The organism is Mesorhizobium kowhaii (genome assembly GCF_003253745.1).
Taxonomy (GTDB): Bacteria; Pseudomonadota; Alphaproteobacteria; order Rhizobiales; family Rhizobiaceae; genus Mesorhizobium; species Mesorhizobium kowhaii.
This window is the reverse complement of sequence record NZ_MZXV01000013.1, coordinates 1-57,671: the sequence shown is the minus strand read 5'-3', so window position 1 is coordinate 57,671 and position 57,671 is coordinate 1. Positions and strand designations below refer to the sequence as shown.

General features: G+C 63.8%; 43 protein-coding genes and 1 pseudogene (1 of these 44 running past the window's edge). 21 read left to right on the top strand and 23 right to left on the bottom strand.

Translation table 11 applies throughout. The features are described from left to right. The 4 genes from B5V02_RS02695 to B5V02_RS02680 form a co-directional block, all read right to left on the bottom strand. Positions 1-99 carry the 5' end (the start) of an invasion associated locus B family protein gene (locus tag B5V02_RS02695; protein ID WP_111542714.1) on the bottom strand. 477 nt of this gene lie to the left of the window's left edge, so 99 of the gene's 576 nt are visible here — the first part of the coding sequence; the start codon lies at positions 97-99; its stop codon lies off the left edge, out of view. Between the two features lie 7 nt (positions 100-106). Further along, positions 107-4,669 (bottom strand): YadA-like family protein, encoded by a 4,563-nt coding sequence (locus tag B5V02_RS02690; protein ID WP_111542713.1) that lies wholly within the window; start codon positions 4,667-4,669, stop codon positions 107-109. Between the two features lie 200 nt (positions 4,670-4,869). Continuing rightward, on the bottom strand, positions 4,870-5,286 hold the full coding sequence (locus B5V02_RS02685; protein WP_245445634.1) for a helix-turn-helix domain-containing protein: 417 nt from the start codon (positions 5,284-5,286) through the stop codon (positions 4,870-4,872). After that, entirely contained in the window at positions 5,273-5,884 is a 612-nt protein-coding gene (locus B5V02_RS02680) for a hypothetical protein (protein ID WP_245445632.1), read from the bottom strand. The genes B5V02_RS02685 and B5V02_RS02680 overlap by 14 nt, the downstream gene beginning before the upstream one ends. Before the next feature lie 97 nt (positions 5,885-5,981). Between B5V02_RS02680 and B5V02_RS40400 the strand changes: the two genes are divergently transcribed. After that, positions 5,982-6,131 carry a hypothetical protein gene (locus B5V02_RS40400; RefSeq protein WP_167458347.1) on the top strand — a complete coding sequence of 50 codons (150 nt, stop codon included), beginning with the start codon at positions 5,982-5,984 and terminating at the stop codon, positions 6,129-6,131. A 24-nt stretch (positions 6,132-6,155) separates the two neighbouring features. Here B5V02_RS40400 and B5V02_RS02675 read toward each other — a convergent pair whose 3' ends face one another. Beyond that, positions 6,156-6,353 carry a hypothetical protein gene (locus B5V02_RS02675; RefSeq protein ID WP_167458346.1) on the bottom strand — a complete coding sequence of 66 codons (198 nt, stop codon included), beginning with the start codon at positions 6,351-6,353 and terminating at the stop codon, positions 6,156-6,158. A 373-nt stretch (positions 6,354-6,726) separates the two neighbouring features. Next, on the bottom strand, positions 6,727-7,764 hold the full coding sequence (locus B5V02_RS02670; protein ID WP_111542711.1) for a LacI family DNA-binding transcriptional regulator: 1,038 nt from the start codon (positions 7,762-7,764) through the stop codon (positions 6,727-6,729). Between the two features lie 273 nt (positions 7,765-8,037). Between B5V02_RS02670 and B5V02_RS02665 the strand changes: the two genes are divergently transcribed. The 15 genes and pseudogenes from B5V02_RS02665 to B5V02_RS02590 all read left to right on the top strand — a co-directional run bounded on the left by B5V02_RS02665 (position 8,038) and on the right by B5V02_RS02590 (position 27,551). Further along, on the top strand, positions 8,038-9,045 hold the full coding sequence (locus tag B5V02_RS02665) for a sterol desaturase family protein (protein ID WP_111542710.1): 1,008 nt from the start codon (positions 8,038-8,040) through the stop codon (positions 9,043-9,045). Positions 9,046-9,180: 135 nt separating this feature from the next. Further along, positions 9,181-10,167, top strand: coding sequence for a sugar ABC transporter substrate-binding protein (locus tag B5V02_RS02660; RefSeq protein WP_111542709.1), 987 nt, complete (start codon positions 9,181-9,183; stop codon positions 10,165-10,167). A gap of 182 nt (positions 10,168-10,349) precedes the next feature. Beyond that, the gene (locus B5V02_RS02655; RefSeq protein WP_111542708.1) at positions 10,350-11,354 is read left to right on the top strand and encodes an ABC transporter permease; all 1,005 of its coding nucleotides are present in this window, start codon (positions 10,350-10,352) and stop codon (positions 11,352-11,354) included. Next, on the top strand, positions 11,351-12,175 hold the full coding sequence (locus B5V02_RS02650; RefSeq protein ID WP_111542707.1) for an ATP-binding cassette domain-containing protein: 825 nt from the start codon (positions 11,351-11,353) through the stop codon (positions 12,173-12,175). The genes B5V02_RS02655 and B5V02_RS02650 overlap by 4 nt, the downstream gene beginning before the upstream one ends. A 114-nt stretch (positions 12,176-12,289) precedes the next feature. Beyond that, complete coding sequence (locus B5V02_RS02645) at positions 12,290-12,601, top strand: MocE family 2Fe-2S type ferredoxin (protein WP_111542706.1); 312 nt, start codon at positions 12,290-12,292, stop codon at positions 12,599-12,601. Position 12,602: 1 nt separating this feature from the next. Next, the gene (locus tag B5V02_RS02640; protein WP_111542705.1) at positions 12,603-13,385 is read left to right on the top strand and encodes a hydroxypyruvate isomerase family protein; all 783 of its coding nucleotides are present in this window, start codon (positions 12,603-12,605) and stop codon (positions 13,383-13,385) included. A gap of 8 nt (positions 13,386-13,393) precedes the next feature. Then, positions 13,394-14,206, top strand: coding sequence for a 3-methyl-2-oxobutanoate hydroxymethyltransferase (locus B5V02_RS02635; protein WP_111542704.1), 813 nt, complete (start codon positions 13,394-13,396; stop codon positions 14,204-14,206). 89 nt (positions 14,207-14,295) lie between these two features. Beyond that, positions 14,296-15,759, top strand: coding sequence for a phospholipase D-like domain-containing protein (locus B5V02_RS02630; protein WP_111542703.1), 1,464 nt, complete (start codon positions 14,296-14,298; stop codon positions 15,757-15,759). Between the two features lie 111 nt (positions 15,760-15,870). Next, positions 15,871-16,671 (top strand): endonuclease/exonuclease/phosphatase family protein, encoded by an 801-nt coding sequence (locus B5V02_RS02625; protein ID WP_111542702.1) that lies wholly within the window; start codon positions 15,871-15,873, stop codon positions 16,669-16,671. Positions 16,672-16,787: 116 nt separating this feature from the next. Further along, on the top strand, positions 16,788-17,192 hold the full coding sequence (locus B5V02_RS02620; protein WP_111543695.1) for a hypothetical protein: 405 nt from the start codon (positions 16,788-16,790) through the stop codon (positions 17,190-17,192). A 329-nt stretch (positions 17,193-17,521) separates the two neighbouring features. Continuing rightward, on the top strand, positions 17,522-18,883 hold the full coding sequence (locus tag B5V02_RS02610; RefSeq protein ID WP_111543694.1) for an efflux RND transporter periplasmic adaptor subunit: 1,362 nt from the start codon (positions 17,522-17,524) through the stop codon (positions 18,881-18,883). Next, entirely contained in the window at positions 18,880-21,996 is a 3,117-nt protein-coding gene (locus B5V02_RS02605) for an MdtB/MuxB family multidrug efflux RND transporter permease subunit (RefSeq protein ID WP_111542701.1), read from the top strand. Before B5V02_RS02610 ends, B5V02_RS02605 begins: the two co-directional genes overlap by 4 nt. After that, positions 21,993-25,271 carry an efflux RND transporter permease subunit gene (locus B5V02_RS02600; protein WP_111542700.1) on the top strand — a complete coding sequence of 1,093 codons (3,279 nt, stop codon included), beginning with the start codon at positions 21,993-21,995 and terminating at the stop codon, positions 25,269-25,271. Before B5V02_RS02605 ends, B5V02_RS02600 begins: the two co-directional genes overlap by 4 nt. Positions 25,272-25,646: 375 nt before the next feature. After that, positions 25,647-26,522 (top strand): hypothetical protein, encoded by an 876-nt coding sequence (locus tag B5V02_RS02595; RefSeq protein WP_167458344.1) that lies wholly within the window; start codon positions 25,647-25,649, stop codon positions 26,520-26,522. 162 nt (positions 26,523-26,684) lie between these two features. Further along, positions 26,685-27,551 (top strand): annotated as a pseudogene (locus B5V02_RS02590) (hypothetical protein). Positions 27,552-27,597: 46 nt separating this feature from the next. Here B5V02_RS02590 and amaB read toward each other — a convergent pair. The 8 genes from amaB to B5V02_RS02550 form a co-directional block, all read right to left on the bottom strand. Beyond that, positions 27,598-29,112, bottom strand: coding sequence for an L-piperidine-6-carboxylate dehydrogenase (gene amaB, locus B5V02_RS02585; RefSeq protein ID WP_111542698.1), 1,515 nt, complete (start codon positions 29,110-29,112; stop codon positions 27,598-27,600). A gap of 183 nt (positions 29,113-29,295) precedes the next feature. Next, positions 29,296-30,570, bottom strand: coding sequence for an RNA polymerase sigma factor (locus tag B5V02_RS02580; protein WP_111542697.1), 1,275 nt, complete (start codon positions 30,568-30,570; stop codon positions 29,296-29,298). Beyond that, a complete protein-coding gene (locus tag B5V02_RS02575; protein WP_111542696.1) occupies positions 30,567-30,941 on the bottom strand; it encodes a YciI family protein in 375 nt (124 codons plus the stop codon). Before B5V02_RS02575 ends, B5V02_RS02580 begins: the two co-directional genes overlap by 4 nt. A gap of 108 nt (positions 30,942-31,049) precedes the next feature. Next, the gene (locus B5V02_RS02570; RefSeq protein ID WP_111542695.1) at positions 31,050-32,141 is read right to left on the bottom strand and encodes a DNA topoisomerase IB; all 1,092 of its coding nucleotides are present in this window, start codon (positions 32,139-32,141) and stop codon (positions 31,050-31,052) included. A gap of 99 nt (positions 32,142-32,240) precedes the next feature. Then, the gene (locus tag B5V02_RS02565) at positions 32,241-33,125 is read right to left on the bottom strand and encodes a transglutaminase family protein (protein ID WP_111542694.1); all 885 of its coding nucleotides are present in this window, start codon (positions 33,123-33,125) and stop codon (positions 32,241-32,243) included. A 67-nt stretch (positions 33,126-33,192) separates the two neighbouring features. Further along, on the bottom strand, positions 33,193-35,604 hold the full coding sequence (locus B5V02_RS02560; protein WP_111542693.1) for a circularly permuted type 2 ATP-grasp protein: 2,412 nt from the start codon (positions 35,602-35,604) through the stop codon (positions 33,193-33,195). Between the two features lie 6 nt (positions 35,605-35,610). Next, on the bottom strand, positions 35,611-38,970 hold the full coding sequence (locus B5V02_RS02555) for a transglutaminase family protein (RefSeq protein ID WP_111542692.1): 3,360 nt from the start codon (positions 38,968-38,970) through the stop codon (positions 35,611-35,613). A gap of 111 nt (positions 38,971-39,081) precedes the next feature. After that, a complete protein-coding gene (locus tag B5V02_RS02550) occupies positions 39,082-40,272 on the bottom strand; it encodes an acyl-CoA dehydrogenase (protein ID WP_111542691.1) in 1,191 nt (396 codons plus the stop codon). A gap of 148 nt (positions 40,273-40,420) precedes the next feature. Between B5V02_RS02550 and B5V02_RS02545 the strand changes: the two genes are divergently transcribed. Then, complete coding sequence (locus B5V02_RS02545; RefSeq protein ID WP_111542690.1) at positions 40,421-41,311, top strand: LysR family transcriptional regulator; 891 nt, start codon at positions 40,421-40,423, stop codon at positions 41,309-41,311. On the opposite strand, the gene B5V02_RS02540 is transcribed toward B5V02_RS02545, so the two are convergent. The 8 genes from B5V02_RS02540 to B5V02_RS02505 all read right to left on the bottom strand — a co-directional run bounded on the left by B5V02_RS02540 (position 41,312) and on the right by B5V02_RS02505 (position 52,091). Next, positions 41,312-43,636: a Tex family protein gene (locus tag B5V02_RS02540; RefSeq protein ID WP_111543693.1), complete on the bottom strand. Its 2,325-nt coding sequence runs from the start codon at positions 43,634-43,636 to the stop codon at positions 41,312-41,314. A 136-nt stretch (positions 43,637-43,772) separates the two neighbouring features. Further along, on the bottom strand, positions 43,773-44,954 hold the full coding sequence (locus B5V02_RS02535) for a serine hydrolase domain-containing protein (RefSeq protein ID WP_111542689.1): 1,182 nt from the start codon (positions 44,952-44,954) through the stop codon (positions 43,773-43,775). Positions 44,955-45,130: 176 nt separating this feature from the next. Next, complete coding sequence (locus B5V02_RS02530; protein ID WP_111542688.1) at positions 45,131-46,327, bottom strand: serine hydrolase domain-containing protein; 1,197 nt, start codon at positions 46,325-46,327, stop codon at positions 45,131-45,133. 68 nt (positions 46,328-46,395) lie between these two features. After that, positions 46,396-47,430, bottom strand: coding sequence for an extracellular solute-binding protein (locus B5V02_RS02525; protein WP_111542687.1), 1,035 nt, complete (start codon positions 47,428-47,430; stop codon positions 46,396-46,398). 24 nt (positions 47,431-47,454) lie between these two features. After that, complete coding sequence (locus B5V02_RS02520) at positions 47,455-48,255, bottom strand: ABC transporter permease (RefSeq protein WP_111542686.1); 801 nt, start codon at positions 48,253-48,255, stop codon at positions 47,455-47,457. Beyond that, complete coding sequence (locus tag B5V02_RS02515; protein WP_111542685.1) at positions 48,248-49,168, bottom strand: ABC transporter permease; 921 nt, start codon at positions 49,166-49,168, stop codon at positions 48,248-48,250. Before B5V02_RS02515 ends, B5V02_RS02520 begins: the two co-directional genes overlap by 8 nt. A gap of 2 nt (positions 49,169-49,170) precedes the next feature. Continuing rightward, positions 49,171-50,271 (bottom strand): ABC transporter ATP-binding protein, encoded by a 1,101-nt coding sequence (locus B5V02_RS02510; protein ID WP_111542684.1) that lies wholly within the window; start codon positions 50,269-50,271, stop codon positions 49,171-49,173. A gap of 140 nt (positions 50,272-50,411) precedes the next feature. Beyond that, positions 50,412-52,091, bottom strand: a complete 1,680-nt coding sequence (locus tag B5V02_RS02505; protein ID WP_111542683.1) for an amidohydrolase — start codon at positions 52,089-52,091, stop codon at positions 50,412-50,414. Between the two features lie 259 nt (positions 52,092-52,350). Here B5V02_RS02505 and B5V02_RS02500 point away from each other — a divergent pair, with 259 nt between their 5' ends. Beyond that, positions 52,351-53,004 (top strand): TetR/AcrR family transcriptional regulator, encoded by a 654-nt coding sequence (locus B5V02_RS02500; protein WP_111542682.1) that lies wholly within the window; start codon positions 52,351-52,353, stop codon positions 53,002-53,004. A 23-nt stretch (positions 53,005-53,027) separates the two neighbouring features. Next, positions 53,028-54,059 carry a histone deacetylase family protein gene (locus B5V02_RS02495; protein WP_111542681.1) on the top strand — a complete coding sequence of 344 codons (1,032 nt, stop codon included), beginning with the start codon at positions 53,028-53,030 and terminating at the stop codon, positions 54,057-54,059. A 94-nt stretch (positions 54,060-54,153) separates the two neighbouring features. Here the strand turns inward: B5V02_RS02495 and B5V02_RS02490 are convergent, their stop codons facing one another. Continuing rightward, positions 54,154-55,347 carry a TMEM43 family protein gene (locus tag B5V02_RS02490; protein ID WP_111542680.1) on the bottom strand — a complete coding sequence of 398 codons (1,194 nt, stop codon included), beginning with the start codon at positions 55,345-55,347 and terminating at the stop codon, positions 54,154-54,156. A 658-nt stretch (positions 55,348-56,005) separates the two neighbouring features. Between B5V02_RS02490 and B5V02_RS02485 the strand changes: the two genes are divergently transcribed. Together B5V02_RS02485 and B5V02_RS02480 are read left to right on the top strand one after the other, a co-directional pair. Further along, positions 56,006-56,716, top strand: coding sequence for a helix-turn-helix transcriptional regulator (locus B5V02_RS02485; protein WP_111542679.1), 711 nt, complete (start codon positions 56,006-56,008; stop codon positions 56,714-56,716). Beyond that, positions 56,713-57,483 carry a helix-turn-helix transcriptional regulator gene (locus B5V02_RS02480; protein WP_111542678.1) on the top strand — a complete coding sequence of 257 codons (771 nt, stop codon included), beginning with the start codon at positions 56,713-56,715 and terminating at the stop codon, positions 57,481-57,483. Before B5V02_RS02485 ends, B5V02_RS02480 begins: the two co-directional genes overlap by 4 nt. Positions 57,484-57,671: the final 188 nt, after the last annotated feature.

Below are 57,671 nucleotides of genomic sequence, written 5' to 3'. Positions count from 1 at the left end.
GTATTGCGAGGCAACCTGCCCGACAGCCGGCACGAAGCCGCCGAAAAGCGCCAGGCAAGTCAGCACGGCAAGGCGGGCATGACTGGTTTGCCTGTTCATTCCCGCCTCAGTTCAACGTGAAGCTGAGGCCGGCGCCGACACCTACATGTCCACCGGCGGCCGTGCCCGACAGGTTGCCGCGGATGCGGCCGTCTTCGCTGGTGTAGCCCGCGCCAAAGGCGAAAGCGCCGGCGTCCCGCCAGAAGCCGCCACCCGCCGCGACGCTCAACTTTCCGGGACGGTCGTCGTAACGCAACGAGGCGGCGGCGAGCCCGATTGCCGCGGCCTGTCGTGCTTCGTCGCGTACGCCGCTGATGTCCTGATTGAGCTGGCTGAGCTTCTGGTCGGTGTAATCGTTGGCCTGCTGCAAGGTCGTGACGGCCACTTTGTCGGTGTAGTCGTTGGACGTATCGATGGCGTAGGCCACACGGTTGTCGGTATAGCTCTTGGTCTCGGTTATGCCCTGGTTCAGCTGGTTGACGTTGACCGCATCGGTGCCGGCGACACCGGGTCCGACATTCGAGATGACAACCGGCGCGTTGACGTCTCCGCCCTGCAGCGTGATGCTGTTCTTTTTGCTGCCATCCGGATTGGTGTCGTAAACCACCGCATTCTGGGTAAGGTTTCCGACGCCGTCTTTCAGATCCTCGATCGCCGTGTTCGTGGCGAAAAGCTGGGAGCCGTTTATCGCGTCGGTGCTGCCGGCGGAAACGCGTCCGGCAGCGACATTCGTGATCGTCCTTTCGGCGCCGGCATCGCCGACGCTGACGGTTCCGACCGGAGCCGTCCCGGCATAGGCGTAGGTCTTGCCGTTGATGGTGGTGCTGGAGGTGCCGACGGCGGCCTGCGTCACCGAGCCGGAACCGAGAGCCACATCGCTGGCGTTGTTGGCCTTGGCGCCCTCGCCGAGCGCCACAGCGCCTTGCGCACTTGCCGTGGCACCGTGCCCGGCGGCAAGGCTGTCGGTGCCGCTCGCCACGCTCGCCGGCCCGATCGCAACGCTGTCGGTGCCGCTGGCGGCAGAGTCGGCCAGCGTCGAATTGGCGTGGAAATACTTGATGCCGCCGCCATTGCTGATGTTGGTCAAGGCATTGTCGACGGCGGTGAATCCGTCATAGACGGTCGAGTAATTGTTGCCCTGGATGTTGTAGGTGGGTCCGGTGATCGATCCGTCGCCGTTGACGACCGAAGTCCCGCCCAGCTGATCGACCAAGCTCTCCGACACGCCGCGAAGCTGAGAGACGTTGACGGCGTCGGTGTTGGCCGAGCCGGCGGCGACATTGGTCAGCTTGCGTTCGGCCCCGGCGGCGCCGACCGACACCTCGCCGGCCGAGGTTTGTGGGCTTGCAAGCGCATAGGCCGTGTAGTTCGCCTGCGCACCGACAGTTGTGACCGATTGGGCGCCCAGCGCGACGCTGTTGGCGAACGTGCTTTGCGCGCCGGCGCCGAGCGCCACCGACCGGACACCGGCGGCCGTCGAATTGGTGCCGAGCGCAAGGCCGTCGGCCAGCATCACATGGGCGTTCTGGCCGATGGCCGTGCCGCCGGGTGCGGTCTGGTCGACGATGGCGCCATTGCCGATACCGATGCCATTGTCGCCGTTGACGACCGTCGTCGGACCGACAGCGACCGACTCGGCCCCGACCGCGAGCGAGTCGCCAGCCGCCGAATTGGCATGGAAGTATTTTGTCGAGGTGACGGAGACCGAGGCAATCGCCCCCTGCAATTGGCGGATCGTCACGGCATCCTGCGCCTGGGTGCCGTCGGCGACATTGGTGATCTGCCGGTAGGCGGTGGCCGTGCCGACCGACACGGCGCCAAGCAATGTCTTGTCGGTGGTGTTGTACTGGATGAAGTTGGAAGGACCGGCCGCGATCTGGCCCGTGGCGGGCGCCACGGCCCGGTCGGACACGGAACCCGAACCAAGCGCCACGCTGCCGTCGATGCTGGCCAGTGTGTCGCGGCCGAGCGCCAGTCCGCTGACGCCGGTCGCGGTCGCCTGGTAGCCGACGGCGGTGGAGCCGACCCCTTGCGCGAAGGAATCGGTTTGCGCCAGTCCGGCCTCGTTGGTGCGGGCGTAGCGGATGCCTATGCCGTTGGCGTCGGTATAGGCGGTCGAAGTGTCGCTGGCGATGTTGTTGATCGTGTTGCCGAGATTGGTGACGCCACTGCCGATATTGGCGATATCGGTCGTGTTCTGCGTGACCTGCTGGTTGGTGGCGAAGAGCTGCGAGCCGTTGACCGCATCGGTCGAGCCGCCATTCAACTGTCCGGCCGCGACATTCTGGATCTGGCGCTCGGCGCCGGCCGACCCGACCGAGAAGGCGCCCGCCGGCGTGCCGCCGGCGAAGGTGTAGTTCACGCCGCCGATCGTTGCTCCGCCGACATTGGTCGTTGCTCCTGACGTCGAATTCAGGCCGATCGCCACATCACCGGCATTGTTGGCCACCGCGTTCGGGCCGACAGCGACGGAATCGGCTCCCAGCGCCTGGGAATCCGCCAGCGTCGAGTTGGCATGGAAATACTTGATGCCGCCGCCGACGTTGATGTTGTTGACGACGGCGCCGATGGCGTCGACGGCCTGGTTGGTGGCGAAGAGCTGCGAGCCGTTGATGGCGTCGGTCGAGAGCGCGCTGATCCGCCCCGCCGCCAGATTGGTGATGGTGCGTTCCGCCCCGGGCGCGCCGATGCTGACCGTCGAGGTAGGATTGGTGCCCTGGAAGGCGTAGGTCGTGCCGTTGACCACCCCGCTGGCCGTACCGACCGCTGTGGTGGTCACCGAGCCCGAGCCGGCCGCGACATCGCCGGAGCTCGCCGCCGCCGTGGCGCCATCGCCGAGCGCGACATTGCCGGCGAGACCGGCGGCGCCCGCGGTCGAGCCGTTGCCCAGCGCCACGGAGCCTTGGCCGATCGCCTTGTTGCTGTTGCCGATGGCGACGGCACCGTTGGCCATATTGGCCGCGGTGGCGGTCGCCGTGCCGTCGCTGTTGGCGATGTTGTTGGCGCCGCCGGTGAAGGCGCCGGTGCCGCTGGCATAACTGGGGTCGCCGATGGCGACCGCGCCGTCGCCGTAAGCAACGTTGTCCGCGCCGATGGCGACAGCCTTGCCGCCATCGGCGATCGCGCCCGTGCCGATGGCGACGGAGTCGGCGGAGATCGCGCCGGCAGCGGTGCCGATGGCGATAGCATTCACGTCGAGTGTCACCGCGCCCGCTCCGAGCGCTGTCGAGCTCGCCCCTGTCGCGACGGCTGTCGTGCCGATAGCGACGGAATCATCGCCTCCGGCAGTGGCCGAACGGCCACCGGCGAACGCACGGGCACCGGTGGCCTTGGAGGTGGCGCCAAGCGAAGTTGAGTACGTTCCGCTAGCCGTGGCGCCCAATCCCAGCGCGCTGGCATTTGCGGCGGTCGCCGCTGCGTTGTTGCCGAGCGCGGTGGTGGAGACGTCCGTGGCCTGGGCTCCCGAGCCGGCCGCGACCGAGCCGACCCCACTCGAGACGGCCGAATTGCCCAGAGCCAACGCGAAATTGCCCGAGGCGGTGGCGACGTTGCCGAACGCTGCCGAGTTTGACGCCGATGCATTTGCCTGGGGACCAACGGCGACAGCATTGGTGCCGGCGGCCTGGGCTTGGAAGCCCACGGCTGCCGAACTGGCGCCGCCGGCCGAGGTGCCGATGCCGAGCGCGGTGCTGCCGACTCCGCCGGCGTTGGCGCTGACGCCGGCCGCGAGAGAATTGTCTGCTGTCGCATTTGCCCCCGCCCCGAATGAGGAGGCGTTTATGCCGCTAGCAACGGCCTCACGTCCCACGGCAGTGGAATTGGCGCCGCTGGCCTTGGATCCCCAGCCTGCGGCTGTCGCATAATTGTTGTTGGCCGTGGAACTGGTTCCGAGGGCAGTGGAGTTCCCTCCCGAAGCAACGGAAAAGGTGCCCAAGGCGTTGGCGCCTGCCCCGGTGGCATTGGCCTGAACGCCGAGCGCGACCGAATTGACGCCGCTCGAGATCGTGCCTTGGCCCAGCGCCATCGCGCCACCTGTGCCTGTGGCCTGCGCGTTCAGGCCGAGAGCCACCGAGTATTGTGCCGACGCAACGGATGAACGTCCTATCCCGATGGCGTCGACCTGCGATGCTGTGACATCCGTGCCGATGCCGATGGCGCTCTGGGCGGTGGCACCTGTCCCAGCGGCGGTGCGCGAGCCAAGATAGACGGAGTTTATCGCCGAGGCGATCGTTCCAAAGCCGATCGCGACGGCATTCTGGTTGCCCGCGCTGGCATTGGTGCCCTCGGCTATTGAGTCGGCTCCGTTTTGCACGGCTCCAGATCCAATCGCAATACCGCGCACTCCGTTCGCCGTGCCGCCACCGCCGACAAACTGCGCCAGTGCCGGCGTGGCGATGCCCGCGAAACCGATTACGCCCAGCGCCGCCGCCAGCATCCTGCCGATGCCGAGCATGCCAAGTCCATGTCCCTCGCGGCGCATGCCGAGCACGCGGTGAGCCATGCGCAGGACAGCCATCAGACGGCGGCGAACCGAGCGCGAGCCATCATCGGCACCGGCGATCCAGTGCCCGGCGAAATGCCCTGCCCGACGCTGAACAAACGAGCCGTTCGAAATGAGATTGTCGGTCATGGTCCCTCTCCGCTGGCCGGCATGGAAATGTCAGACAATTCCAGCTCAACGCAGGAAGACATGATTCCGGCTTGCCGTATTTCAGGATATTGCTGCCTTGTGAGAAAAGAGGGGAGCAACTCAGCGGGAGTTAACAGTTAGTTACTTTAGGTCACGCTTTGATAAGCGACAATTGAACAACAGTTCGGATGATATTTTGCTTAGTTTTTTGAACTAATCTTCCTCAGGCGCGCCTGCAATGGTGTTGTTTTCCGATATTTCTTCATCATGGTGGTAAAGTGGCTCTGGCTCGAAAACCCGCTCAGATGGGCGACGTCCGCGATCGTCATGCGCTTGTCGGCAAGCAGCCTTTCGGCGAAGGCCAGTCGCAGATCGAGAACGTACTGATGCGGCGGCGCCCCGAACGTCCGGGAGAAAGCCCGCACGAAATGATAGGGCGACAGCCCGCAAACCGCGGCCATTTCGGCAAGCACCAGCTTGCGCGTAAAGTTCTCGTTCAAGAACTCCTGCACCTTGCGTGCACTGCGGACGGAAAGCCCACCTTTTACGTTCAGCTGCGGCTGTCGCGCTGTCTCTGTCCCGGAAATCCATGCTGGGGGATCATCATCGCGCCGCATTTTTCGGCCTCCTGATACCTCCCCGACGGACATCAACCTGAGGGCGCATTCTCGGTTCCCTCAAGCAAACAATTCGTGATTGACCGAACCGACTTATGGTGTTCACGCACAGCATCCTCGTCAGCTCGGCAGTGATCCGCTGGGCTACACTGAGAGCCCAGAGGTCGACTGTGCCGAACGCCGGCGGCTCAAGCTCCACATCGGTGAGATCGAACTCATGAGCAGCCAATTCCGATAGCGCTTCGGGGGATATGGAGACGACGGCGTTTTCCCTGGTCTCCGACCAGGCAAGGCTGCTGTCGACGCCGGCGGGATTGATGACGAGACACCCGACCGGCGCATCGTACTCCGTGATCCTGTCGCTGCCGAGCGAGGCTCTCAACTTGCGTACGGGCGCCAGCACAATCCCCACCGAATGCTCCTTGGCGAGGAACTTCTGCGATCCAGGGGCGCGGACGGAGTATATCGCGCTCCCCCGCGGGGTGGCCCTTCTGGGGCCTGCATTTTCAGGAATTATGTCAAACACATGTCGAGCTGTGCGCGCCCGATCGACGCCCTGGGAATCGCCGCTTTCCCGAGCCTCGTCCGCATTTTTCATCCGCCTCGCCTCAGCCGCTCGGCCTGTCGCTTGAAATCCCCTTTAGCCCAACCCCAAATCAGCGTAACGCACACGCCTCGGACAGGGAAGAACTTCCGTGCGCAAAGAAAAATTTTTGTTCGAGATAAAAAAGAAAAAGATGGCCGACGAAGGAAGTTTCAAGAACATCTTTTCCACCGACGGCGAGGTCTCCTCCATCAACTTGCTTTGCCACCCAGAACGGCAGCCAGGCAATGACGCGGCATAGGGCCAGCCGGTTCGCCGCAGGTTGCTAGGAATCGCCGCGACGCTTTTCGTACAGATCCCACGCAAGTTCCACAAAGCCCAGAAGAACATCCTCCTCGCTCCATCCAGCCGCAACCGCCGCCTGGACGATTTCACGCAGGAGAGGCAGCAATTGGCGCTGACATTCGGCCGACATGTCGACGGCGTCACCCGCAGGAGGCCCATCGAAGTTGAATTTCACCATCAGGCGCTCCCCTCGCCATCAGTCAAAGTGTTATATCGTTAGTTTCATTTCTCCTGATATACAATGGTTCCGGAACCAAGCATAAGAAGCCTTGGAGGACCAAAGCGGCGCAGGACGACGCCAGATCACGCCGTCTCTATGCTTCGCCAAGGGTCAGGGTGGGCCATTGTGCAGGGATTCCATCGGGGCTTGATCGGTTCGACCTCAGCCCCAGGAATTTGGAATTCTTCAGCTGAGCCGCGTGCCGCCGATAATAGAAGAATACCTCTTCGATATTGATATTGCGATATAGCGGTCTCCCTCCCCTTCCCACATTCCCTTGGCTTCGTTCGGATCGGCCTTCTCATGCACGCCGTTGCGGCGGCGCCGTGAACTAGATGTTCTCGCGAGTGTAGATTTCGAAGGGCAGGATCGTGGTGAAGTTGCCGCCTTCGTTCGGGGCCGAGACGGCGCGGACCATGCCCGCCAGCGCTTCCTGCGCGATGCGGGCGAGCGGGTGCGAAATGACAAAGGTCAGCGTGCCGTCGAGCAGCGCCGGGCGGGTCGAATCCATAAGTTCATAGCCGACGACGACCAGGCTGCCGGCTCGCCCGGTAGAGCGCAGCGCCGCAATGGCGCCGGTGATGCCGCCGCCGGCAACATAGAGGCCGGACAGATCCGGATTTTCATGCAGCAGCTTTTCGGTCATCTCCTGCGCGATGGCGCTCGATTCGAAGGTCAGCAGCGGCTCCAGCAGCGTGAAGCCCGGCGCGTGTTCGCGGAAATAGGAACGGAAGCCGCTTTCGTTCATCTCCTGGCAGCGGTAGCGATGATTGCCGACCAGGATGCCCAGCTTGCCGGGCGCCCGGCAGACGTGCTCGAACACCCAGGCCGCGGTGCGCCCGACCTTCCAGTTGTCGAGCCCGATATAGCGCACGTGACCCGTGGCCGAAATCTGCGAGATCAGCGCAAACACCGGCACGTTGCGGGCATTGAGCGTATCCACCGCTTGCGTCACCAGCGGATGGACCGCGGCAACGACGCCGACGGCGTCGCATTCGGCGCCCAAGGCCAGCATGCGCGAGGCAACGTTCTGCGGCGACAGATCGTCGAGAAACTCGGTGCGCAGTTCTATCTCGCAGTCAGGCATCGTCGGCGCCACCGCACGTATCGCCTCGGCGATGTTGCGGTAGAAGGCGCGGCCGGGCTGATGCAGCAGGAAGCCGAACCGGTAGCGCGGCCGGGCGGCCGCTATGCGGCTGCGCAGCGCGCCCATGCCATAGAAACCGATCTGCTCCGCCGCCAGCCTGACGCGCTCGCGTGTGCCTTGGCGCACGGCGCCAGAGCCGCTCAGCACCCGGTTGACGGTGGCCACCGAAACATTGGCCTCGGCAGCAACATCCTTGATCGTCGGCCGCTTGCTCTGATCCATTTCGTCTCATCAGCCTGTAGCAATTGATACGAAGATATCATTCGCCAGGCAGCCCTGAGACGAATGATACAATCCTTTTGGAATAAACATTCTATTCTTGATTCATTTTGGATCAAGCTGTTTATCTCGGGCAGAAGCAAAGAAGGCGCAAGCACCGCCAGCCCAGGGATAGCAGCAGCACAGCGCAGACAAGATTCTGACCCTCCGCCCAACGGCGGTGTGAGGCAGCGCGCGCGTGCGAGCCATCCCAGGCACTGCGGGTGGAGGATTTGCATGGACGATCTCAAATACGGCGTGCGCGACAAGCGCGGCGACTGGAAGCCGAACGGGCGCATCGAGGCCGTGCCGTTCTGGAGCTGGCCACCGAGGCTGCCGAAGATCCTGGCGTGGCTGCCCGGCTATATCTGGCCATGGAACGCCTTCCACATGGCCACGGCGCTGATCTACTGGTTCTATGTCCTCCCCAGCGTCGAGACGATGAAGACCATCAGCTGGGGCTGGGCGCTGTGGCTCTACGCCGTCAACGCCGCGGCGATCCTGGTCTTCTACGGCATCTTCGAGCTGCGCTATTACATCAGGCGCGCCCAGGCGACGCGGTTCAAATACAACCACAAATTCCCTGGCGATGCGCCGTCGGATGTCTTCTGGTTCCAGAGCCAGAACCTCGACAATTTCCTGCGTTCGTTCTTCATCACCATCCCGTTGTGGACCGTGGTCGAAGTCATTTTCCTGTGGTGCTTTGCCAAGGGCTATGTGCCGTGGGTCGGCTGGCAGGATCACCCGGTCTATCTCGCGGCGCTGGTGCTGATCGCGCCGGCCATCCACGAGGTGCATTTCTTCTTCATCCACCGCCTGATCCATTGGGGGCCGCTCTATCGCTGGATCCATTCGGTCCACCACAACTCGATCAACCCCTCGCCGTGGTCGTCGCTGTCGATGCATCCGGTGGAAGGGTTCCTCTATCACGCGGTCGCCTTCTGGCACCTGATCATCCCGTCCAATCCGATCGTCGCGCTGTTCCAGCTGCATGTCGCCGGCTTCGGCGCCGTCAATGGTCATCTCGGCTTCGACAAGCTGGAAGTGACCGAGGACAAGGCCGTCGATAGCCACGCCTACGCGCACTACCTGCACCACAAATATTTCGAGGTGAACTACGGCGGCGACGGGCTGATCCCGCTCGATAAGTGGTTCGGCACCTTGCACGACGGCACCAAGGAGGGCGACGCCCTGATGGACGCCCGGTTCCAGAAAAAGAAAGAGCGCATGAACGCCAGGGCGTAACCCTGGGTCACGCCCAGGCGTGACCCGGGCGAGCCATCAATCACGTGACGCGGCGCGCAACTGGGAGAGAGGCGCGCAGGAGAGGTCCAAGGTTTTCTAAACCCGTCTGAAGACGGCAAATGGGAGGAGACGAAAATGAAGCGTATCACAAAACTCTTGGCGGCGATCATGCTTGCGGGCGTGGCGGCGACATCGGCCACATCAGCAATGGCCGAGTCGAAAGGGGCGAAAATCTTCGTCATCGGCGGCAAGGCGGACGACCCGTTCTGGTCGAAGGTTAAGAAGGGCGCCGACGATGCCGGCAAGGTCGCCGAACTGACCGGCGGCTCGGTGACCTGGCTCGGTCCGCAGAACTACGATAATCTCGGCCCGGACGCCGCCAAGCTGATCCGCACCGCGCTCAGCCAGAAGCCGAGCGCCATCGTCGGTCCCGACTGGGTGCCCGAGGCCATGGATGACGCCTTCAAGGAAGTCGTTGCTGCCGGCGTGCCGCTCATCATCTACAATTCCGGCGGCATGGATGCAGCCAAGCGGCTCGGCGCCATGAACTATGTCGGCAACGAAGAATACGCTGCCGGTCTTGGTGGCGGCGCCTATTTCGGCAACCATGGCGCCAAGAACGTGCTGTGCGTCAACACCTTGCCGGGCTCCACCAACACGGAAGACCGCTGCAAGGGCATTGCCGATGCCATCGCCAAGAACGGCGGCAAATCCACCCAGCTGCCGCTGCCTTCATCCAGCTTCGGCAACCCGACCGCGGTCGCCGAGGCGATCAAGGCCGCCGTGCTGAAAGACAACACCCTCGACGGCCTTATCACCATCAGCGCCGGCGACGCCAACAGTGCAGCCAACGCAATCAGCCAGGCCAATGTCGGCGACAAGGTCAAGCTCGCTTCGTTCGACATGGACGAAACCGGCCTGCAGCGCATCAAGGACGGCACGCAGCTGTTCTCGATCGACCAGCAGCCCTACCTGCAGGGCTATCTTGCGGTGTCCCTGCTCAACGGCTTCGTCAACTATGGGCTCGACCTGCCGACAAAACCGGTGCTGACCGGACCGGGGATCGTCGATGCCGCCAATGTCGACGCGACAATGGGTGGCGCGGCCGCCGGCGCCCGCTAACGCCCATCGCTGAGTGTCTGGCCCGAGGATGCCATCCGAGGGCCGGACATCGCCGGCCGGCTCGCCCCAGCGAGAGCCGCGCCAGGCTCCCCATTGCTCAAGCCAGGGACACTTCGATGACATCCCAAGCCCATGATCAACCCGCCGTGGTAGCGACTGCACCACCCGCCCCGCATTCTTCGATGCCCTCGATCGGCAGCCTCGTGCGGCGCCCCGAGGTCGGCTCTCTGATCGGCATGATCGCCGTGCTGGTCTTCTTCTCGATCTTCGGCGGCGCCAATTTCATGTCGGCCGGCGGCGCCGCCAGCTGGCTCAACGTCGCCTCGGAACTCGGCATCATCGCACTCCCGGTCGGGCTGCTGATGATCGCCGGACACCTCGATCTCTCGGTCGGGTCGATGATCCCGGCCAGCTCGATGACCATTGCCATCATCTCGGGCCACTACGGCCTGCCGATCATCGTCGGCATCCTCGCGGCCCTCGCCCTTGGCCTCATCGTCGGCTTCATCAACGGGGTCCTGGTGATCCACACCAAAGTGCCGTCCTTCGTCGTCACCCTGGCAACGCTGTTCGCGCTGGCCGGCCTGACGCTCGGCCTTTCGATCATCCTGTCTGGCAGCACCAGCGTCGCGCTGAAGAGCGGACCGATCGCCAAGCTTGTGTTTGGCGACTATCTCGGCGGCAAATTCCAGGTGACCCTGTTCTGGTGGATCGCCATCGTCCTGATCGTCGGTTTCATCTTGAACTTCTCGCGCTTCGGCAACTGGATCCTGGCCATGGGCGGTGACGCGGTCAGCGCCCGCAATGCCGGCATCCCGACGGACCGGGTCACCATCGCGCTGTTCATGAGCAGCGGCCTGTGCGCGGCCTTCGTCGGCATGTCGCAGGCGATCCTCTACAACAGCGCCCAGGTGGCCGCCGGGCAGTCGTTCATCTTCAATTCGATCATTGCGGTGGTCATCGGCGGCGTGCTGCTCACCGGCGGCTACGGTTCGGTGGTCGGCATCGTTCTGGGCACGCTGACCTTCTCCATCGTCAACCAGGGCATTTTCTACACCGGCTTCGACGCCAACTGGGCGAGCCTGATCATCGGCGTCCTGCTGCTCGCCGCCGTGCTGATGAACAACACCTTCCGCAACATGGCGTTGACCTACGCGCCGCGCAGCAAATCGAGGGCCCGCTCATGACCACGCCCTTGCTCAGACTGGCCGGAATCAACAAGTCGTTCGGACCGATCGACGTGCTCCATGACATTTCGCTGGAGGTCAACAGAGGCGAGGTGCTGTGCCTGCTCGGCGACAATGGCGCCGGCAAGTCGACGCTGATCAAGATCCTCTCCGGCGTCCACAAACCGACATCGGGCACGATGGAAATGGACGGCAAGGCCGTCGCCTTCGACAGCCCGCGCGACGCCAGCGACCATGGCATCGCGACAGTCCACCAATTCGGCGGGACGTTCCCGCTGATGAGCATCGGCCGTTCCTTTTTCGTCGGCGCCGAGCCGACACGGCGCTGGGGACCGCTCACCATCTACGACCGCAAGCGGGCCAACGAGATCGCCGTCACCGAGATGCGCCAGCTCGGCATCACCCGCATCGACGACGGCGATCGACTGGTCGGTGGACTGTCCGGGGGCGAGCGTCAGGCGCTGGCGATCGCGCGCGCCGTCCATTTCGGCGCCAGCGTGCTGATCCTCGACGAACCGACCGCGGCACTTGGCGTCAAGGAGGCGGCGCATGTCCTGCGCATCGTCCTGCAGGCGCGCCGCAAGGGCATCGCGGTGATCTTCATCACCCACAATGTCGTCCATGCGCTGACCGTCGGCGACCACTTCGCCGTCCTCATCAGAGGCGCCAAGGCCGCCGACTTCCGCAAGGGCGAGAAAAGCCGTGAAGCGATCACCGACCTGATGGCCGGCGGCGAGCAGATGGCTGAGCTCGAAGCCGAGATCGAGAGCTTCTCGGCGACTGACGACAGGCCTGCGCCGCACGGCGCAAGCCATGCGTGAACCCAGTGAAGACGCCCATCTCCTCCTCCCGGGCATCTTCCTGTACGGCCGGCGGAACGCGTGGTTCCGCCGGCCGCCTTTTCGACCAACCGAAGAACAGACTGCAGGGCGACAATGGCAAAGTGGATTGATGCGTGTGCGACCGATGATATCGAGGAAGAGGACCTTATCCGCTTCGATCACGAGGGCCGGACATTCGCCATCTACCGCAGCCCCGACGATGCGTTTTTCTGCACCGACGGACTGTGCACGCATGAGAAGGTGCATCTGAGCGAAGGGCTGGTTATGGAGTACAGGATCGAATGCCCGAAGCATAACGGCGTGTTCGATTACCGGACCGGCGAAGCGCTGCGCGCACCGGTTTGCGTGAACCTTAAAACCTACAACACGAAGGTCGAGGACGGCCGCGTGTACATCGAGGTCTGACATGTCCGATACCTTCACCCTTGCGGCTTGCGCCGAAATGCTCTGGCGCGACCGGCCGATGGAATGGCGCTTGCGGCGCCTCACCGAAATGGGCTTCCAGGTCGGCCTCTGGAACTGGCCCGATCACGACCTCGCAATGCTCGAGAAATCCGGCGCGACCTTCTCGATCATGAACGGCTATCTGCGCGGCCGTCTCTCCGATGACGAGGGTGCCGCTGAATTGCTCAAGACGGCCAATGAGACGGCGGCGGTCGGCAAGCGGCTCGGCGTCGCGCGGCTCAACCTGCACGGCACCGGGCTGGGCGATGGCGGCCTGCCGGTCACACCTTGCGAGACCGTCACCGGCGCCATGTGGCTCAAGGCGCGCGACACGCTGAACCGCATTACAGACCTCGCCGAGGCGGAAAGCGTGACATTCACGCTGGAGAATTTGAACCTTCCGGTCGACCATCCGGGCGTGCCGTTTGGACGCGCCGAAGACACGCTTGCGCTGGTGTCGAGCGTCAACCGGCCCGGCCTGCGCCTCAACCTCGACCTCTACCATGCGCAGATCGGCGAAGGGAACTTGATTGAGCTGTGCCGCGCCTGCCTGCCGTGGATCGGCGAGGTCCAGGTGGCCGATGTCCCGGGACGAATGGAGCCCGGCACGGGCGAGATCAACTATCGCGGCATCGCCCGCGCGCTGAGGGATATGGGCTACCGCGGGCCGGTGGGCATGGAGGCGTTTGCCTCCGGTGATCCCGAGGCAGCACTGCAGGCCTTCCGCGAAGCTTTCACCGTCTGAGGAACGAAATGGTCACCAAGAACAGCCGTCCCACCGTCGCCGACATCCGCGCCATGAAGAGCCGCGGACAAAAGATTTCCATGCTTTACGTCACCTCTCTCGAAGAGGCGGCAGCAGCGGATGCGGCCGGCGTCGACATGCTTTCGATCGAGGGCCGCTTCTTCTCGCCCGAGATGCGCGAGGCGGCCGGCCGCTGCTTCGTACAGGTTGGGCTGCCCTACGGTCCCGCCGGCAATCTCGTGACCTCGGAGGACTATCTGAAAACCGCCTACCACTTCATGCGCATCGGCGGCGACTGCTTCTACTGCGCCGCCTCCCTCGACACCCAGAAGGCGCTCTGCGACAACGCCGTGCCGGTCGTCGCCCATGTCGGCCTGATCCCCTCGCAATGCACCTGGACCGGCGGGTTCAAGGCCGTCGGCAGGACGGCCGAGAGTGCGCGTGCGGTGTGGGATCACGTCAAGCGCCTGGAGGCCATCGGCTGCTTTGGCGCCGAGTTGGAGGTGGTGCCCGACCGGGTTGCCGAACTGATCACCCGCAATACGCCCATGATCATGCTTGGCATGGGCGCCGGGCCGCATGCCGACGCGCAGTATCTTTTCAGCGAGGACGTGCTCGGCCACACCGCCGGCCACAGGCCGCGCCACGCCAAGACCTACCGCAACTTCGCCGCCGAATATGAGCGTCTACAGCGCGAGCGTATCGCCGCCTATCGCGAGTTCATATCCGATGTGCAGACGGGCGCCTATCCCGAGCCGCAGCACGTGGTCCCCGTCACCGACGAGGAGCTTTCTGCTTTCAAGGCGTCGCTGGGCCTCTAATGATTTGCCTGGAGGCAGGCAGCCTGCTCAATACGAGGCAATGATCGGCTGCATTGCCTTCTGCAATCGCTCGCTGGATAGTCCCGGCAATGTTCGAGACTCTGGCGACTCATTGGCCCCAAATCCTTGCGATCATCTCGGTGGTGATGGCGACCGTCGGCATCATCCACGTCGTCATGACCAAGGAAGATGTCCGAGCTGCCACCGGCTGGGTTGGCGTGATGGTGCTGTCGCCCATCATCGGCGTGCTGATCTATGCTGTTGCCGGCATCAACCGCATCCGCCGCGCCTCGATCAGCGCGCAGCGCCCGCTTGCCGGCGATGCGGCGTCCGCCAAGCATGAGCGCGACGTCGCCGCCGAAGAGGCCCTGATCGTCGAGCGATACGGACCGCGGTTCACGGGGCTGCGAACACTGGGCGACAGGGTGGCGCGGCGCGCGCTCAACCCGGGAAACGCAATCGCGGTGCTGGAAACCGGCGACGAGGCCTATGCCACCATGTGCGCGGCGATCGATGGCGCCGAGCGCAGCATCCTGCTCGAGACCTATATTTTCGATAATGATGCCGTGGGCCTGGTCTTCGTCGAGGCGCTGGCCGGCGCCGTCCGGCGCGGCGTAACCGTCCGCGTGCTGATCGATGCCGTTGGCGCCCGCTACTCCGTTCCCAGCATCCTCGGGCATCTGCAGAGCGCCAACATCACCGCCGATGTCTTCAACGGCAACATCGTCATGGGCCTGCGCCTGCCCTACGCCAATCTCAGGACCCACAGGAAGATCCTGGTCGTCGACGGTAAGGTCGCCTTTACCGGCGGCATGAACATCCGCAAGGGCTTCTCGGCCGAGTTCGCCGGTTCCAACAGCGCCAGGGACACGCATTTCCAGGTCACCGGTCCAGTCGTCGCCGACCTCTTCTCGGTCGCCGCCGAGGACTGGCGCTTCGTCACCGACGAGGCGCTGAAGGGCGATGCCTGGCAAATTGCGCCGTTGTCGCCGGCGCCCGGCCTGCCGATGCTGGTGCGGGCGGTCGCGTCCGGCCCGGACGCCAGCATCGAGACCAACCACAAACTGCTGATCGGCGCATTCTCCGTCGCCCGCAAGTCGATCCGCCTGATGTCGCCCTATTTCCTGCCGGACCGCGAACTGATCAGCGCCTTGACCACCGCCGCAAGGCGCGGCGTCGAAATCGACATCGTCGTGCCGGCCGTGAACAATCTTTTCCTTGTCGACCGCGCGATGATGGCGCAGTTCGATCAGGTGCTGAAACATTATTGCCGCGTCTGGCGCACTGAGGGACCGTTCGACCATTCGAAGCTGCTTTCGATCGACAGCGTGTGGGCCTATGTCGGCTCTTCCAATCTTGACGCCCGGTCGCTGCGGCTGAATTTCGAGATCGACCTCGAGATTCTCGACGCAGGCTTTGCCAGCGAGATCGACGCGCGGATCGGATCGGCGCTCGCCACCGCGGTGCCGGTGACGCTCGACGCCTTGCGGGCCCGACCCTTCCTTGTCAGGCTGTTCGACCGGGTCCTTTGGCTCGGCTCGCCCTATCTTTAGGCAAGGTTGGCTTGTTCGGGAACTCGCCTGTCATGGAACATACGCCGAAGATGCCTATTTTGACTGTATCCAGGTTCTGAATTGAAACCAGCGAGGACGAGCAGCACGGATATGCAAAGACCTGGACGCAGCCTCCCGGCAAGCATGCTTTTATCCATTCGCGACCGGAGGATGCAGAAGGCAAATGCCGCTGCGCCCAAACGGATGGGCACGACCGGAACGCTGGTTGCTTCCTACAACGTCCACAAATGTATCGGCATCGACCGGAAGTTCGATCCGGAACGGACCAGCCGCGTCATCCGCGAAATCGATCCTGACGTGATTGCGCTGCAGGAAGCCGACAACCGCTTCGGCGACCGTGACGGGCTTCTCGACCTGTCTCGCCTGGAACACGAAACCGGCCTGGTGCCGGTGCCGATTGCAGCCAATGGCAAGGGACATGGCTGGCACGGCAATGTCCTGCTGTTCAAGAAGGGCGTCGTCCGCGACGTGCATCAGATCAGGCTGCCGGGGCTGGAGCCGCGCGGCGCCGTGGTGGCGGAAATCGATCTCGACGGAAACCGGACCCTGCGCGTCATCGCCGCCCATCTCGGTTTGCTGCGCCGGTCCCGCTCGCAGCAGGCCCGCGTCGTGCTCGATATCATGAACAGCCCCGACGAGAAGCCGACGCTCCTGCTCGGTGATCTCAACGAATGGCGGCTCGGCAACCGCTCCGCGCTGAATACGCTGCATGTCACCTTTGGCCCGCTGCCGCCCGCTGTTCCGACCTTCCCGTCGAACCTGCCGCTGCTGGCGCTCGACCGCATCATGGCCAATCGGCACGGCATGATCTCGGCCGTCGAAGCGCATGACACGCCGCTTTCGCGGGTGGCGTCCGACCACCTGCCGCTCACGGCCTTTGTTCGCCTGTAGTGTATGCAGCCACCGATAACGCCTTGATATCTCCAGCGTCGCAAAGCGTGTAGATTTACAATGGAACACCCAGTTCCTTCGCGAGTTTATATGTCTTGAACTCGCTGGAGGACGAAATGAAAAAATTGATTTTAGCTTCTGTGTTGGCATTCGCCGCGACAGCTGCGGTGATTGCGCCAACGCAAGCCGCAAGCTTGATTATCCAGTCCGACGACAACAACCAGTATTCACCGGACGATCAGTCCGATAACGGCCAGGTCATCATCCGCCGCCATCGTGACCGGTATAACAATGACAACCAATATGGTGACGATCAGAACAGCGTGCAGTTTGGCGATTATCAAGGTGGCGAGTATCGCCGACACCACCGGCGCAATTACGACAACGACGGCGTGCAGTTTGGTGACTACCAGGGTGGCGAGTATCGCCGCCACCATCGGCATCATCGCTGCCATATCGAACTGGTCAAGCACTGGCGCCACCACCACAGGGTGATCGAGGAAGTCCGCGTCTGCGGCTGATCTCGCCCCGAACAAACCGGTCGGCAGAAGCCGGCCGGTTTCGTTTTGCCTTATCAACCGATGATTAGCTGACGAAATAACGTTGCCATTCGAAGTCGGTGATGTGCGACGCCTGCCAGGCATCGAACGCCGCCTGTTCGGCCCGCCGGCTTTCGGCGTAATTGTCGCGGAAGGCTACGCCGAACGCCTCGGCGCAGAAGTCGGATACAGCTCGGATACAGCAAACAAGGCGAATGACCGGCCGGCAAGGCCGGTCAAACCTGTCCAACTGTTAATTCGACTTGGGCCGGTTTCGGCCATATTGGTTGATGGGGGTGAAAGATGCCGCCATGGACCAGCAGTTGGAAATGCCCCTGCAGACGACTGTCGCGCAACGCCGTTCGCGCGGCTGGATCCCCTGGCTGATCTTCCTCGCCGTCGTCGCCGCCACCGGCGCGTATCTCTACCAGCGTCCGCAGGTCACCGCCAGTCAGCCGGGCAACAGGAGAGACGCGCAGCCGATGTCGATCGGCGCCGCCACGATCGAGAAGGGTACGATAGACGTCACCCTCAACGCCCTTGGCACGGTGACCTCGCTCTCCACGGTCACGGTCAAGCCACAGGTCACCGGTCCGCTCGTCCAGGTGAACTACAGGGAGGGTCAGGACGTCAGCAAGGGCGAGTTGCTGGCTGAGATCGATCCGCGGCCCTACCAGGCGGCGCTGGCCCAGGCCCAGGGCCAGCTGGCGCGCGACCAGGCGATGCTGAAGGATGCCCAGCTCGACCTTGCACGCGACCAGACGCTGGTGGCCCAGGGCGCGGCGACGCACCAGACGCTCGACGCGCAGGTCTCCCTGGTCGCACAGGACGCCGGCTCCATCCAGGTCGACCAGGCCATGGTTCAGACCGCCACTCTCAATCTCGACAATTGCCGCATCCTGGCCCCGGTCGACGGTCGTGCCGGCCTGCGCCAGGTCGATGAGGGCAATTACGTGACGCCGGGCGACGCCAATGGCATCGTCGTGATCACCCGGGTGCAGCCGATCAGTGTCCTCTTCACCGTGCCCGAGGACGAATTGCCGGAGATCGCGCAGCGCATGCAGCAGGGCGCCACGCTGCCCACCACCGCCTTCGACCGCGCCGGCAACAAGAAGCTCGCCGACGGCCAGCTTGAAACCTTCGACAGCCAGATCGACCCGAGCACCGGCACCATCAAGCTCAGGGCGGGCTTCGCCAACGAAACGCGCATTCTCTATCCGAACCAGTTCGTCAACGTCGAGCTGCTGGTGGACGAGCACAAGGACGTGGCGATCGCCCCGATCGCCTCGATACAGCGCGGCCAGCCCGGCACCTTCGTTTATCTGGTCAATCCCGACAGCACCGTCTCCGTGCGCAAGGTCACGCTTGGCGTCACCAATGGCGAGCACGTCGAGATCCTGTCGGGCCTGAACCCCGGCGACCGCATCGTCGTCGACGGCGCCGACAAGCTTCGTGACGGCGCCCATATCAACCTGCAACAGGACGGCCAAACACAGGCTCCGGCGCAGACACCCCCGCAGGCAGCAACCCACGCACCGGCAGGGACAGCGCCACCATCACAAGCGCAGTCGTCGGGGCAGCCCGCATCGGATGCGTCGAAACCGGACGATACGTCCAGGCACAAGGGCCAGGGCCGCAAGCACCGTCACGCGGAGTCCGGGCAGCAGCAATGAGCCCGTCGCGAGCCTTCGTTCTCCGGCCGGTGGCGACATCGCTGTTCATGGTTGCGATCATGCTGTCCGGCCTGCTGGCTTACCGCTATTTGCCGGTCTCGGCGCTGCCCGAGGTCGACTATCCGACCATCCAGGTACAGACCTTCTATCCGGGAGCGAGCCCGGACGTCATGACGTCCTCGGTCACAGCACCTTTGGAGGTCCAGCTCGGGCAGATCGCCAACCTGAACCAGATGAACTCGGTCAGTTCGGCCGGTTCCTCCGTCATCACGCTGCAGTTCAGCCTGGCGATCTCGCTCGATGTCGCCGAGCAGGAGGTGCAGGCGGCCATCAACGCCGCCGGCAATCTGCTGCCGGCCGACCTGCCGGCACCGCCGATCTACGCCAAGGTCAATCCGGCCGACGCGCCGGTGCTGACGCTCGGCCTGACATCGGACACGATGCCGCTGCGCGATGTGCAGCAGCTCGCCGACACAAGGCTGGCGCAGAAGATCTCGCAGCTGGCGGGCGTCGGTCTGGTCAGCCTCAGCGGCGGCCAGCGCCCGGCCGTGCGCGTCCAGGCCGATCCGCGCAAGCTCGCCGCCTATGGCCTCAATCTCGACGATCTGCGCACCACGCTGGGCAGCGCCAACGTCAACACGCCGAAAGGCAATTTCGACGGGCCGTCGCGGGCCTACACAATCAACGCCAACGACCAGCTGAAAAGTGCCGACGAATACCGTTCGCTGATCGTCGCCTACAAGGACGGCGCCCCGGTGCGGCTGAGCGATGTGGCGACAGTGGTCGACGCCACCGAGAACAACAGGCTGGCGGCCTGGATGAACAGCACGCCGGCGATCATCGTCAACATCCAGCGCCAGCCCGGCGCCAACGTCATCGAGGTGGTCGACCGCATCAAGGCGCTGCTGCCGCAACTGCAGGCCTCGCTGCCGAGCACTATCGACGTCAAGGTGCTGACCGACCGCACCACGACCATCCGAGCTTCCGTGCGCGACGTCGAATACGAACTGACGCTCGCGATCATCCTCGTCGTGCTGGTCATTTTCGTCTTCCTGCGCAGCGCCCGTGCGACGCTCATCCCGAGTCTCTCGGTGCCCTTGTCGCTGGTCGGCACGCTGGGGGTGATGTATCTGTTCGGCTTCAGCCTCGACAATCTCTCGCTGATGGCGCTGACCATCGCCACCGGCTTCGTGGTCGATGACGCCATCGTCGTCATCGAGAACATCGCGCGCTATGTCGAGGAGGGTGCGACACCGCTGCAGGCAGCGCTGAAGGGGTCGCAGCAGATCGGCTTCACCATCATATCGCTGACCGTTTCGCTGATCGCGGTGCTGATCCCGCTGCTGTTCATGGGCGATGTCGTCGGCAGGCTGTTCCGCGAATTTTCCATCACGCTCGCCACCACCATCCTGATTTCCGCCGTGGTGTCGCTGACGCTGGTGCCGATGGCCTGCGCCAAGCTGCTCAAGCCATTGTCGGCGGTGCGCGAGAACGCCCTGCAGCGCGCCAGCCGCGACTTCTTCGACTGGGTGATCAGGGGTTACGGCTGCGCGCTGACCTGGGTGCTCGACCGGCAAACGCTGATGCTGCTGGTGGCGGCGGCCACGCTGGTGCTGACGGCGGCACTCTACGTGGTCATCCCCAAGGGTTTCTTCCCGGTGCAGGACACCGGCGTCATCCAGGCCATCACCGAGGCGCCGCAATCGGTGTCCTACGCCTCGATGGCCGAGCGCCAGCAGGCCCTGGCGGCGGTCATCCTGAAAGACCCCGATGTCGACAGCCTGTCGTCCTTCATCGGCGTCGACGGCACCAACACCACGCTCAATGTCGGCCGCATCCTGATCAACCTCAAGCCGCATGAAGAGCGCACCGCCGATATCACGCAAGTCATAGCAAGGCTGAAGCAGGCGACCGCCGCCACGGCCGGCGTCACCCTCTTCATGCAGCCGGTGCAGGACCTGACCATCGACGGCACGGTCAGCCGCACGCAGTATCAATTCGTGCTGCAGGACGCCAATCCGGACGAACTGACGCTATGGACGCCGAAGCTGCTGGCCAGATTGAACACGCTGCCGCAGATCGCCGACGTCGCCAGCGACCTGACGGATGCCGGCCTCGCCGTCTTCGTCGACATCGACCGCGACCAGGCGGCGCGCTTCGGCATCACGCCGGCGACGATCGACAACGCGCTCTACGACGCCTTCGGCCAGCGCATCGTCTCGACCATCTTCACCACATCCAGCCAGTACCGGGTCATTCTCGAAGCAGATCCCTCCTTGCAGGATTCGCTGCGCGCGCTGTCCTCCGTCTACCTGCCGTCATCGACCGGCGGCAGTCCGGTGCCGCTGGCCGTGGTCGCCAGCACCCACGTCGCCACGGCACCGCTGCAGATCACCCATATGGGGCAATTCCCGGCCACCACCGTCTCGTTCAACCTGGCGCCCGGCGTGTCGCTTGGCGAAGCCGTCACCGCGATCCAGCAGGCGCAAAGCGAGATCGGCATGCCGCTCAGCGTCATCACCAATTTCCAGGGAGCGGCGCGCGCCTTCCAGGCTTCGCTCGACAACACGCTGTTCCTGATCCTGGCGGCGGTGATCACCGTCTACATCGTGCTCGGCGTGCTCTATGAGAGCTTCATCCACCCGATCACCATCCTGTCGACACTGCCTTCGGCCGGCATCGGCGCGCTGCTCGCGCTGATGATAGCCGGCGAGGACCTGACCATCGTCTCGATCATCGGCATCATCCTCTTGATCGGCGTGGTCAAGAAGAACGCCATCATGATGATCGACTTCGCGCTCGATGCGCAGCGCAACGAAGGCAAGGCGCCGCGCGAGGCCATCTACCAGGCCTGCCTGCTGCGCTTCCGACCGATCCTCATGACGACGCTGGCGGCGATGCTAGGCGCGCTGCCGCTGATGCTCGGCACCGGCGTCGGCTCGGAACTGCGCCATCCCCTCGGCGTCACCATCGTCGGCGGCCTGCTCGTCAGCCAGTTGCTGACGCTGTTCACCACGCCGGTCATCTATCTCTGGTTCGATCGCCTTGCCACCCGGCTGCAAGGCATCCAGCCCGATCCTCCCCGTGCGTATGGTGCGGACACCGCGCCATGAACCTGTCGGTTCCCTTCATCCGGCGCCCAGTCGCAACGACCTTGCTGACCTTCGGCCTGCTGGCGGCCGGACTGGTGGCGTTTCCGCAATTGCCGGTGGCGCCGCTGCCCGAGGTCGACTACCCCGTGATCTCGGTGCGGGCATCGCTGCCGGGCGCCAGCCCGCAGGTCGTGGCAAACACGGTCGCCAGCCCGCTCGAACGGCATCTCGGCGAGATCGCCGACGTCACCGAAATGACCTCGTCGAGCAGCGTCGGCAGCGCGCGCGTCACTTTGCAGTTCGGCCTCGACCGCGACATCGACGGCGCCGCGCGCGACGTCCAGGCGGCGATCAACGCGGCGCGCGCCGACCTACCGTCCAGCCTGCATTCGAACCCCACTTATCGCAAGGTCAATCCGGCCGACGCGCCGATCCTCATTCTGACCCTCACCTCCGACACTCTGTCCAAGGGGCAGCTCTACGATGCCGCCAGCACCGTGCTGGCGCAAAAACTCTCGCAGGTCGACGGCGTCGGCGAGGTGTCGGTGGGCGGCAGTTCGCTGCCGGCGGTGCGCGTCGAGCTCAATCCGCAGGCGCTCTACAACTACGGCATCGGGCTGGAGGACGTGCGCGCGGCCCTCGCCTCGGCCAATGCCCACAGCCCGAAGGGCGCCATCGACGTCGGCCCGCAGCGCTATCAGATCTACGCCAACGACCAGGCCAACCATGCGGACGCCTATCGCTCGCTGGTGGTGGCCTATCGCAACGGCGCGCCGGTGCGGCTTTCCGACGTTGGCCAGGTCAACGATTCCGTCGAGAACATCCGCAATGCCGGTCTCGCCAATGGCAAGCCGGGGGTGCTGATCATCCTCAACCGATCGCCCAACGCCAACATCATCGCGACGGTGGACCGCGTGAAGGCGCTTATGCCGTCGCTGCGCGCCTCGATCTCGCCGGCCATAGATCTGTCGCTGGCGGTCGACCGCTCGACCACCATCCGGGCTTCGCTGCGGGAAGTCGCGCAGACGCTGATGATCGCCATCGGCCTGGTGATCCTGGTCGTCTTCGCCTTCCTGCGTGATGTGCGCTCGGCCCTGGTGCCGATCGTGGCCGTGCCGGTGTCGCTGGTCGGTACGCTGGGCGCTATGTACCTGCTCGGCTTCAGCATCGACAATCTGTCGCTGATGGCGCTGACGGTGGCCACCGGCTTCGTCGTCGATGACGCCATCGTCGTACTCGAGAACATCTCCCGCCACGCCGCTTCCGGCATGGGCCGCCTGGAGGCGGCGATCAAGGGGGCGCAGGAAGTCGGCTTCACCGTGCTGTCGATGAGCCTTTCGCTGATTGCCGTGTTCATCCCCATCCTGCTCATGGGCGGCATCATCGGCCGGCTGTTCCGCGAGTTCGCCATCACGCTTTCGGCCGCCATCCTGGTCTCGCTCGTCATTTCGCTGACCACCACCCCGATGATGTGCTCGATCCTGCTGCGCAGCGAGCGAGGCCGCGCGCATGGCCGGCTCTACCGGCTCAGCGAGCGCGTCTTCGACGCCATGCTGGGCGGCTATCGCCGGTCGCTCTCCTGGGCGCTGGAGCATCCGCTGCTGATCATGGCGGTGCTTGCGGCGACGCTCTGTCTCAACGGCTACCTCTATGTCACCATCCCCAAAGGGTTCTTCCCGCAGCAGGATACCGGCCGGCTTGTCGGCTCGATCCAGGCCGACCAGGCGACCTCCTTCCAGCTGATGTCGAAGAAGCTCAGCCAGTTCGCCGGCATCGTCAGCAAGGACCCGGCCGTCGATGCCGCTGTCGGCTTCACTGGCGGCGGCCAGACCAATTCCGGCTCGATGTTCGTGTCGCTTAAGGCCGAGCGCAAGGTTTCCGCCGACCAGGTGATCGCCCGGCTGCGGCGCGAACTTGCAGTGGTGCCCGGCGCCACCCTCTTCCTGCAGGCGGTGCAGGACATCCGCGTCGGCGGGCGTCAGTCGAACGCTCAGTACCAGTACACGCTGCAAGGCGACAGTTTCGACGAGCTCGCGCAATGGGCGCCCAAACTCGCGGCGGCATTGCAGACCGAGCCGAAGCTGACCGACGTCAACAGCGACCAGCAGAACAAGGGCCTGGAGGCGGATATCGTCATCGATCGCGATACCGCGACGCGCCTCGGCATCACCGTCGGCCAGATCGACAACACGCTCTACGATGCCTTCGGCCAGCGCCAGGTTTCCACCATCTATGTGGCGCGCAACCAGTACCACGTGATCATGGAGGTCGCGCCGCAGTACTGGCAGAACCCCGAAGCGCTGAGCCAAGTCTATGTCAGCACGTCGGGCGGATCGGTGCATGGTTCGCAGGCGAGCAATGCGGTTGCCGGCACATTCGTCGCGCCGGGCCAGTCCAGCAGCACCACGGCGGCCGCGACGGATGCCGCGCGCAACCAGGCGACCAATTCCATCACCAGCACCGGCAAGACCGCAGCCTCGACCGGATCGGCCGTCAGCACCGGTGCCGAGATGATGGTGCCGTTGTCGGCAGTCGCGACCTATGGCCCCGGCAGCACGCCGCTTTCGGTCAACCACCAGGGCCTGTTCGTCGCCACCACGCTGTCGTTCAACCTCGCGCCGGGCGTCGCCCTCAGCGATGGGGTCGCGGCCATCAACGCGGCGGCGGACCGCATCGGCATGCCGGCCACCATCCATGGCAGTTTCCAGGGCACGGCCCGGGTGTTCCAGGATTCGCTTTCCGACCAGCCGCTGCTCATCCTTGCCGCGCTCATCGCCGTCTATGTCGTTCTTGGCATCCTCTACGAGAGCTACACCCACCCGCTGACCATTCTCTCCACTCTGCCCTCGGCCGGCGTCGGCGCGCTGCTGGCCCTGTCGGCCTTCGGCATCGAGTTCAGCATCATGGCGCTGATCGGCATCATCCTCTTGATCGGCATCGTCAAGAAGAATGCGATCATGATGATCGACTTCGCGCTGGCCGCCGAGCGCAACGAGAACAAGTCGGCGCATGACGCCATCTACCAGGCGTGCCTGCTGCGCTTTCGTCCGATCATGATGACGACCATGGCGGCGCTGTTCGGCGCCGTGCCGCTCGCCATCGGCCTTGGCGAAGGCAGCGAACTGCGCCAGCCGCTCGGCATCGCCATCGTCGGCGGCCTGATCCTGAGCCAGATCCTGACCCTCTACACGACGCCGGTCATCTACATCTATGTCGACCGCTTCGGCCGCTGGTGCCAGAGGCTGCGGTCGCAGGCGCGGCGCCCCTGGCAGCCAGGGGCACAACCGGGAGAATGAGATGGGCAGGACATGCTCAGTCACTCGTATTTCGAGGGTGAACGCGGCAAAGCTTCGCTGCCGCGCGATGTCCCGTCGCTCGTCAATTCAAGGTTGTTTTCGAACTCATGTCCGGAAGGGCAGTCCCCGCCGCTCGGACGACGCGGAAACTATGCGCGGCTTTTGTGAGCGTCAATTCAACGGGCGGCCGCCGGGCTGACTATTATCGGGAGGGGTTTTCCAAGCTATAGCAAATAGTTAGCGGCATGCTGCCCGACTCTGCCGTGGTTTCGGCGAGTCTGTGAACCGGGATGGAACGTCTGGACACAAGCGGCGAAGGCTGAAAATGTGGTTACGTCGTCTGGGTTGCGGAGGCTCACTCGGAACACAAGGAGGATGGCGCTGAATCTGGAAGACATTGCCGGCCATCCGGCCCTGCATCGCTATGTTCAGGCACAGTCGCTGGCGCTGATCCGCATCTATGAAGAGAGCCCGCGGCTGGCTTCCATTTTCGCCACGCAGCAGCGTTGGCTGATGGGTCATGTCGGCCTTGCCATGCATTTCAGGCGTGACCCGCACGACCGCGGCAAGGAGCTGACGGTGTCGCGTTTCATCGAGGTCGTGCACCAGCATGCGGTCGCCAGCCGCAACACCGCGGACGCTTTCATCAAGGAAATGCTGCACTACCATATCGCCGAGTATGTGTCGGGCGGCGACGGGCGCACCCACCCCTTGCAGCCGACGGCGGCCACCGTGCAGACTTTTACCGGCTGGGTCCTTGCCCATCTGCGGACGCTGGATCAGCTCGACGGTGGAGATCGGCTGGCGAGGTTTCTGGAGCGGCCCGAGATGGTTGCCAGGCTTCAGCCTCTGGTGGCGGACGGCCTGCTTTCCTCCAAGCCGGTGCGCGAACCCAACCAGACCTTTTCCCTGTTCATCTGGCTCAACAATGGCGGCATCGTCATGGACTGGCTGATGTCGGGCATCGATCCCGATCATGCCGGTCTCGACCGGATTCCGACCAGCGTGGTTTCGATCGGCGACTTCGCCAGATGGCTCAAGCTCTCGCGGACCCATCTTGCCCGCAAGCTGCGCGCTGCCGAGAATCTCGGCAGCATCGGCTGGCTCGGCCTGCGCGGTCATTCGGTGATGTGGGTATCGAGCACGTTCTTCCAGGAGTACATGACCGTCCAGGCCGCGAAGCTGGCCATTGTGGATGCCGCTTTCAACGCCTGTTTTCCGCAATCCGAGGCCCGCCGACCCTTGCCGTGATCTCGGCCTGCCTGGGAAAATCGCCGACAGGGTGGGGGTCATGCACCAAACGCATAATGCTGTGAACCGGCATCGGCGGACTGCGTCTGGACACAGAAATGGAAGGCTGAAAATGTGGCTTGGGTCTTCGCAGCCGTAAGGCTGAAACGGAGCTGGGGGAGAATGTCGCTGACCTTGGAGCTTATTGCCGGCCACCCGGCATTGTATCGCTGTGTCCGTGCCCAGGCGCAGGCGCTGATCCAGGCCTACGGGATGAGCCCCCGGCTTGCTTCGGTGTTTGCCACCCAGCAACGTTGGCTGATGGCGCATATCGGTCTTGCCCTGCATTTCAGGCGGGAGCCCGACGACTACCGCAAGCAACTGACGACGGCACGTTTCATTGACGTCATCCGCCAGAATTCCGTAGCCAGCCGCAACACCGCCGACGCCTTCATCAAGGAAATGCTGCATTACAATTTCATCGAATACCTGCCGGCGACGCAGGACGGTCGCATCCGCCCAATGCAACCCACAGTGAACACGCTGGATGTGCTTGCCGGCTGGATGATGGCGCATCTGCACACGCTGGACAGCCTTGACGGCGCGAACCGTCTGGCGACGTTCCTGGAGCGGCCCGATGCGCTCGCCAGGGTGCAGCCGCTGGTGGCCGACGGCCTGGTCTCCTCCAGCCCCGTCCACGAGCCCAAGCAGACCTTTTCCCTGTTCACCTGGCTCAACAATGGCGGCGTCGTCATGGGCTGGCTGATATCGGGCGTCGATCCCGACTATGCCGGCCTGGCTCAAATCCCGACCGGCATCGTCTCGATCGGCGATTTCGCCAAATGGCTCTAACTGTCGCGAACCCACCTGGCGCGCAAGCTGCGCGATGCCGAGGATCTCGGCAGCATCGGCTGGCTCGGCCAGCGCGGCAACTCGGTGATGTGGGTGTCGGCCGATTTCTACCGCGAATACATGACCGCCCAGGCCGTTAAACTGGCCATCATCAATGCCGCCTTCGTCGAAGCCTTTGGCTCGCCGGCAGGCAGATGATCGGTGCGGCACCCCCCTGCGGGGGGTGCATAGAGCCCCGGCGTTCCTAATCGATGTCGAACGAAACGCCCTGGGCGAGCGGCAACGCCTTGGAATAGTTCACCGTGTTGGTGGCGCGCCGCATATAGGCCTTCCACGCATCGGAGCCGCTCTCGCGCCCGCCGCCGGTTTCCTTTTCGCCGCCGAAGGCACCGCCGATCTCGGCGCCCGAAGTGCCGATGTTGACATTGGCAATGCCGCAATCCGAACCGTCGACACCAAGGAAGCGCTCGGATTCCTGCAGGTCGCGGGTGAAGATCGACGACGACAGGCCGGCGCCGACCGCATTGTGCTCGTCGAGCACGGCGTCGAAATCCGAATATTTCATCACATAGAGGATCGGCGCGAAGGTCTCTTCGGTCACCGGCGAAACTTGGCTTTGCATTTCGACCAGTGCAGGATGCACATAGTACGCATCCGGATGGCCGTTCTCGACCCGCGTGCCACCAGTCACCTTGCCGCCATGGGCGGCGGCTTCCTTCAAGGCTTTTTGCATGGCGTCGAAGGCAGCCTTGTCGATCAGCGGCCCGACCAGCGAGGATGTCTCCAGCGGATTGCCGACCGTCACACTTTCGTAAGCCTTCTTGAGGCGTGGAACCAGGGCGTCATAGACGCTGTCATGCACGAACAGGCGCCGCAGCGTCGTGCAGCGCTGTCCCGCCGTGCCCATGGCGCCGAAGGCGATGGCGCGCAGCGCCATGTCGAGATCGGCTGTCGGGCAAACGATGCCGGCATTGTTGCCGCCGAGCTCGAGCACCGCGCGCGCAAAGCGCTTGGCCAGCCGCGGGCCAACGTCGCGGCCCATGCGGGTCGAGCCGGTGGCCGATACCAGCGGCACCTTGGGGTGATCGACCAGGATCTCGCCAACGGCGCGGTCGCCGATCAGCACCGGCGCCAGGCCCTGCGGCGCGTCCGTGCCGAAACGCTTCACCGCGCTGGCGAAAATCGCCTCGCAGGCGAGCGCCGTCAGCGGCGTCTTCTCCGACGGCTTCCACACCACCGCGTCGCCGCAGACCAGCGCCAAGGCGGCGTTCCACGACCACACCGCAACCGGGAAGTTGAAAGCGGAAATGACGCCGACAACGCCAAGCGGATGCCAGGTTTCCATCATGCGATGGCCCGGGCGCTCGGTGGCGATGGTCAGGCCGTACAATTGCCGGGAAAGACCGACGGCAAAATCGCAGATGTCGATCATTTCCTGCACTTCGCCAAGTCCCTCGGACGGGATCTTGCCGACCTCGATCGAGACCAGCCGGCCAAGCTCGGCCTTGTGCGTGCGCAGCTCCTCGCCGAGCAGCCGCACCAGTTCGCCGCGTCGCGGACCCGGCACCATCCGCCACGCCTGGAACGCCTTGTGCGCCGCATCGATGGTCTTGGCCGCATCGGCCGGCGAGATCGTCTTCAGCGCAGCGATCTGCTCGCCCGTCACCGGGCTGCGCACGATCAGGTCGCCGCCGACAAGCGCGTCCTTGGCCACCCCCAGTTTCGCCAGAAGCTCGGCCGTTTCCTTCGCTATCGTCATTTTTGTCCCTTTCAGATCCCGTCGCCATCATATGGCACCGGCTCAAGCCTTGCGCCATGTCGCCCGCGTGCCGAAAGGCACCTCAGGCACTGTCATGGCGTGGCATTACTCGTTTCAGGGGAAAATCGCCACCCCGGCATGGTCCAAGCCGAGCGCAGACCGTTGAACCAGACCGCAATTCAATCATTTCGCCGTGCGGGCAGGTCCCCGTACGGCACCGTCCCTCATCAACCGGTCGATGTGCATGCGGATATGGGCGGCTTCCGCGGCCGTGTTGGCAAGCGCGATGGCGCGGTTGAAGGCGACACGCGCCTCCTCGCCCCGGTCAAGCTGCATCAAAAGGCCACCCTTGAGGCCGAAGAAATGGAAATAACCGGAAAGCCTTTGTTCGAGCGGCTCGATCATGGCAAGCGCCTCTGCCGGTCCACGCACCTTCGAGACCGCGACGGCGCGGTTGAGCGTGACCACCGGCGACGGCTGCATCTGTTCGAGCAGGCCATAGAGCAGGTCGATCTCCACCCAGTCGGTGTCCTCGGCCTTGTCGGCCCGCGCATGCAGCGCCGCAATCGCCGCTTGCACCTGATAGGGGCCGGGCTGGCGATGGCGCAGCGCCTTGTCGACCAGCGCCAGCCCCTCGTCGATCATCTTGCGGCTCCACAGGCTGCGATCCTGATCCTCGAGCAGCACGATCTCGCCATTTTCGTCGAAACGGGCCGGCGCGCGCGCATGCTGCAGCAGCAAAAGCGCCGTCAGCCCCATGATCTCGGGCTCGGTCTGGAACAGCCTGAGCAACAACCGCGCCAGCCGGATCGCCTCCTCGCACAGCGGTGCGCGGGCCGGCGCCTCGCCGCTGTTGGTCGAATAGCCCTCGTTGAAGATCAGGTAGACCATGGCGGCGACAGCAGCGAGCCGTTCCGACCGCTCGACAGCACCCGGCGTCTCGAACGGCACGCCGGCGTCCGCAATGCGCGCCTTGGCCCGGGTGATGCGCTGTTCCATGGCACTTTCGCCGACCAGGAAGGCGCGTGCGATCTGCTTGACGGTGATGCCCGAGACGATGCGCAGCGCCACCGCGATCTGCTGCGTCGGCGGCAGATCGGGATGACAACAGATGAACAGCAGCCGCAAGATGTCGTCGCGGTAATGCGCGCCGTCGAGCCGCTCGGCCATATCGCTCTCGGCATCTTCCAGGTCGGAGATCTGGTCTTCCTCCGGCATCGGCGCCTGCTTGGCACGCTTGCGCACCGCATCGATGCCGCTGTTGCGGCCGACAAAGATCAGCCAGGCCGCTGGATCACGCGGCGGCCCGTTCTGCGGCCAGTTCTTCAGAGCTCTGAGACACGCATCCTGGAAAGCTTCCTCCGCCGTATCGAGATCACGGAAATAACGCAGCAGCGCGCCCATCGCCTGCGGACGGGCGGTGTTGATTGTCGAGCTTATCCAGGCGAGTTCGGTCATGCGGGAATCTTGTTGGCATGAAACATCTGAACCGGCCGGATCTCGTAGGACCCGCCGCTCGGGTTGACGTCGGACAGTTCGCGGGCGAACTCGACAGCCTCGTCGAGATCGGCGCATTCCAGCGTGTAGAAGCCGAGGAACTGCTCCTTGGTCTCTGCGAAAGGCCCGTCGATGACGACGGCTTCGCCCTTGACCTTTCTCAGCGTCGTTGCCGCCGTGGTCGGCAACAGCCGCGCCACTGGGCCAAGTCGTCCGGCTTGGGCGTACTTTTCTTGAACGTTGATAAGCTTGCCTATGACTTCATCGTCCTGCGCCTTGCTCCACGAGCTGACGACGTCTTCGGAGGCATAGCAGAGGATCGCGTAGAGCATGGTTGGTCCTTTTCTCTGTCAAAGGACGAAACAGTAAGACCGATCCCGACACGACGTCGATAAAAAAATCCCGAAGCCGCGGATTTGGCAACCGCCCCTTGTCGCCAGTCAGCTTTCGCGCGTCTTCAGCCATCTCAGCACAAGGGCTTCCTCGCCATCGAGACCGTCCACCCGGCGCTTGCGCTTGTTGGCTTGCGCCATTTCGTCGAGCAATCGTCCTTGCGACCAGGCCTCGTAAACCTGCGGATGGATGTAGCATTTGCGGCAGACGGCACGTGTGTTGCCCAGCCGCTCGGCGATCTTGTCGATGACGCCGTTCATCACCCGCCTTTGCTGCGCCTGGCTTTCCGGCAATTCCGTCTGTGCAAACAGCGACGCCGCACGGATGGTGCCGCCCCAGGTGCGGAAATGCTTGGAGCTGAACGCATCGCCAACGGCCTCGCGGATATAGCAGTTGACGTCCTCGGAACGGACCGGCCGCCTGTTGCCATCGTCGTCGAGATATTGGAACAGCTTCTGGCCCGGCAAGTCCTGCGCACCCCGCACAATGCCGGCGATGCGGCGGTCGACCAGCTTCAGTTTCCATTCCTTGCCGGATTTGCCCTTGAAGGCAAAACGCAGGCTCGAGCCCGAAATATCGACATGGCGGTCGCGCAGCGTGGTCAGTCCGAAGCTCTTGTTGTCGCGGGCGTAGGCGACATTGCCGACGCGGATCATCGTGTTGTCGAGCAGCCAGACGACGGCGGCGACGACGCGCTCGAGCGGCAGGCCGTGACGGCGCAGATCACCGTCTATCCTGCGCCGCAGGTCAGGCAGGCTTTCGGCAAAGGCGACAAGGCTCGAATATTTGGCACCGTCGCGTTCTTCGGCCCATTGCGGATGGTAGCGGTATTGCTTGCGGCCGCGCTGGTCCCTGCCGGTTGCCTGGATGTGACCGTCGGCGTCGGGCGAAATCCACACATCCGTCCAGGCCGGCGGAATGACGATCGCCTCGATGCGCGCCCTCACGGCGTCCGGAACTGCCCGCCCGTCCGGCCCCTTGTAGGAAAACCCCTTGCCTGTCTTCAGCCGGCGGATACCAGGCTCGGCATCGCTGACATAGCTAAGCGAGGCGTGATTGGCCGAGCTTTGCGCCTCGTTCTTCGGCACAGCCTCTTCGTCAGCCGATCGGCTGTGCGACAATCCGGATTTTCGCAGCATGTCTGCTCCACGCAAATGTCCGTAGATAAGCTGCGGGCCGATTGCTGGTTCCACACCCCGTCCGAAAAGCCTGCGGCGACGATGACGCCCGGCCTGCCTTCACGCCTTTTCAAGCACGACCGGAATGACATCGACAGCCTGCTCGCCGACCTGTCCCCCGGTGGTCTTGAGCACGCCGACGATCGGCGCCACGTCCGAATAGTCGCGGCCGTGGCCGACGGTGATGTGGTCGTTGCTTGCCCGCATGCCGTTGGTCGGGTCGAATTCCTGCCAGCCGGCATCGCGCCCGCACCAGACCTTGACCCAGGCATGCATGGCATCGGCGCCTTCCAGCCGAGGCTTGCCCTTCGGCGGGATGGTGCGCAGGAAGCCGCTGACATAGCCGGCCGGGATGCCGAGTCCGCGCAGGCCGGCGATCATGATGTGCGAAAAATCCTGGCAGACGCCGCGCCTCAAATTGAAGGCATCGCTGGCCCGGGTTCGCACCGTGGTCGCTTCGCCGTCATAGGTGAAATCGCGATGGATGCGATTGCACAGGTCCATTGCCGTGCCGGCGGCCGAGCCGCCGACGCTGTCGTGCGCATAGAGGGTGATCGCATCATCGAGGCCGGCATGAGTGCTGCCCGTCAGGAAATGGTGCGGTGTATCAGGCGCCAGCGACCGCACCGCGGCGAGTTCCTGCCTGAGCCGGCCGATATCCGGCGACACGTCGAGCCCGGGCTCGGGCCGCGACACCGATACCCGCGCGCTCATCCTTATGTCGAGCGCGTCATGCGCGTCGCGAAAGGCGATCGAGGTGACGTTGTTGCCGAAGAAGTCGGAAAAATCCGAACGCTCGTTGGGCGCCGGCGCAAAGGACAATGACGCGGCGATGACGCGCTGCACGCCGGAAATCGTCGACGGCAGCACGCGGATCTGATGGCGGCCGCCGCCGGCCGCCGCCGCATAGTCGTAGTGGAGATGGAGCCGGATGTCGTAAAGCATGCGCTACTTTTCTTGTCTTGGCGCAGGTTCTTGTCGCAAAACCGCGCGGCACTTTTGCGGAACCTGCTTAGCCGAAATAGGCTTTGGCGAGGCTGTTGTAGAGCCCACCGATTTCATAGGCGATATCGTCCAGCGCCTTTGCCGTCATGTCCGAAGGCTCCTTGATGGCGATCTGGGTGTTGAGCTGCAGTATCTCCTTCGCCGCCGGCGACATGTGCCCCTCGCCGCCGAGCGACGGCAACAGGCCAATCTCGGCCTTCAGCCGTTCGAGCTGGAACAGGATGGAGCGCGGATTGAGCGGGTCGAGCGCCAGAAGATCGATCACCGTGCGCCGGCCGGCCTGCACCGGATATTGCCGGCGGTGGGTCATCACGCTGTCGCCGATCTCCAGCATCATGTCGAGCGCGCCGTCCGGCGCCTTGGCACTGGTCAGCCGGGACAGCGTGCGGGCGATCTGGATGCCGCGCTCCAGCCGCCGGCCGATCTCCAGGAAACGCCAGCCCGCGAAACGGTACATGTTCTCATGCAGCAGGCCGGAGAAGCCGGCGAGCTTGCGCAGGATGACCGTCATGGCCCGTGTCGCGTCGTCGCCCGGCGCCACCGTGGTTGCGAACTGATGGATGGTCTTCGACAGGTCCTTGAGCGCCAGCCAGCCATCGGGCGAGAAGCGGTCGCGGATCTGCCCGGCGCTGTAGACGGCGCTGTCGAGCGTGCCGATCAGCCCTGACGGGATCGCCGTCTCGACATCGATGCCGAACGGCTCGAGATAATCCCTAATGTCGGCGAGCAGCGGCATATCCGGGTCGGAGGTCTCGGCCAGCCGCACATGATAGGCGCGCAGGATACGCACCGTGTCTTCCGAACGTTCGATGTAGCGGCCGAGCCAGGTCAGATTCTCCGCCGCGCGGCTGGGCAGGCTGCCCGGCCTGGTGCGTGTAAAACTGTCGCCTTCCTGCGGCAGCAGCGTTTCGCGCTCCACCGGCCGGTCGCTGACCACCCAGACATCCGCCGCCTGGCCGCCGCGCTGCATGGCGATCGCCGTCGGGTCGAGCGACAGGCCGACGCGGGCAAAACCGCCCGGCATCACGGTCCAGCCCTCGGGCGTTCGCGCCAGATAGACGCGCAGGCTCGCCGGCCGTGGCTCCAGCCAGCCGCCGACATAGACGGGTGTCGTCGAAAGCGTCACCGCTTCCTGGCCAACGAAGGCGCCGCCTTCGCGTTCGATGCGCGCCACCAGCTCCGCCCGCTCCCCGGCGGACAGCGCCGAGCCGAGCTTCGTCGAATCGTCATCCTCGAAGGCAAGCCGTGTTGACAGCGCCGGGCCGATCACCATGCGGTCGATATTGGCCAGCACATGCGCGCGCTCCGTCGCTTGCCCGCACCACCATGTCGCGACGCTCGGCAGCAGCAATTCCTCGCCCCGCAAGGCGCGCGAAATCTTGGGCAGGAAGGCAAGCAGCGCACGTGTTTCCATCAGACCGGAGCCAAGCGCATTGACGGTCGCAACCGCGCCCTGGCGGATCGCCTCGACCAGCCCCGGCGTGCCGATCTGCGAATCCGAGCGCAGTTCGAGCGGATCGGCGAAGGCGGCGTCGAGCCGCCGCCACAACACGCTGATCGGCATCAGGCCGGAGACCGTGCGCACCATCAGCCTGCCGCCGGAAACGGTGAGGTCCTCGCCTTCGAGCAGCATGATGCCGAGATAGCGGGCGATGTAGGCGTGTTCGTAATAGGTTTCGTTGAGCGGCCCCGGCGTCAGGATGGCGACGCGGCCGTCGGTCTCCTTGGCCATGCCGATCAGCGCATCGCGAAAGCGGCGGAAGAAGCCGGCAAGGCGGTGCACATGCATCTCGCCATAGATATCGGACAGCGCGCGCGTGGTGGCGACGCGGTTCTCCAGCGCAAAGCCGGCGCCGGATGGCGCCTGCGTGCGGTCGCCCAGCACCCACCACTGGCCGTCAGGCCCACGGCCGAGCTCGAAGGCACAGAAATGCAGGAAATGGCCGCCAGCCGGCCTGGTGCCGACGACGGGTCGCAAATATTCGGGGCTGGCGGCGATCAGCCCGGCTGGCAAGATGCCTTTTTCGACCAACCGGTTTGGCCCGTAGATATCGGCGATGGTTTCCTCGAACAGCTCGGCGCGCTGGACGAGGCCGGCGCTGATCGCGGCCCACTCGCTCTCTTCGATCAGAACCGGAACATGCGCCAGCGGCCATTCACGCTCATTGGCGCCGGCCTTGTCGTAGACACGGTAGTAGACGCCGGCATCGCGCAGATACTGGTCGGCGCGGGCAAAACGTTGGCCGAGTTTTTCGGCACCCAGCTCATCAAGCGCTTCGACAAAATGCTTCCAGACCGGACGGGGATTGCCTGACGCATCGACCATCTCGTCGACGACGCCGTCGAACGGCTGGTAGTGCTCCAGCAGGCTATGGTGCTGCGGCTTGCCGCGTACCCTCTTGTGATTCCCCTTTGCCATGTCCGATCACAGTCTTGGTGGACGCCGAAGGTCAAGGGTCATCGGGAAATCTTCCGCCGGTTGTTCCTCGCGCAGCACATAGCCGGACGGCGTATGACCGCGCGGCTCGAAGCGGGCGAGCCGCCGTGCCTCCGCCTCGTTGCCGTTGACCGGGAAGGTATCGTAGTTGCGCCCGCCGGGATGCGCGACATGGTAGACGCAGCCGCCGACCGCGCGGCCCGACCAGCGGTCGTAGATGTCGAAGACCAGCGGCGTGTTCACCGGCAGCGCCGGATGCAGGCCCGAAGCCGGCTGCCAAGCCTTGAAGCGCACACCAGCCACCGCCACTTCACGGTTGTCGGTGACCTTCATGGGCACGATGCGGCCGTTGCAGACCACCGCATGACGCTCGGGGTTCAGCCCCTCGGTCTTGACCTGCAGCCGTTCGACCGAAGAATCGACGAAGCGCACGGTGCCGCCGATCGCGCCCTGCTCGCCCATGACGTGCCACGGCTCCAGCGCCTGCCGCAGCTCCAGCTTGATGCCGGCGTGCTGGACCTCGCCGCAGAACGGGAAGCGGAATTCGAGCTGGGCATCGAACCATTCGGGTCTGAATTCGAAACCGTTGAGCTTGAGGTCGTCGAGCACATCGAGAAAATCGGCCCAGACATGGTGCGGCAGCATGAAACGATCATGCAGCGAGGTGCCCCAGCGCACGAAGCGGCCGTCGAGCGGGTTTTTCCAGGCGCGCGCGATGATGGCGCGCACCAGCAATTGCTGTGCCAGCGACATGCGCGCATTGGGCGGCATCTCGAAGCCGCGGAACTCGACCAGACCGAGCCGGCCGGTCGGTCCATCCGGCGAAAACAGCTTGTCGATGCAGATTTCCGAACGATGCGTATTCCCGGTGACATCGGTCAACAGGTTGCGGAACAGACGGTCGACCAGCCACGGCAACGGTGCCGCGCCCGTGTCCGGATGCGGCACCTGCGCCATCGCGATCTCGAGCTCGTAGAGCGAGTCGTGACGCGCCTCGTCGAAGCGCGGCGCCTGGCTGGTCGGGCCGATGAACAGGCCGGAGAACAGGTAGGACAGCGAGGGATGCCGCTGCCATTGCAGCACCAGGCTCTTCAACAGATCGGGCCGGCGCAGGAACGGGCTGTCGTTGGGCGTCGCGCCGCCGACCACGACATGGTTGCCGCCGCCGGTGCCGGTGTGGCGTCCGTCGATCATGAACTTGTCGGCGCCAAGCCGCGTCTGCCGCGCCTCCTCGTAGATTGCCGTCGTCGTCGCCACGCAATCGTGCCAGTTGGCGGCCGGATGGATGTTGACCTCGATGACGCCGGGATCAGGCGCGACGCGGATGACGTTGAGGCGCGGATCGTGCGGCGGGCCATAGCCCTCGATATGCACCGGCATTCCGATCGCCCTTGCCGCGTTCTCGGCCGCCGCGACCAGTTCAAGATAGTCTTCGAGCGCCTCTACCGGCGGCATGAACACGCAGAGCCGCCCGTCGCGCGGCTCGACCGAGAGTGCGGTGCGCACCGCGCCGCCGATCTCGGTGATTTCCTGCTCGACCCGGTCCTGCTGCCCAGTCGCCGCCGTGAACGACACCGCTTGCTGGCGGCGTGCCATTTCATCGGCGCCTTCCAGCTCGGCCGGAGCCGCGATGGGCAGGATCGCCTCGCGCGCCGGCAGCGGGCCGCGTGGCAGCGACGGATCGACCGGCACGATATAGGGGAACTGCGCCGGCGGCACATAGGGCAGCGTGCCGAGCGGCAAGCGATAGCCGACGGGTGAATCGCCCGGCACCAGGAACAACCGGCCACGCCGGGTCTTCCACTTTTCCGAACGCCAGCGCGGACCAGACGCCTGGCTGTTCCAGCGCTGCACCGGCAGCACATAGCCGGACGGCTTGGTTAGCCCGCGCTCGAACACTTTCGCCATGCGGCTGCGCTCTTCCGGATCCTCCAGCTTGGAGTTGGACGGATCGACATTGTCCGGCAACTTGCCTTCCTTGAGCAGCCACTCGGCCGGATCCTCAAAGGCTTCTCTGACCATGGATTTTTCGATGCCGAGTTCGCCTGCAATCGCGGTCAGCAGGCTTTCGGCCTGTTTCGGGCCGACATCGGCCTCGCTCTTTTCCCGCGCGATCAGCGACGGGTCGCTCCACACCGGCTCACCATCGGCGCGCCAATAGAGCGAGAAGGTCCAGCGCGGCAGGCTCTCGCCCGGATACCATTTGCCCTGGCCGTAGTGGAGAAAGCCACCCGGCGCGAAGCGCTCGCGCAGCTTCCGGATCAATGCATCGGCTTTTTCGCGTTTGGTCGGCCCGACGGCGGCGGTGTTCCACTCGGCCGACTCGAAATCGTCGATCGACACGAAGGTCGGCTCGCCGCCCATCGTCAGCCGCACATCCCCTTCCGAAAGCGCGGCATCGACCTTGTTGCCAAGCGCATCGAGCGCCTGCCAGCTTTCATCCGAGAACGGCTTGGTGATGCGCGGATGTTCGGCGATGCGATCGACCCGCATCTCGAAGCCGAATTCGACATTGGCAAAGCTCGCCATGCCGGAAATGGGTGCGGCATTGCGAAAATGCGGCGTGGCGGCGAGCGGCACGTGGCTCTCGCCGGTGAGCAGGCCGGAGGTCGGGTCGAAGCCGATCCAGCCGGCGCCGGGAAGATAGACCTCGCACCAGGCATGCAAATCGGTGAAGTCGACGGCGGTTCCCGGCGGTCCGTCCAACGCGACGAGATCCGGCTTGAGCTGGATCAGGTAGCCGGAGACGAAGCGCGCGGCGATGCCGAGATTGCGCAGGATCTGCACCAGCAGCCAGCTCGAATCCCGACACGAACCTTTTTTCGCGGCCAGCGTCTCTTCCGGCGAGAACACGCCGGTCTCCATGCGCACGATATAGGCGATCTCGCGCTGCAGCCGGGCATTGAGATCGACGAGGAAATTGACGGTGTTTTTTGCGCTGCGCTCGATAGTCCCAAGCAAGGCCGAAAGCAGCGGACCGGCCGGCTCCGGCGTGCGGTAGATGGCGAGATCGTCGCGGATCTCTTCCGGGTACTCGAACGGAAACGCCTCGGCCGATGGCTCGACGAAGAAATCGAACGGATTGTACACCGTCATGTCGGCGACGAGATCGACCTCGATCTTCAGTTCCGTCACCGGCTCGGGAAAAACGAAACGAGCCAGGAAGTTGCCGTAAGGGTCCTGCTGCAGATTGACGAAGTGGTTCGCCGGCTCGACCTTCAGCGAATGACTCAACACCTTGGTGCGGGAATGCGGCGCCGGCTGCAGCCTGATGATTTGCGGCCCGAGAACCACCGGCCGGTCATATTTGTAATGGGTCAGATGATAGACGGCTGCCAGAATTGCCATGGGGCCCCGGAATTCAGCGTTTCAAACGATTTCGCTGAACCCTGACACAAATGGCGGCCATTCTCCAAGCAGAGATGTTGCGGTGCACCTAATTTAAGCGGGTGTGCCGGCTTAGAAAAACGCCTGGATTCCCGTCTGCGCCCGTCCCAGGATCAGCGCATGCACGTCATGCGTGCCCTCATAGGTGTTGACGGTTTCCAGATTCTGCGCGTGGCGCATGACGTGGTAGCCGATCTGGATGCCGTTGCCGCCATGCATGTCGCGGGCCTGGCGGGCGATGTCGAGCGCCTTGCCGCAATTGTTGCGCTTGACGATCGAGATCATTTCCGGCGCCATCTTGCCTTCATCCAGCAACCGTCCGACGCGCAGGCTAGCCTGCAATCCGAGCGCGATCTCGGTCTGCATGTCGGCGAGCTTCTTCTGGTAAAGCTGCGTGCCGGCCAGCGGCTTGCCGAACTGCTTGCGGTCGAGGCCGTACTGGCGGGCGCGATGCCAGCAATCTTCCGCGGCGCCCATCGAACCCCAGGAAATGCCGAAGCGGGCCCGGTTGAGGCAGCCAAACGGACCGCCGAGGCCCTTGGCGTTCGGCAGCAGCGCGTCCTCGCCGACCTCGACACCTTCCATCACCACCTCGCCAGTGATCGAAGCCCGCAGCGACAGCTTGCCGCCGATCTTCGGTGCCGAAAGCCCCTTCATGCCCTTTTCCAGCACAAAACCGCGGATCTGGTTGTCATGCGCTGAAGATTTTGCCCAGACGACGAACACATCGGCGACCGGCGAGTTGGAAATCCACATCTTCGAGCCGGAGAGCCTGTAGCCATTGGCGGTCTTCTCGGCGCGCGTCTTCATGCCGCCCGGGTCGGAGCCGGCATCGGGCTCGGTCAGGCCAAAACAGCCGATCCATTCGCCGCTGGCGAGCTTGGGCAGGTACTTCTTGCGCTGCTCTTCCGAGCCATAGGCATAGATCGGATACATCACCAGCGACGACTGCACGCTCATCATCGAGCGATAGCCGGAATCGACGCGCTCCACTTCGCGCGCCACCAGTCCGTAGGTCACGTAGTTGGCACCAAGCCCGCCAAACTCCTCGGGAATGTTGATGCCGAGCAGGCCGGCCTCGCCCATTTCGCGAAAGATCGCCGTGTCGAAGGTCTCGTTGAGATAGGCGTCCTCGATCCGCGGCGCGAGTTTGTCGGCGGCGAAGGCCGCGGCACCGTCACGCACCATGCGCTCGTCTTCCGAAAGCTGGTCCTCGATCAGGAACGGGTCTTCCCAGACGAATACATTCTTGTCGGCGGCCATGGCTCTCTCCCAATCAATGCATGTCGCCCAAAAGATTCAGCGGTTTTGCGACATGCATGAAGCAAAATCTTGGCCCGGCTTATCGACCCGCGGCCCGAAAAAATCAAACGAAATTGCGTCGCCGATCAATGAGCGATAGTAATGGATCATGAGTGTCCAGCGCCGCCTTTTGCCCAACATCAGCGCCCTTGCCGCCTTCGAGGCAGTGGCCCGCCTCGGCAGTTTCACCGCCGCCGCCCAGGAACTCGATCTGACCCAGGGCGCGGTCAGCCGGCAGATCAGATTGCTGGAAGATCAGTTCGGCCGTCGGCTGTTCGAACGCGACAGCCGCAATGTCAGGCTGTCGACGGCGGGCGAAATCTACGCCGATGCGGTGCGGTCAGCGCTCGGCCAATTGCGTGACGCCGCCCTTGGATTGATGAGCAATCGGCATAGTGGCATCCTGAACCTTGCCATCTTGCCGACCTTCGGCACGCGCTGGCTGATGCCGATGATCCCCGATTTCGTCGAAACCAATCCCGATATCACCATCAACTTCGTCACTCGCGTCGGCCGCTTCGACTTCGCCCGCGAGCGGCTGGATGCCGCCATTCACTACGGCCTGCCGGACTGGCCGGAGGCCGACTCGACGCTCTTGGTGCGCGAAACGGTGGCGCCGGTCGTGTCGCCCGAATTCCTCGCCGGCCGCGCCATCGCCGCACCGGCCGATATCGGTCGCTTGCCGCTGCTGCATATGACGACGCGGCCGGGCGCCTGGACCGAATGGTTCGAGCACCAGGGCCTGAGCGCGCCGACCGGACCGGGCATGCAGTTCGAACAGTTCGGCACCGCCGCTCAGGCCTGCATGGCGGGGCTCGGCGTGGCGCTTTTGCCGCTGATCCTCATCGCAGGCGAATTGCAGCGCGGCCAGCTGGTGCCAGCACCCGGCCAGCCGATGCAAAGCCGCAGCGCCTACTATCTCGTCGTCCCGCACGACAAGCGCGGCCATCCGCCGGTCGCCAGCTTTCGCGACTGGCTGCTGACGCATCTGTCCGAATAGCTATTTCCGCTTCAACGCATCGGCCAGAGCCGCGCCGAACGCACCTTGCTGCGCCGGCCGTTCCGGCTGACGCTGCGGTGCGGACGAACGCGGCGCTGGCTTGCCACCCGTGGTGTCCCGTGGCCCGCCTCTCGATGCGCCGCCCTCGCCGCCATCCTTGCGCATGGACAGGGCGATGCGCTTGCGCTTGATGTCGACATCGACGACGCGCACCTTGACCACGTCGCCCGCCTTGACCACCTCATGCGCGTCCTTGATGAAACGGTCGGCCAGTTGCGAGACATGCACCAGCCCATCCTGATGCACGCCGATATCGACGAAGGCGCCGAAGGCAGCGACATTGGTGACGGTGCCTTCCAGCAGCATGCCGGGCTTCAAATCCTTGATGTCGTCGACGCCGTCGGCGAAGGTCGCCGTCTTGAACCCGGGGCGCGGATCGCGGCCGGGCTTTTCCAGCTCCGCCAGGATGTCGCGCACCGTCGGCAAGCCGAAACGCTCGTCGACGAAGACACGCGGATCGAGTGCCTTCAGCGCGGCACTGTCGCCCATCAGCGAGCGCAAGTCACGGCCGCAGGCGGCGACGATCTTCTTGGCCACGCCATAGGCTTCCGGATGCACCGACGAAGCGTCGAGCGGCTCGCTGCCATTGGCAATGCGCAGGAAGCCGGCGGATTGCTCGAACGCGCGAGGTCCAAGGCGGGACACCTTGAGCAGATCCTTTCGGCTGGCGAAGGGGCCGGTCGCGTCGCGATGCGCGACGATGGCGTCGGCGAGCGACGCGCCAAGGCCCGAAACGCGGGCCAGCAGTGGCGCCGAGGCCGTATTGAGATCGACGCCGACGGCATTGACCGCATCCTCGACCACCGCTTCCAGAGAGCGGCCAAGCCGGTACTGGTCGACATCGTGCTGGTACTGGCCGACGCCGATCGACTTCGGCTCGATCTTGACCAGCTCGGCCAGCGGATCCTGCAGGCGTCGGGCGATCGACACCGCGCCACGCAGCGACACGTCGAGACCGGGGAATTCCGCCGCCGCCGTCGCCGATGCCGAATAGACCGAGGCGCCGGCCTCGCTGACGATCACCTTGAGCGGCTTCGGCCCACCATCCGCAGGCATATCGGACAGCATGTCGGCGACCAGCTTTTCGGTCTCGCGGCTGCCGGTGCCATTGCCGATCGAAATCAGCTCTACCTTGTGCAGGCGAATGAGCTTGGCCAGCTCCGCCTGCGTGCCGCGCACATCGTTCCTGGGCGGAAACGGATAGACGGTCGTCGTCGTCAGCACCTTGCCGGTGCCGTCGACCACCGCCACCTTGACGCCGGTGCGGATGCCGGGGTCGAGCCCCATGGTGGCGCGCGAGCCGGCGGGCGCGGCCAGCAGCAAATCCTTGAGGTTGCGGGCGAAGACGTGGATTGCTTCCTCTTCCGCCCGCTCGCGCAGATCCCGCATCAGGTCGAGCGTCAGGTGCAGCGAGAGTTTTATGCGCCAGGTCCAGCCCGCCACCTCCATCAGCCAGCGGTCGCCCGGCAGGCTGCCGCCGATGGCATAGGCGTTGGCGATCATCCGCTCGACCGGCTTCACCGGTGACGTGTCGTCGGCATCGACCTCGATGTCGAGCGACAGCACTTCCTCGTTGCGGCCGCGCAGCATCGCCAGCGCGCGATGGCTCGGCACATTTGCCCAGCGCTCGACATGGTCGAAATAATCGGAGAATTTCGCGCCGGCCTCCTGTTTGCCGTCGACAACCCGGGCTCGCATGAAGGCGCGTTCCTTCATGTAGGTGCGCAATTTGCCGACCAGGTCGGCATTCTCGGCGAACTGTTCCGACAGGATGTCGCGCGCGCCTTCGAGTGCTGCCTTGGCGTCGGCTACCTCTTCGGTGACATAGGCCAGCGCCAGTTCGGCCGGGACCAGCGAACGGTCGGCGAGGATGGCTTCGGCCAGCGGCCCCAGCCCGCGCTCCCTGGCGATCTCGGCTTTGGTCCGTCGCTTGGGCTTGTAGGGCAGATAGATATCTTCCAGCTCCGCCTTGGTGGTGGCGGCGGTGATCTTGCCTTCAAGCTCGTCGGTCAGCTTGCCCTGCTCGCGGATGGAACCAAGGATGGTGTCGCGGCGCGCATCGAGCTCGCGCAGATAGACGAGACGCTCCGAAAGCAGGCGCAATTGCGTGTCGTCCAGCCCGCCCGTCACTTCCTTGCGGTAGCGCGCCACGAACGGCACCGTCGCGCCCTCGTCGAGCAGTTCGATCGCCGCCGCCGCCTGTTCGGGCCGCGCGGTGATCTCGGCCGCGATGATGGCTGCAATGCGCTTGATGTCGGATGCCATGTCGTTCCTGCTCTCGTCGAAAAGAGCGGCGACCATAGGCGCAGACATTCAGTCCGCCAACCGCCGCGTTTTCATCAGCCCGGCGGGTCCACAGGAAAGCACGCGCTCGCGCGCTATTGTGGCGGCTTGGGAAGGATCAGACCATCCGGCTCAGCGCGTCGAGGAAGGCGACGATCTCGATATCGAGCGGATCGTTGACCGGCTCCGGCTGCGACGACATCTTGGCGATCACCACTTCGGTCCTCGGATCGACATAGAGCCATTGGCCGTGGATGCCGATGCCGCAATAGGCGCCGCTCGGCAGACCCGTCTGGTACCATTTGTTGCGATAACGACCCTTGGGAAACAGCGGCAGCATCGCGCCGCGCTGCCAGGCATCCGTGCTGCCGCCGGTGCTGGTGGTGTCGCGCACCCAGGCTTCGGGCACGATGCGCCGGCCATTGGCCATGCCGCCTTGCCGCATCATCTCGCCGACACGCGCGAGGTCGCGTGGCGTCACCGAAATGCCGCCGGCGGTGCGCGCCGTGCCCTCCATGTCGACGCCGATCGAGGCTTCGCTGACGGCGCCAAGCGGCAGCCACAGCTTCTCGCGCATCAGGTCGGTGAAACGCTGGCCGGAGGCGCGCTCGAGCAGGATGCCGAGCAGGTCGGAATTGGGCGAGCGGTAGCGGAAGGTCTGGCCATGCGGCTCGGCAAGGCGCTGCAAGGTCAGGATGAATTCGCGCAGGCTTTCGGTGCCGCCGCCCGGGTTCCACAATGTCGCCCGGCGATAACGGGCAAAGGCACTTTCCGGATCGAGATAGGCTTCCTCGAAATCGAGACTGACACTCATGTCGAGCACGTGCCGCACGCTGGCATCGCCATAGACCGAACCGACGGCTTCCGGGATGTAGGCCGCCACCGGCGCTTCCGGGTCGAACACCCCCTCGCCTTCCAGTATGCCGGCGACGATGGCGGTCAGCGACTTGCTGATCGAAAAGATGATGTGGCGGGCGCCGAAATCCATATGCGGCGCAAACCAGTCGCCGATGACCTTGCCGCCCTTCATCACCGTCAGCGCGTCGGTGCTCGAGCGGGCGAGAAATTCAGCCACCGTCTCCGGCGCACTGGCGATCGTAATTTTGTCACCGAGCAGGCCGCTGATATCCCGCACCGGCGCCTCGACACCATCAGGCGCTGCCGCCACGGGCGCCGTCGGCACCAGTTCGCCGAGATTCTGGAACGACCACCGGTTGAACGGGTTTTCGCGCCAGTTGGCGAGCAGCACCTCATTGCGACGGAAGCCGTATCGGGTCTCGAACGCGGTCTTGCCGGTCATGGCGCTTCCTTCCAAGTCTTCTTTGGGTTTCTTAGAGGCTGTTTCGAAACTCGCTCCGGTGAGTCATATGGCGGTGGTTTCGAGAACCGGAGCGGAGCGGACATTCGGGTCCGTGAGCACCGGAAGTGCAGAAAACGCCGCTAGATGGCCGCTGGAGTGAGTTTCCAAACAGCCTCTCAGTCGAGCGCGGCGGCGATGGTGTGCACGGCCTTCACCGTCGCCACCGAATAGCCGACATTGCTGAAATCCGGAAAGGTCGAAAGCTTCACCACGACCATCCGGGTGTTCCAGTCGATGTGGATCATCTGTCCGAACACGCCCCGGCACATCAGAGCGCGCGAGCGCGGATCCTCGATCCAGAACTGGTTGCGGTAGCTGCCTTCGGGCAGGCTGGGATTGAAGTCGGGGCCGTGCCTGCCGTTGCGCGTCGCCTCGATCCAGTCGGCCGGCACCACGCCGCCGCCATTGTCGAGGATCAACTGGCCGAAGCGGCCATAGTCGCGCAGCGTCGCGTTGAAGCCGCCATCGGCGACCGCATAGCCGGCGCTGTCGACGGTGAAACAGGCGCTTTCATCAGCGCCGAGCTTTTGCCAGAGCTCTTCCGAAACCAGCTGCGGTAGACGCTTGCCCGTTACCCGCTCCATGATGAAGGCGAGCACATCGGTCTCGATCGAGCGATATTCGAAGGCAGCACCATGCGGGCGGATCGTTTCCGTGAGGCCGAGGATCAGATCGAACATGTGCGAGGGCCAACGAAAGGCCGGATCGCTGCCCGGCGGCACCGGTTTCCAGCCGGTCGCGACATCGACCTGACCGATGTCCGAATAACGGTCGGTATACGCCTCGGAAAAACGCACCCCGCTCGTCATGTCGAGCACGTGCTGGACGCTAGCTCCCGCCCATCCGGTGACGCTGAGTTCCGGCAGGTAGTCGGTCACCGGCCTGGCCGGACCGATCAGGCCGCGGCCGACCAATATGCCGAACACCGAGCCGGTGACCGATTTCGCCATCGATTGCGACAGATGCAGCGACCGCTCGCCCATGCCGTTGAAATAGCGCTCATAGGCTATCCTGCCGTCCTTGAGCACCAGGAAGCCGTCCGTATAGGTCTCGTCGAGCAGCCCGGCGAGCGTCGTCGGCGCCCCCGTGCTGTCTTCGACCGCCAGCCCGTCGAGATCGACCTCGGCGCGGTCGAAACGGTGGCGATGGCCATTGCCGCGCCAGACTTCGGCGGTCGGCAGGAATTCGCGGATATGCTGGAACGCCCAGCGGTTCCACGGCGGCCGGTCCCAGTCGAGCTTGGGCAGCACCATGGCGGGCGGCGAGCCCTGCATGATCGGCGGCCGCGGATCGGAATTGCGATAGGATTCCATGAAAGCCAGGCCCCGGTGAACATCAAAACGGACCCGGCGGCGTGTGCCGCCGGGTCCGTCGAACGCAGTTACTTCTGCAGTTCGGTCCAGATCTTGGTGTAGATCTCCTGGATTTCCGGAGCACACATCTGCTGCAACTCGGCATGCGGCTTGTCGGCCGCCGGAATGACAACTTCCGGTGCATCCTTCATGTCGGCAGGCATGTACTTGTCCGATCCGGTGATGGCGTTGGCGTAGCGGTGAAAAGCCGAGAGACCTGCTGCGTTTTCCGGATCCATGATGAAGTTCTGGAACAGCTTGGCGTTCTCGACATTCTTGGCTTCCTTCAGAACGACCACATTGTCGCTCCACAGGCCAAAGCCTTCTTTCGGATAGTTGTAGTGGATGGCCGGGTTGGCCAGCCGCTGGCGCAGCGCCGATCCGTTCCAGTCGCTGGTCGCCTTGAAATCGCCGGCGCCCATCTTTTCGATGGTGTTGTACTCCATCGCGATCCAGTTCGGCTTGGCCGCGACAAGCGTGTCGCGCACCTTCTTCAGCACTTCCTTGTCGGTGGTGCACTGCTGGCCGCCGACATACTTGATCGCGGCGAAGATCACGTCGTTCATTTCGGGAACGACATTGACCTTGCCCTTCAGCTCGTCGGGTGTGTTGAAGATGATGCCCCAGCTGTCGGCCGGTCCCTTGTAGGCGTCGGTGTTGACGACCACGCCGACCGTGCCCAAAGCCCACGGCACCGAATATTTGCGGCCCGGGTCGAAATCGGGATTGGCCCATTCCGGCGCGACATTCTTGAAGTTCTCCATCTTGCCCGGATCGGTCTCCAGAACGAGGCCTTCCTTGATCCAGATCGGCACGTAGGTCTGTGACGGAACCGCGATGTCGAAACCGGTGCCGCCCTGGCGAACCTTGGCAAGTGCGGTGTCGTTGGAATCGTAGTCGGTGATGGTCACCTTGATGTTGTATTTCGCTTCGAACTTCTTGATCACGTCGGGGCTGGTGTAGTTGCCCCAATTGTAGATGTTCAGTTCGCCATCGGCGCGAGCCAGGCTCGTCGATGCGAGCAGCGCCAACCCCATGGCGGTCGCTGTTGTCTTCCAGTTCATGGTGTTAACTCCCATTTTTCAGATTTAGTCGCGTTTCCTGCTGATGAAGAAGAACAACGTCACGATAGCGACCGACAAGAGCAGGAACACGGTCGATATCGCGTTTATCTCAGGTGTTATGCCGCGGCGTATCTGGCCGAGCATGTAGGTGGGTAGCGTATCCTGGCCGCCCGATTTGACGAATTCCGTGATGACAACATCGTCGAGCGAGATGACGAAGGCCAGCATCAGTCCGGCCAGAATGCCGGGCCACAGCAGCGGCAGCGTGATGCGCCTGAAGGTTCGCCACGGCGTCGCATAAAGATCAGCGGCGGCACGCTCCAGCGTCAGGTCCATGTTCTCGAGCCGCGCCCGGATCGGCAGATAGGCGAAAGGAATGCAGAAAGCCGTGTGCGCGGCGATCAGGTAACCAAGGCCGGAGTAACCGGTGAATATCTTGATGCGCGAGAAGAAGATCAGCAGCGCCACGCCGGTGACGATCTCGGGCACCATCAGCGGCTGGTTGATCGCCGCGTATTTGAACGTCAGACCCGGATAGGGGGCCGTGCGTGTCGTGGCGAGCGCGGCCATGGTGGCGAAGATGGTCGAGAACATCGCCGCGATGGCGCCGATCTGGAACGAGCGCAGTGTCGCATCGATGACCTGGGTGTTTTGCCACGCCGACTGGAACCATTTGAACGAGAAGCCGCCCCATTCGGAGGTCGATGTCGCGGCGTTGAAGGCGTAGATGACCAGCACGACGATCGGCAGGTAGAGCACGATAAAGCAGGTCGCGGCGATCGTCGTGAAACCCGGCTGATGCTTGATGGAAAAGCGATTAGCCATGACGCACCCCCGACTTGCCGGCGTTGCGCACATAGGCAAGCAGCGCCACCATGACGATGATCATGACCGCGATCGACAGCGCCGAGCCAAGTGGCCAGTTGCGGCCTTGTCCGAACTGCAATTCGATCAGGTTGGACAGCATCATGTTCTTGCCGCCGCCAAGCACGCTTGGCGTCACATAGGCGCCGAGTGCCGGAATGAAGACCAGGATGGAGCCGGCGATGACGCCGGGTTTGACCAGCGGGAAAATGATCTTCCGCAGCACCTTGAAGCGTGTCGCGTAGAGGTCATAGCCCGCCTCGACCAGCCGGAAATCGAGCTTTTCCATGCTGGCGTAGATCGGCAGCACCATCAGCGGCAGGTAGACATAGGCCATGCCGATCAGGATCGCCGTATCGGTGTAGAGAATCTGGATCGGCGACGAGATGATGCCGAGCTTGAGCAGGATCGTGTTGATGATGCCTTCGTTGCGGATGATCTGCAGCACCGCGAAGGTGCGGATCAGAAGGTTGGTCCAGAACGGTATGGTGATCAGGAACAGCCAGAGATCGCGGGTCTTTTCGCTGCGCGTCGCCATGAAATAGGCGGTCGGGAAGCCAAGCGCCAACGTGGCGATTGTCGTCACCACCGCAAGCTTGATCGAGCGCAGGAAGATGGTGACGTGGGCGGCGGCAACGGAAAGCGTGTCGTCAAAGATATCGCGCTCTAGAAACACCGCTATCCAGGCTTCCGGCGAGAATTGCCACTTCACGTCACCATAGGAACCTGGCGTCAGGAACGAATAGACGAGCACGATCAGCAACGGGCCGGTCGCGGCGAGAAAAATGATCAACAGCGCGGGCGCTGACAAAAGCCAGCGGTCACGGATATCGCGCCGTTCCGCTGCCTTGGCGACTTCCTCTGCGGTCGCCATCGTCAGTCCTTCAAGACCTGAGCGGCGTCGCCGCCAATCAGGATGCCGACCTTGCCGCCCTGGACGATTCCGTCGCCGGTGCCGCGACTGTTCTGGCGCCGCACGATGAAGGGCTCACCATCGGCAAGGCGCAGATGGAAATGCGTGTCGGTACCGAGATAGACGATGTTCTCGACCATGCCCGACAGCGAAGCGCCGGAGTTGGCGGCGCTCAACTGCGCATGTTCGGGGCGCACGACGATGGTAACCTTGCCCTGGGGAACCAGGCCCTCCGGCAGCGAGGCCGGGATTTCCGTGCCCGACGACAGTTTTACCGTTGCCCGGCCTCCCGAGACACCAACCACCTCAGCCTTGAGGAAGTTCGACTCGCCGATGAAATCGGCGACGAAGCGTTCCGACGGCCGGTCATAGATGTCGCGCGGCGAGCCGACCTGCAGGATCTTGCCCGACGACATCACCGCGATGCGGTCCGACATGGTCAGCGCTTCTTCCTGGTCGTGGGTGACGAAGATGAAGGTGATACCGGTCTCGTGCTGCAGCCGCTTCAGTTCGATCTGCATTTCCTTGCGCAGCTTGTAGTCGAGCGCGGAGAGCGGCTCATCGAGCAACAGCACCTTGGGCTGCGGCGCCAAGGCGCGAGCCAGCGCCACGCGCTGCTGCTGGCCGCCGGAGATCTGGCTGGTGCGGCGCGCGCTGAGCGCTTCCATCTTGACCAGCTTCAACATCGCGTCGACGCGCGCCTTGATCTCGGCCTTCGGTTTGCCCAGCATCTCTAGGCCAAAGCCGATATTCTCGGCGACCGTCATGTGCGGAAACAGCGCATAGGACTGGAAGACGGTGTTGACCGGCCGTTTGAACGGCGGCAACGGCGCGATGTCCTGGCCATAGAGCAGGATTTCGCCGGCGGTTGGAAAGTCGAAGCCGGCAATCAGCCGCAGTAACGTCGTCTTTCCACAGCCGGACGGGCCGAGCAGCGTGAAGAACTCATTCTCGCGGATGGATACTGAGACCGTGTCGAGGGCAGCGACTTGCCCCTCTCCTGATCCGAAAATTTTGCTTACTTTGACAACTTCAATCGCATTCCGATCCGGTTTGTCCGGCACGATTACGCCTCACTGTTGACCCCGCTCTTGCTGGCGGAGTTGTCCCCTGTTTGATGTGAACACAAGGCCGGTATGTTGGCAAGCCCGGCATTGAATCACAGTTCAATTCGTAGTTTTGGCTAGCAAGCCTCATGCCATCGTCAGGCCTGATAGGTAAGCTTGCCGCCACAGATCGTCGTCACCGGATGCACCTTGTGCAACGCCTCCGGCGCGGTCGCCTCGATATCGGCCGAGAGCACCACCAGATCGGCCATGTAGCCGGGTCTTATCAAGCCTTTGCGGTGCTCGGCGAACTCGGCATAGGCGCCTTCGACGGTGTAACCGGCGAGGGATTCATGCAGCGAGAAACTCTGGTCCGGGTCGCCTTCTGCCCACGGCTTGCGCAACACTGCCGCCTGAATGCCCAGGATCGGATCGACCGGCGACACCGGCCAGTCCGACGCGAAGACGACACGCGCGCCGGCATCCTTCAAGGTCCGCCAGGCATAGCTCAACGGCCAACGGGCCGGCCCGATGCGCGATATGGTTGGCTCCAGTGGAAAATCCATGGCGCCAGGCGGGTGCGGCGGCTGCATGGAGGCGATGACGCCGAGTTCGGCGAAACGCGGAACGTCGGCGGTGGTGGTGACCTCGATGTGCTCAATCCGGTGGCGGCTGTCGCGCTTGCCGTTGGCTTTCTGTGCCGCCTCATAGCCGTCAAGGACAGCCCGCACGGCGCCGTCGCCGATCGAATGCACGGCGATCTGCAGCCCGCGTCTGTCGACAGCGACAGCCAGATCGATGAATTGTTGCGGCGTGAACAGCGGCTCGCCCACCCAGTCGGGACGGTCGGCATAGGGCTCGACCATGACAGCCGTCCAGGAATCGAGCACCCCGTCGTAGAACACCTTGACCATGCCCGACGACAGCCACTCGCTGTTGTAGCGCTCGGCCATGTCGGACGCCTTGTCGAGCATGTCGAGCGTCATGAAATTCTTGTAGTGGAACGGTATCTGCACGCGGCAGGGCAGCCCTTCCTCGGCTTCGATCTCGGCCAGCAGCTCAAGCTGATAGAGATTGCCGTCCATGTTCTGGATCGAGGTGATGCCATGGCGCGCGCACCAGGCCAGCCCGCGCCGCATGATATCGCGGTCGGCGGCCCGCTCGGCCGCGGTCGGCATCGGGTCCGGCTCGCCGCCGGTGGCCAGGCCCAGCCGCACCCGGCTTTCGCCGGCAAGGTCAAGCACCGGACCGAACGCTTCGCCCTCGCGCAATTCGCCGCCAGCCAGACCATCATCGCCCATGACGATCTCGTTGCCCGGGCCGAGCGTACACCCATGCAGGATGCCGGCCATTTCCAGCGCCCGGGTGTTGGCCCACATTGTGTGATGGTCGGGCGCCGCCATGCAGAAGGGGCGATCGGGCAAAATGGCGTCGAGATGGTGACGCGTCACCCGCTCGCTGCCGAGCACGGTGTAGTCGACGCCCTGCCCGACCAGCATTTTCGCATCCGGCCGCGTTGGCGCATAATCGCGGATCGCCTTTTGCAGCGCCTCGAACCCGTGAATACCCGTGAGCTGGAGGTGAGCAAGTTCAGCCCCGCCTGAAAACAGATGCATGTGGGCTTCGATGAAGCCCGGGATCACTGAACCGCCCTTGGCGTCGATGATCTTGGTGGCCGGTCCCTTGAGCTCTTCGATGGAGGCGCGGCTGCCAATGGCGATGATGGCGCCGTCCTTGACGGCAACAGCCTCGGTGGCGGGATTGCCATCGTCCATGGTCAGAACACGACCGTTGATGACGATCAGATCAGCATTATGACCCGCACCCGTGACAGACATCGCGACTCCGCGCTTTTGACGACTGACTGAGACCGACAACCCTGTGCTCACGACCGGCCACTCCACTGGAGCGGCGCTATGGGACAAAAAAATGATGCCAGCGCGCTGTCTTCGAAATTCCCCTTGTTATCCCTAAGGACAGCGTGGATAAAGAATGCGACTAATTATTCGCGTTTGTCAACATGCGGAATTTGGAATGTATTGTGGACAACACCCTGCGCATGTGTTGGGACCGGGCGGGGAACGGGGACATCAGGCAGTGAAGCGCAGTCTCGACCGCAAAACCAGGATAGCGCTCGAACCGCGCAAGCAGCCGCGACAACAACGGTCGAGCAAGGTGGTCGACAGGATTCTGGACGCGGCCCTGATCTTGACGCGGGAGCAAGGAACCAAGACGCCGACGACGCTCGCCATTGCGCAGCGCGCAGGCTTGTCGGTCGGTTCGGTCTACCAATACTTTCCCAACAAGGAAGCCATTCTTCTGGACCTCGCCCGGCGCTGGCTGTCATCCTTTCCCGAGGTGATCGCGAAGCGCATCAAGGTCGCCCCGCCCACCAACCGCGAAGAGTTTCGGCAGGAAGTGCGCAAGCTCTTCATCGACACGTCCAGGCTCTATCTCGAAAACGCCAGCCTGATGCCGGTGATCGAGGCTATTTCAGGCAACGCCGACCTCAGGCCGATCCAGAACGAATATGACGACCAGATCATCGCCCTCTACGCCGCATGGCTGCAGCATGTGAACCCGGCTCTTGAAGACAAGATCGCCGGCCGGCTCGGCGTGGTGATGATGGAGGTCGGGCACGTCTGCCGGCTTGTGGGGCTGAAAAAAGATCGCAGGACGTTCGACCTCATCGAAGACGATGTGGAAACTATGTGGCTCGCTCTGGTGAGCCCCTATCTCGATCTTGACTGATTTCGCACTTCGAGAGGAATTCTATGAAGACTGTCTATTCGCCGCTTCATGCTGGCCATGCTGGCCAAATGGAACTTGTCACAAGCGCCATCGTGCCGGGTTTCGAAAAGCCTTCGCGGGCCGAATTCATCAGGGGGCGGGTCGAAAGCGAGAAACTGGGTCCGATCGTCCCGCCGCTTGAGCACGAACTTGCCGCCGCCAAGCGCGTCCACAAGGCCGACTACATCGACTTCCTGCCGACGGTCTGGCCGCAATGGACGGAAGCCGGTTTCAAGGGCTCGGCGATGCCGTTCACATGGCCGACGCGCGGCCTGCGCGGCGACGTGCCGCCAAAGCGTATCGACGCCCTGCTCGGTTACTATTCCTTCGATGCCGGCGCCACCTTCGTCGAAGGCACATGGGCCGCGATCAAGTCGTCCTATGACGTGGCGCTGACCGCCGCCGGCCTGGTCAAGGGCGGTGAGGCATCAGCCTTCGCGCTCTGCCGCCCGCCCGGCCATCATGCGGGAGCAGGATTCATGGGCGGCTATTGCTTCATCAACAACGCCGCCGTCGCCACGCAATGGTTCCGCGACCAGGGCGCCAGCCGTGTGTCCATCCTCGATGTCGACTACCATCATGGCAACGGCACGCAGGAGATCTTCTATGACCGCGCCGACGTGCAGGTCCTCAATCTGCATGGCGATCCGATGGTCGAATATCCCTTCTTCCTCGGCCATGCCGACGAACGCGGCGAAGGCCAAGGCGAAGGCTTCAACATCAACTATCCGATGCCCGTCGGCACCGGCTGGGACGCCTGGAATGCCTCGCTTGAAGATGCCTGCGCCAGGCTTGCCGCTTACGCGCCGGACGTCGTCGTCGTCTCGCTCGGCGTCGACACTTTCGAGAAGGACCCGATCAGCCAGTTCAAGCTGAAGACATCAGACTATCCCAAGATCGGCCGCCGCATCGCGAAGCTTGGCCTGCCGACACTGTTCGTCATGGAAGGCGGCTACGCCGTCGAGGAGATCGGCGTCAATGCCGTCGGCGTGCTGACCGGTTTCGAGGGCAGATAAACACCTGTCGCCCAAGAGCGTGCAGCGGTTTTGGGGCAACGACAGGCATAAGCAAGACGGGGGACCGGGCAGCGTTGCTGCCCGGCTCTCGCGATCAGGTCGCGTTGCCGGTGCCCGGCACGACCGCTGCTGCAGCTGCCTTGCGTGAGCGGCCGAGATAGTAGACCACCGCCGCCGCGACGACGCCGGCTGCCAGGATGCCCACCGCCAGCACCGGCCGATACCAGAACCAGGCGATGGCGATCGTCGTCGTGCCGACCAGGATCGCCAGGAAAAAGGCGATGATGCCGGTCCCCATCCGCGCCATGCTGCCGAGGAACGGGATGACGTCGAGGATCACGCCGATCGGGCTGAGGAACAAGGCAAAGCCGATGGTCAGCAGCAGCAGGCCGGCGGCGCGCAGCAGCCAGGTGATCAGCGTGTTCTCGGAGACCGCTTCGGCGAACATCTTGTCGGCCGGGACAGTGCCGGGGTCGACCATCAGCAATTCGTCGCCGGCCAACGTCTGGTAAGGTTCGAACCGGCTGCCGGCCTGGCGCGCCACGATGCTGACCACGCCTAGCGGCGCCAGTTCGTAGCCGATGCGGTAGTCGCCCAGCGCTGGCGCTGTCGTGTCGGCACCGAGATAGATCTTGCCGTCGACGATGCCGAGCGGCCTGGTGCCGGTATAGGCAGCCTTTATCGCGGCCGACTGATTGGCCGACAGCGAATAATCCTTGTCACCTTCGATACGATCGAGCACGGGCGTGTCGAGCGTGAAAGCGCCAAGCTTGCCTTCCGGAATCTGGAAAGTCCGGCTGTGGATCGCCATCGGTGGATTCTGGTGGCCGTCCGGCTTCTTGAAATCCGACGAGTCGATCTGGCTGTCGTCCCATACCTTCGAATAGCTGTAGGTGGTCACCGTCTCTTCGCCGCCGCCAAGTTTCTTGGTGGTCTCGGATTTGGACTCTTCCTTCCACTGATACATCTCGACGTCGCGCGAAAGTCGCAGCCCTTGCGCCGCGATACCGAAATCCGGGTCGGACAAGCCGCTGTCCGCCGTCACCGGCCCGCTGACATGCACCAGCTTGCTGTCATTGGCGGCATCGACGCTACCCGCGTCGATAGAAACCACAGCGCCGGCACCTTCGGCCAAAGAGCGTGCCGTCTGCACCGCGCGGCCCTCGTTCCAGAACAGGCCGATCACCATGAGCACGATCAGCAGCAGGCCGAAGATAACCCCGCCGACCGCGCGCTTGATCCGCCCGAACCACGAGACGGATGTAACTTCCCGAAATGAATCGCTCATCGTTTCCCCCGAAACCAACAGTGCCAAGATTTACGCGCGGCCGGCGGCCGGGCATGTAACCGATCAGTCGGCGTGGATTTGCGCGGGGGCTGCCGCCCACACACCGTTCAAAACCGCAAGCGCCACCGTGAACGCCAGGAAAACCCGCTTCATGATCACCCCCCATGCCGATGGCCGCGAACAGGCGCTGCCCATCTCGCCCAGTCCGACCGAAGGGACGCCCATCCCTGCAGGTCAGCGGAAACCTATCGGAATCGATTGGCCCTCGATACGGCAAGATAACAACAACGTCTGGCTTTTTCGTGTCGGCGTTTCCGCGACCCAAGGGCGGTGAAAGGGCTTGGGAGTCCGCCTCTGAGTCGCACGTGAGTCCACCGGATTCGATTTTGTCAAATCGCGTTTGATGTCAGATTCAACTGCGGGTAGATTAGACCCGAATCAGCCGGTCCTTGGGGGGCGCGGCAACCACCCAAAGTCTCTTGTTCCGGAGTTTTCCGGCATCAGACGCGGACGGCTTCGCGTTCCCTGAATGGATTCGGATCTGGTTGGCGCAGCCCTGCGCCACGCGTGTGTCTTCGTCAAAGTAATGCGTATTCGGGTTCGGCGGCTGGCACCAGCATCCGGACAGCAGAAACGATTCCGGCCAAAAGCAACAAGAATGAGCAGTCCCGCCGCGCTTCTTCAATCCGATACATTGGGCTCGCGCCTGACGTCGCGCGGTGATCTCACAAGCTTTTTCATGCAGCTGACCGCCGAGATCGGCGCCGACAGCTACATGCTGGTCGCCATTGTCCACGATCAGGACCGCAACGATGCGCGCATCGTCTCGTCCAACTGGATTTTCGACGCCATCGAGCTGATCGGCAAACGGCTGATCGCCGGGCTTGCACAAGGTGCGCTCACCGTCGCGCCCGGTATCCGCCCGAGACCGCTGGTGGCATCCCAGGCGCCCGAGACAGACGGATTGGTCACCGGCGAGGAGGCCCGCCTTCTCGATGTGCTCGGTCATGCCGAGGTCTATTCGCTCAAGCTGAATGTCGGCCGCCAGCGCCTGTTCGCCTTGTTCTCGGCAGCGGCTGCCGGCAACATCGACCAGCCGGCGCTGATGCGGGCGCAGCTGAAATGCTGCTATGCGCTCTCGCACATCCCGCAATTGATCGCCGCCGCCGCCATGCAGGATCCGCTGTCGGACCGCGAGCGCGAATGCCTGTTCTGGGTCTCCGAAGGCAAGACCACCGACGAGGTCGCCGTCATCCTTGGCGTCTCCTCCAACACCGTCAACAGCTACATCACCCACGCCATCCAGAAATTCGCGGCCAGCAACCGCGCGATGGCCATCGCCACGGCGATCAGGAGCGGCATCATTTGAAACAGGCCGATATCAAGGAAGCTGCCGAGGCTCTTTTCAACGAGCAGCGCAATCCGTTCGGCGCCTTCTCGCTCGGCTCCGAGACCCATCACGCCGTCACCATTCCAGATGCCGTGCGCCGCTGCCGCTGGATCGCCGTCGACATCAACGCCTCGGCCTTCGGCCTGTTCTTCGTCAGCCCGTCGCCTGAACGGGCACGGCTCGTCCCTTGCCTCGATTCCGACTATCCCGGCATTGCGGTGGCGACCAAGTTCATTTCGGGCGCCAATGGCGAGGAGATCGTGCGCCACACCCGCAACTCGACGGAGCCGCGCTGGTGGACGGACGATGGCGTCGCCGCCATGGCGGAGACGTTCGGCAATCTCGCCTGGACCGAGCAGATGGCGCCGCTGGCGCCTGGCACGAGCGGCATCGCCTTCCCCGTCCATGCCGATCGTGGGCAATGCGGCCTTGTTGTCTTCCTGGGGTCCGAGATCGTCCTGCCGCAGGACGCGCTCTACGAGATCCACGCCCGTTGCTTTTCGCTGTTCGCCGCTGTCGCCCGCATCCGCCCGAGCGATACCGGCCGCATGCGCACGATCTCCAAGCGCGAGCTCGAATGCCTGAAGCTGACCGCCAATGGCAACACCAGCGAGGAGATCGCACGGCTGCTGAAGCTTTCGGTGCATACCGCCAACCAGTATCTGACCCAATCCACCCAGAAACTCAACGCCGTCAACCGCAACCAGGCCGTGGCGAAGGCATTGCGGCTGGGGCTTATCGAATAGGGCAATTCGAGGATCTTGCGGCTAGAGCGGGATGAATTGAGGCTGAATCGAAGGGATTCCCCTAGGGTGGCAAATCTGATTCAACCTTCTTGCTAGGCAAGGAGGTTGGTAAGGATGGGCAAGCCTTATTCGATGGATCTTCGCGAACGGGTTGTTGCGTCGGTTGAGCGGGAGGGGCTGTCGCGACG

Coding starts and splice junctions, on each gene's coding strand:
- B5V02_RS02610 (WP_111543694.1), top strand. CDS start 17,522: ATGGACCAGCAGTTGGAAATGCCCCTGCAGACGACTGTCGCGCAACGC.
- B5V02_RS02630 (WP_111542703.1), top strand. CDS start 14,296: ATGTTCGAGACTCTGGCGACTCATTGGCCCCAAATCCTTGCGATCATC.
- B5V02_RS02635 (WP_111542704.1), top strand. CDS start 13,394: ATGGTCACCAAGAACAGCCGTCCCACCGTCGCCGACATCCGCGCCATG.
- B5V02_RS02505 (WP_111542683.1), bottom strand. CDS start 52,091: ATGTCTGTCACGGGTGCGGGTCATAATGCTGATCTGATCGTCATCAAC.
- B5V02_RS02685 (WP_245445634.1), bottom strand. CDS start 5,286: ATGCGGCGCGATGATGATCCCCCAGCATGGATTTCCGGGACAGAGACA.
- amaB (WP_111542698.1), bottom strand. CDS start 29,112: ATGACGATAGCGAAGGAAACGGCCGAGCTTCTGGCGAAACTGGGGGTG.
- B5V02_RS02645 (WP_111542706.1), top strand. CDS start 12,290: ATGGCAAAGTGGATTGATGCGTGTGCGACCGATGATATCGAGGAAGAG.
- B5V02_RS02550 (WP_111542691.1), bottom strand. CDS start 40,272: ATGGCCGCCGACAAGAATGTATTCGTCTGGGAAGACCCGTTCCTGATC.
- B5V02_RS02625 (WP_111542702.1), top strand. CDS start 15,871: ATGCAAAGACCTGGACGCAGCCTCCCGGCAAGCATGCTTTTATCCATT.
- B5V02_RS02660 (WP_111542709.1), top strand. CDS start 9,181: ATGAAGCGTATCACAAAACTCTTGGCGGCGATCATGCTTGCGGGCGTG.
- B5V02_RS02540 (WP_111543693.1), bottom strand. CDS start 43,636: ATGGCATCCGACATCAAGCGCATTGCAGCCATCATCGCGGCCGAGATC.
- B5V02_RS02525 (WP_111542687.1), bottom strand. CDS start 47,430: ATGAACTGGAAGACAACAGCGACCGCCATGGGGTTGGCGCTGCTCGCA.
- B5V02_RS02565 (WP_111542694.1), bottom strand. CDS start 33,125: ATGCTTTACGACATCCGGCTCCATCTCCACTACGACTATGCGGCGGCG.
- B5V02_RS02580 (WP_111542697.1), bottom strand. CDS start 30,570: ATGACCGAACTCGCCTGGATAAGCTCGACAATCAACACCGCCCGTCCG.
- B5V02_RS02690 (WP_111542713.1), bottom strand. CDS start 4,669: ATGACCGACAATCTCATTTCGAACGGCTCGTTTGTTCAGCGTCGGGCA.
- B5V02_RS02620 (WP_111543695.1), top strand. CDS start 16,788: ATGAAAAAATTGATTTTAGCTTCTGTGTTGGCATTCGCCGCGACAGCT.
- B5V02_RS02515 (WP_111542685.1), bottom strand. CDS start 49,168: ATGGCGACCGCAGAGGAAGTCGCCAAGGCAGCGGAACGGCGCGATATC.
- B5V02_RS02675 (WP_167458346.1), bottom strand. CDS start 6,353: ATGGTGAAATTCAACTTCGATGGGCCTCCTGCGGGTGACGCCGTCGAC.
- B5V02_RS02485 (WP_111542679.1), top strand. CDS start 56,006: ATGAGCAGTCCCGCCGCGCTTCTTCAATCCGATACATTGGGCTCGCGC.
- B5V02_RS02535 (WP_111542689.1), bottom strand. CDS start 44,954: ATGACCGGCAAGACCGCGTTCGAGACCCGATACGGCTTCCGTCGCAAT.
- B5V02_RS02665 (WP_111542710.1), top strand. CDS start 8,038: ATGGACGATCTCAAATACGGCGTGCGCGACAAGCGCGGCGACTGGAAG.
- B5V02_RS02650 (WP_111542707.1), top strand. CDS start 11,351: ATGACCACGCCCTTGCTCAGACTGGCCGGAATCAACAAGTCGTTCGGA.
- B5V02_RS02570 (WP_111542695.1), bottom strand. CDS start 32,141: ATGCTGCGAAAATCCGGATTGTCGCACAGCCGATCGGCTGACGAAGAG.
- B5V02_RS02530 (WP_111542688.1), bottom strand. CDS start 46,327: ATGGAATCCTATCGCAATTCCGATCCGCGGCCGCCGATCATGCAGGGC.
- B5V02_RS02560 (WP_111542693.1), bottom strand. CDS start 35,604: ATGGCAAAGGGGAATCACAAGAGGGTACGCGGCAAGCCGCAGCACCAT.
- B5V02_RS02655 (WP_111542708.1), top strand. CDS start 10,350: ATGCCCTCGATCGGCAGCCTCGTGCGGCGCCCCGAGGTCGGCTCTCTG.
- B5V02_RS02640 (WP_111542705.1), top strand. CDS start 12,603: ATGTCCGATACCTTCACCCTTGCGGCTTGCGCCGAAATGCTCTGGCGC.
- B5V02_RS02595 (WP_167458344.1), top strand. CDS start 25,647: ATGGCGCTGAATCTGGAAGACATTGCCGGCCATCCGGCCCTGCATCGC.
- B5V02_RS02490 (WP_111542680.1), bottom strand. CDS start 55,347: ATGAGCGATTCATTTCGGGAAGTTACATCCGTCTCGTGGTTCGGGCGG.
- B5V02_RS02495 (WP_111542681.1), top strand. CDS start 53,028: ATGAAGACTGTCTATTCGCCGCTTCATGCTGGCCATGCTGGCCAAATG.
- B5V02_RS02680 (WP_245445632.1), bottom strand. CDS start 5,884: ATGAAAAATGCGGACGAGGCTCGGGAAAGCGGCGATTCCCAGGGCGTC.
- B5V02_RS02545 (WP_111542690.1), top strand. CDS start 40,421: ATGAGTGTCCAGCGCCGCCTTTTGCCCAACATCAGCGCCCTTGCCGCC.
- B5V02_RS02600 (WP_111542700.1), top strand. CDS start 21,993: ATGAACCTGTCGGTTCCCTTCATCCGGCGCCCAGTCGCAACGACCTTG.
- B5V02_RS02670 (WP_111542711.1), bottom strand. CDS start 7,764: ATGGATCAGAGCAAGCGGCCGACGATCAAGGATGTTGCTGCCGAGGCC.
- B5V02_RS02605 (WP_111542701.1), top strand. CDS start 18,880: ATGAGCCCGTCGCGAGCCTTCGTTCTCCGGCCGGTGGCGACATCGCTG.
- B5V02_RS02555 (WP_111542692.1), bottom strand. CDS start 38,970: ATGGCAATTCTGGCAGCCGTCTATCATCTGACCCATTACAAATATGAC.
- B5V02_RS02575 (WP_111542696.1), bottom strand. CDS start 30,941: ATGCTCTACGCGATCCTCTGCTATGCCTCCGAAGACGTCGTCAGCTCG.
- B5V02_RS02520 (WP_111542686.1), bottom strand. CDS start 48,255: ATGGCTAATCGCTTTTCCATCAAGCATCAGCCGGGTTTCACGACGATC.